Source organism: Endozoicomonas sp. ISHI1, assembly GCF_024606225.1.
GTDB lineage: Bacteria > Pseudomonadota > Gammaproteobacteria > Pseudomonadales > Endozoicomonadaceae > Endozoicomonas_A.
In genome coordinates this window covers 1-57,376 of the sequence record NZ_JAGRPU010000035.1, presented here as the reverse complement: position 1 = coordinate 57,376, position 57,376 = coordinate 1, and the positions used below count along the sequence as shown (strand labels likewise).

Annotated in this window: 50 protein-coding genes and 1 pseudogene; 28 read left to right on the top strand and 23 right to left on the bottom strand. The window is 47.3% G+C overall.

Annotated features, from left to right (window positions below):
• Window positions 1-164: 164 nt before the first annotated feature.
• Window positions 165-500: a hypothetical protein gene (locus tag KBW69_RS18795; protein WP_257281857.1), complete on the top strand. Its 336-nt coding sequence runs from the start codon at window positions 165-167 to the stop codon at window positions 498-500.
• A gap of 56 nt (window positions 501-556) precedes the next feature.
• Here the strand turns inward: KBW69_RS18795 and KBW69_RS18790 are convergent, their stop codons facing one another.
• On the bottom strand, window positions 557-736 hold the full coding sequence (locus tag KBW69_RS18790; RefSeq protein WP_257281856.1) for a hypothetical protein: 180 nt from the start codon (window positions 734-736) through the stop codon (window positions 557-559).
• A gap of 272 nt (window positions 737-1,008) precedes the next feature.
• Here KBW69_RS18790 and uvrD point away from each other — a divergent pair, with 272 nt between their 5' ends.
• Window positions 1,009-3,162 (top strand): DNA helicase II, encoded by a 2,154-nt coding sequence (gene uvrD, locus KBW69_RS18785; RefSeq protein ID WP_257281854.1) that lies wholly within the window; start codon window positions 1,009-1,011, stop codon window positions 3,160-3,162.
• Between the two features lie 84 nt (window positions 3,163-3,246).
• On the opposite strand, the gene KBW69_RS18780 is transcribed toward uvrD, so the two are convergent.
• The 3 genes from KBW69_RS18780 to KBW69_RS18770 form a co-directional block, all read right to left on the bottom strand.
• Window positions 3,247-3,678, bottom strand: coding sequence for a hypothetical protein (locus KBW69_RS18780; RefSeq protein ID WP_257281853.1), 432 nt, complete (start codon window positions 3,676-3,678; stop codon window positions 3,247-3,249).
• Between the two features lie 174 nt (window positions 3,679-3,852).
• On the bottom strand, window positions 3,853-4,392 hold the full coding sequence (locus tag KBW69_RS18775) for a hypothetical protein (RefSeq protein WP_257281852.1): 540 nt from the start codon (window positions 4,390-4,392) through the stop codon (window positions 3,853-3,855).
• 503 nt (window positions 4,393-4,895) lie between these two features.
• Entirely contained in the window at window positions 4,896-6,293 is a 1,398-nt protein-coding gene (locus KBW69_RS18770) for a hypothetical protein (RefSeq protein WP_257281851.1), read from the bottom strand.
• A 207-nt stretch (window positions 6,294-6,500) separates the two neighbouring features.
• Between KBW69_RS18770 and KBW69_RS18765 the strand changes: the two genes are divergently transcribed.
• Complete coding sequence (locus KBW69_RS18765) at window positions 6,501-7,616, top strand: TRAP transporter substrate-binding protein (protein WP_257281850.1); 1,116 nt, start codon at window positions 6,501-6,503, stop codon at window positions 7,614-7,616.
• Window positions 7,617-7,658: 42 nt separating this feature from the next.
• Here KBW69_RS18765 and murI read toward each other — a convergent pair whose 3' ends face one another.
• Window positions 7,659-8,471 (bottom strand): glutamate racemase, encoded by an 813-nt coding sequence (murI, locus tag KBW69_RS18760; RefSeq protein ID WP_257276221.1) that lies wholly within the window; start codon window positions 8,469-8,471, stop codon window positions 7,659-7,661.
• A 275-nt stretch (window positions 8,472-8,746) separates the two neighbouring features.
• Between murI and KBW69_RS18755 the strand changes: the two genes are divergently transcribed.
• A complete protein-coding gene (locus KBW69_RS18755; protein ID WP_257276220.1) occupies window positions 8,747-9,025 on the top strand; it encodes a hypothetical protein in 279 nt (92 codons plus the stop codon).
• Window positions 9,026-9,117: 92 nt separating this feature from the next.
• Here the strand turns inward: KBW69_RS18755 and KBW69_RS18750 are convergent, their stop codons facing one another.
• Window positions 9,118-10,833 carry a hypothetical protein gene (locus KBW69_RS18750; protein ID WP_257276219.1) on the bottom strand — a complete coding sequence of 572 codons (1,716 nt, stop codon included), beginning with the start codon at window positions 10,831-10,833 and terminating at the stop codon, window positions 9,118-9,120.
• Between the two features lie 197 nt (window positions 10,834-11,030).
• Between KBW69_RS18750 and KBW69_RS18745 the strand changes: the two genes are divergently transcribed.
• Window positions 11,031-12,290: an FAD-dependent monooxygenase gene (locus tag KBW69_RS18745; protein ID WP_257281849.1), complete on the top strand. Its 1,260-nt coding sequence runs from the start codon at window positions 11,031-11,033 to the stop codon at window positions 12,288-12,290.
• Window positions 12,291-12,373: 83 nt separating this feature from the next.
• Here the strand turns inward: KBW69_RS18745 and KBW69_RS18740 are convergent, their stop codons facing one another.
• Window positions 12,374-12,568: a hypothetical protein gene (locus KBW69_RS18740; protein WP_257276224.1), complete on the bottom strand. Its 195-nt coding sequence runs from the start codon at window positions 12,566-12,568 to the stop codon at window positions 12,374-12,376.
• A gap of 259 nt (window positions 12,569-12,827) precedes the next feature.
• Between KBW69_RS18740 and KBW69_RS18735 the strand changes: the two genes are divergently transcribed.
• Entirely contained in the window at window positions 12,828-14,678 is a 1,851-nt protein-coding gene (locus KBW69_RS18735; protein WP_257281848.1) for a Na/Pi cotransporter family protein, read from the top strand.
• Here KBW69_RS18735 and ppx read toward each other — a convergent pair.
• Window positions 14,664-16,160: an exopolyphosphatase gene (gene ppx / locus KBW69_RS18730; protein ID WP_257281847.1), complete on the bottom strand. Its 1,497-nt coding sequence runs from the start codon at window positions 16,158-16,160 to the stop codon at window positions 14,664-14,666. The genes KBW69_RS18735 and ppx overlap by 15 nt on opposite strands.
• Before the next feature lie 484 nt (window positions 16,161-16,644).
• Here ppx and trxA point away from each other — a divergent pair, with 484 nt between their 5' ends.
• The 5 genes from trxA (at window position 16,645) to KBW69_RS18705 (ending at window position 22,032) form a co-directional block, all read left to right on the top strand.
• Window positions 16,645-16,968 (top strand): thioredoxin TrxA, encoded by a 324-nt coding sequence (gene trxA, locus KBW69_RS18725; protein WP_062264585.1) that lies wholly within the window; start codon window positions 16,645-16,647, stop codon window positions 16,966-16,968.
• A gap of 589 nt (window positions 16,969-17,557) precedes the next feature.
• The gene (gene rho, locus KBW69_RS18720; RefSeq protein WP_257276489.1) at window positions 17,558-18,817 is read left to right on the top strand and encodes a transcription termination factor Rho; all 1,260 of its coding nucleotides are present in this window, start codon (window positions 17,558-17,560) and stop codon (window positions 18,815-18,817) included.
• A 72-nt stretch (window positions 18,818-18,889) separates the two neighbouring features.
• Window positions 18,890-20,356, top strand: a complete 1,467-nt coding sequence (gene ubiD / locus KBW69_RS18715; protein ID WP_257281846.1) for a 4-hydroxy-3-polyprenylbenzoate decarboxylase — start codon at window positions 18,890-18,892, stop codon at window positions 20,354-20,356.
• A 117-nt stretch (window positions 20,357-20,473) separates the two neighbouring features.
• Complete coding sequence (locus KBW69_RS18710) at window positions 20,474-21,208, top strand: NAD(P)H-flavin reductase (RefSeq protein WP_257281845.1); 735 nt, start codon at window positions 20,474-20,476, stop codon at window positions 21,206-21,208.
• Window positions 21,209-21,381: 173 nt separating this feature from the next.
• The gene (locus tag KBW69_RS18705) at window positions 21,382-22,032 is read left to right on the top strand and encodes a TetR/AcrR family transcriptional regulator (RefSeq protein WP_257281844.1); all 651 of its coding nucleotides are present in this window, start codon (window positions 21,382-21,384) and stop codon (window positions 22,030-22,032) included.
• A gap of 99 nt (window positions 22,033-22,131) precedes the next feature.
• On the opposite strand, the gene parC is transcribed toward KBW69_RS18705, so the two are convergent.
• Together parC and KBW69_RS18695 are read right to left on the bottom strand one after the other, a co-directional pair.
• Window positions 22,132-24,399: a DNA topoisomerase IV subunit A gene (parC, locus tag KBW69_RS18700; protein ID WP_257281843.1), complete on the bottom strand. Its 2,268-nt coding sequence runs from the start codon at window positions 24,397-24,399 to the stop codon at window positions 22,132-22,134.
• 92 nt (window positions 24,400-24,491) lie between these two features.
• Window positions 24,492-25,181 (bottom strand): endonuclease, encoded by a 690-nt coding sequence (locus tag KBW69_RS18695; RefSeq protein WP_368736441.1) that lies wholly within the window; start codon window positions 25,179-25,181, stop codon window positions 24,492-24,494.
• Between the two features lie 144 nt (window positions 25,182-25,325).
• Here KBW69_RS18695 and KBW69_RS18690 point away from each other — a divergent pair, with 144 nt between their 5' ends.
• Window positions 25,326-26,459, top strand: a complete 1,134-nt coding sequence (locus KBW69_RS18690; protein ID WP_257281842.1) for a glycerate kinase — start codon at window positions 25,326-25,328, stop codon at window positions 26,457-26,459.
• Window positions 26,460-26,550: 91 nt separating this feature from the next.
• Here the strand turns inward: KBW69_RS18690 and KBW69_RS18685 are convergent, their stop codons facing one another.
• Window positions 26,551-26,799, bottom strand: coding sequence for a hypothetical protein (locus KBW69_RS18685; protein WP_257281841.1), 249 nt, complete (start codon window positions 26,797-26,799; stop codon window positions 26,551-26,553).
• Between the two features lie 290 nt (window positions 26,800-27,089).
• On the opposite strand from KBW69_RS18685, the gene KBW69_RS18680 reads away from it, so the two are divergent.
• From KBW69_RS18680 to KBW69_RS18655, 6 genes are all read left to right on the top strand, one after another.
• Window positions 27,090-28,658 carry an FAD-dependent oxidoreductase gene (locus tag KBW69_RS18680; RefSeq protein WP_257281840.1) on the top strand — a complete coding sequence of 523 codons (1,569 nt, stop codon included), beginning with the start codon at window positions 27,090-27,092 and terminating at the stop codon, window positions 28,656-28,658.
• A 193-nt stretch (window positions 28,659-28,851) separates the two neighbouring features.
• Window positions 28,852-30,699, top strand: a complete 1,848-nt coding sequence (locus KBW69_RS18675) for an F-box/WD repeat-containing protein (protein ID WP_257281839.1) — start codon at window positions 28,852-28,854, stop codon at window positions 30,697-30,699.
• A gap of 271 nt (window positions 30,700-30,970) precedes the next feature.
• Window positions 30,971-32,785 (top strand): hypothetical protein, encoded by a 1,815-nt coding sequence (locus KBW69_RS18670; protein WP_257281838.1) that lies wholly within the window; start codon window positions 30,971-30,973, stop codon window positions 32,783-32,785.
• A gap of 241 nt (window positions 32,786-33,026) precedes the next feature.
• Window positions 33,027-34,877 carry an F-box/WD40 repeat-containing protein gene (locus KBW69_RS18665; protein WP_257281837.1) on the top strand — a complete coding sequence of 617 codons (1,851 nt, stop codon included), beginning with the start codon at window positions 33,027-33,029 and terminating at the stop codon, window positions 34,875-34,877.
• Window positions 34,878-35,691: 814 nt separating this feature from the next.
• Window positions 35,692-36,285 (top strand): epoxyqueuosine reductase QueH, encoded by a 594-nt coding sequence (locus tag KBW69_RS18660; RefSeq protein WP_257281836.1) that lies wholly within the window; start codon window positions 35,692-35,694, stop codon window positions 36,283-36,285.
• Window positions 36,286-36,333: 48 nt separating this feature from the next.
• Window positions 36,334-36,759, top strand: coding sequence for an H-NS family nucleoid-associated regulatory protein (locus KBW69_RS18655; RefSeq protein WP_257281835.1), 426 nt, complete (start codon window positions 36,334-36,336; stop codon window positions 36,757-36,759).
• Between the two features lie 28 nt (window positions 36,760-36,787).
• Here the strand turns inward: KBW69_RS18655 and KBW69_RS18650 are convergent, their stop codons facing one another.
• Window positions 36,788-37,450, bottom strand: a complete 663-nt coding sequence (locus KBW69_RS18650) for a DUF47 domain-containing protein (RefSeq protein ID WP_257252873.1) — start codon at window positions 37,448-37,450, stop codon at window positions 36,788-36,790.
• Window positions 37,451-37,586: 136 nt separating this feature from the next.
• Between KBW69_RS18650 and KBW69_RS18645 the strand changes: the two genes are divergently transcribed.
• On the top strand, window positions 37,587-37,955 hold the full coding sequence (locus tag KBW69_RS18645; protein WP_257281834.1) for a hypothetical protein: 369 nt from the start codon (window positions 37,587-37,589) through the stop codon (window positions 37,953-37,955).
• A gap of 15 nt (window positions 37,956-37,970) precedes the next feature.
• On the opposite strand, the gene KBW69_RS18640 is transcribed toward KBW69_RS18645, so the two are convergent.
• From KBW69_RS18640 to KBW69_RS23915, 6 genes and pseudogenes are all read right to left on the bottom strand, one after another.
• Window positions 37,971-40,445 (bottom strand): ankyrin repeat domain-containing protein, encoded by a 2,475-nt coding sequence (locus tag KBW69_RS18640; RefSeq protein ID WP_257281833.1) that lies wholly within the window; start codon window positions 40,443-40,445, stop codon window positions 37,971-37,973.
• 367 nt (window positions 40,446-40,812) lie between these two features.
• Window positions 40,813-40,986 (bottom strand): annotated as a pseudogene (locus KBW69_RS18635) (U32 family peptidase); the annotation flags it as partial.
• Window positions 40,987-41,120: 134 nt separating this feature from the next.
• On the bottom strand, window positions 41,121-41,288 hold the full coding sequence (gene rpmG, locus KBW69_RS18630; RefSeq protein ID WP_034834535.1) for a 50S ribosomal protein L33: 168 nt from the start codon (window positions 41,286-41,288) through the stop codon (window positions 41,121-41,123).
• Window positions 41,289-41,308: 20 nt separating this feature from the next.
• Complete coding sequence (gene rpmB / locus KBW69_RS18625; protein WP_257254239.1) at window positions 41,309-41,545, bottom strand: 50S ribosomal protein L28; 237 nt, start codon at window positions 41,543-41,545, stop codon at window positions 41,309-41,311.
• A 390-nt stretch (window positions 41,546-41,935) separates the two neighbouring features.
• Window positions 41,936-42,631 carry a DNA repair protein RadC gene (gene radC, locus KBW69_RS18620; RefSeq protein ID WP_257254240.1) on the bottom strand — a complete coding sequence of 232 codons (696 nt, stop codon included), beginning with the start codon at window positions 42,629-42,631 and terminating at the stop codon, window positions 41,936-41,938.
• Between the two features lie 168 nt (window positions 42,632-42,799).
• On the bottom strand, window positions 42,800-43,570 hold the full coding sequence (locus KBW69_RS23915) for an RING finger domain-containing protein (RefSeq protein WP_373690716.1): 771 nt from the start codon (window positions 43,568-43,570) through the stop codon (window positions 42,800-42,802).
• Window positions 43,571-43,711: 141 nt separating this feature from the next.
• On the opposite strand from KBW69_RS23915, the gene KBW69_RS18615 reads away from it, so the two are divergent.
• The 5 genes from KBW69_RS18615 to slmA all read left to right on the top strand — a co-directional run bounded on the left by KBW69_RS18615 (window position 43,712) and on the right by slmA (window position 47,629).
• Window positions 43,712-43,864, top strand: coding sequence for an Arm DNA-binding domain-containing protein (locus KBW69_RS18615; RefSeq protein ID WP_257254049.1), 153 nt, complete (start codon window positions 43,712-43,714; stop codon window positions 43,862-43,864).
• A gap of 293 nt (window positions 43,865-44,157) precedes the next feature.
• Window positions 44,158-45,402: a bifunctional phosphopantothenoylcysteine decarboxylase/phosphopantothenate--cysteine ligase CoaBC gene (coaBC, locus tag KBW69_RS18610; RefSeq protein WP_257254048.1), complete on the top strand. Its 1,245-nt coding sequence runs from the start codon at window positions 44,158-44,160 to the stop codon at window positions 45,400-45,402.
• Window positions 45,399-45,854, top strand: a complete 456-nt coding sequence (gene dut, locus KBW69_RS18605; RefSeq protein WP_257254047.1) for a dUTP diphosphatase — start codon at window positions 45,399-45,401, stop codon at window positions 45,852-45,854. The genes coaBC and dut overlap by 4 nt, the downstream gene beginning before the upstream one ends.
• A gap of 109 nt (window positions 45,855-45,963) precedes the next feature.
• Complete coding sequence (gene argB, locus KBW69_RS18600; RefSeq protein ID WP_257281832.1) at window positions 45,964-46,869, top strand: acetylglutamate kinase; 906 nt, start codon at window positions 45,964-45,966, stop codon at window positions 46,867-46,869.
• A 169-nt stretch (window positions 46,870-47,038) separates the two neighbouring features.
• Complete coding sequence (gene slmA / locus KBW69_RS18595; protein WP_257281830.1) at window positions 47,039-47,629, top strand: nucleoid occlusion factor SlmA; 591 nt, start codon at window positions 47,039-47,041, stop codon at window positions 47,627-47,629.
• A 66-nt stretch (window positions 47,630-47,695) separates the two neighbouring features.
• On the opposite strand, the gene pyrE is transcribed toward slmA, so the two are convergent.
• Complete coding sequence (gene pyrE, locus KBW69_RS18590; RefSeq protein WP_257254045.1) at window positions 47,696-48,337, bottom strand: orotate phosphoribosyltransferase; 642 nt, start codon at window positions 48,335-48,337, stop codon at window positions 47,696-47,698.
• Between the two features lie 758 nt (window positions 48,338-49,095).
• Here pyrE and KBW69_RS18585 point away from each other — a divergent pair.
• The gene (locus KBW69_RS18585; protein ID WP_257281829.1) at window positions 49,096-49,872 is read left to right on the top strand and encodes an exodeoxyribonuclease III; all 777 of its coding nucleotides are present in this window, start codon (window positions 49,096-49,098) and stop codon (window positions 49,870-49,872) included.
• A gap of 102 nt (window positions 49,873-49,974) precedes the next feature.
• On the opposite strand, the gene rph is transcribed toward KBW69_RS18585, so the two are convergent.
• Entirely contained in the window at window positions 49,975-50,694 is a 720-nt protein-coding gene (rph, locus tag KBW69_RS18580) for a ribonuclease PH (protein ID WP_257254683.1), read from the bottom strand.
• Between the two features lie 219 nt (window positions 50,695-50,913).
• Between rph and KBW69_RS18575 the strand changes: the two genes are divergently transcribed.
• Window positions 50,914-51,777, top strand: a complete 864-nt coding sequence (locus KBW69_RS18575; protein WP_257254684.1) for a YicC/YloC family endoribonuclease — start codon at window positions 50,914-50,916, stop codon at window positions 51,775-51,777.
• A 42-nt stretch (window positions 51,778-51,819) separates the two neighbouring features.
• On the opposite strand, the gene KBW69_RS18570 is transcribed toward KBW69_RS18575, so the two are convergent.
• The 3 genes from KBW69_RS18570 to epmB form a co-directional block, all read right to left on the bottom strand.
• Window positions 51,820-52,086 (bottom strand): hypothetical protein, encoded by a 267-nt coding sequence (locus tag KBW69_RS18570; RefSeq protein WP_257254685.1) that lies wholly within the window; start codon window positions 52,084-52,086, stop codon window positions 51,820-51,822.
• 187 nt (window positions 52,087-52,273) lie between these two features.
• Window positions 52,274-53,950 carry a hypothetical protein gene (locus KBW69_RS18565; protein WP_257281828.1) on the bottom strand — a complete coding sequence of 559 codons (1,677 nt, stop codon included), beginning with the start codon at window positions 53,948-53,950 and terminating at the stop codon, window positions 52,274-52,276.
• 93 nt (window positions 53,951-54,043) lie between these two features.
• Entirely contained in the window at window positions 54,044-55,099 is a 1,056-nt protein-coding gene (gene epmB / locus KBW69_RS18560) for an EF-P beta-lysylation protein EpmB (protein ID WP_257281827.1), read from the bottom strand.
• Between the two features lie 29 nt (window positions 55,100-55,128).
• Here epmB and efp point away from each other — a divergent pair, with 29 nt between their 5' ends.
• Together efp and epmA are read left to right on the top strand one after the other, a co-directional pair.
• On the top strand, window positions 55,129-55,698 hold the full coding sequence (efp, locus tag KBW69_RS18555; protein ID WP_257281826.1) for an elongation factor P: 570 nt from the start codon (window positions 55,129-55,131) through the stop codon (window positions 55,696-55,698).
• A 162-nt stretch (window positions 55,699-55,860) separates the two neighbouring features.
• Window positions 55,861-56,850 carry an EF-P lysine aminoacylase EpmA gene (epmA, locus tag KBW69_RS18550; RefSeq protein WP_257281825.1) on the top strand — a complete coding sequence of 330 codons (990 nt, stop codon included), beginning with the start codon at window positions 55,861-55,863 and terminating at the stop codon, window positions 56,848-56,850.
• The last annotated feature ends 526 nt before the right edge of the window (window positions 56,851-57,376 follow it).

Below are 57,376 nucleotides of genomic sequence, written 5' to 3'. Positions count from 1 at the left end.
TCCCATTTTCGTAGTGTTACTGGGTCTGTACCAAGTAAACGAGCTGCCTCACCTATCTTCACTAATCTCTTATCCATTCTTGAGATTATATTAGATAGCTTTAGATTATAATAGATTATTGCGAACTTTTTTAACCCGAAGCACTGAAAGGTGTCCTGACGGATATGGTGAGTCAAAGCCCATACAACCCATTGGTCAATACCTTGAGTGTTATGGTTCAAGAAAAACTGGGCGTGCATCGTGTTATTGCTCCACAGGAAAGGAAGTGTGAAACACAAATACATAGGCACGAAGATGGTCGTTTGCAGTTAAAGTTTGTGTTGGCTTTTCCCTCTTATAAGCTAACGACTGAAGAAGGTCATTGTTTTCATATTAAACAGCCAGTATGGATTACCAGTTCAATGGAGATGAAACCGCCAGAATACACCATTGGGAGAAAGTTGGGTGATATCAGAATTGCCTTAGGGAAAGCGGAAGAAAGTAAACACTACAATGGTTAGGAAAGTCTCAGCCCCTTTACAACACCTTCCTTGATAAGGGGCTGAAAAATCGATGGTCAAACATCGCCCCAATAGCTGTCGCCAAAGAAGGAGCTGAGTTTTTTGGTTTCTTGCCTGTCTTCCAGGGCTCTTCGAATCTGCAGTGCACGTTTTGAACCTTTGTTAGGCAGATCGTCTCGAATAATTTCTTCTTCCTGAAGATAATCTTTCTTGAGCTGTGTATCTTTGTTAGCCATGATGGCACCCCTTTGTTTTTTATTCTTTTTTATGATGCTTTCTGACAGTTACGAAGTTATGAAAAATGCTTGAGAAGAACAAGAGAAAAACACGACAAAGTATGTGAGATATATCCTACAAAATAGATTTTTAGCAGAATGGTTGTAAACCACCGTCCAAATGAGAGTTTACGACGATTTTGCTAAAAACCTGTACAATTCCTTAACAGCTCTGGTTTCGGATTGAGCCGCCGGGCTGCATAGTGTTTATCTAGCTGGAAAGAATGCCATCTATGGATGTAACCCCTATCATTGACTCCCTGAACGATGCCCAGCGACAGGCGGTCACAAGCCCTCCGGGTTCACTGCTGGTTCTGGCAGGTGCTGGCAGTGGTAAAACCCGGGTACTCGTGCACCGTATTGCCTGGTTGATTCAGGCTGAAGGCATGTCGCCCTACTCTGTCATGGCGGTGACTTTTACCAATAAGGCGGCCGCAGAAATGCGAAGCCGAATCGAAGAGCTGCTAGGGATTCCTCCGCGAGGCATGTGGGTAGGGACTTTCCATGGACTGGCTCACCGGTTGTTGAGAGCTCACTATAAGGATGCAGGCCTGCCCGAAAACTTTCAGATACTCGACAGCGATGATCAGCTCAGGGTGATAAAACGTCTGATGAAGGCCATGAATCTGGACGAACAGAAGTGGCCCCCCCGGCAGGCCCAGTGGTACATCAATAGTAAGAAAGATGAGGGGCTGAGGCCTGACTACATCGAACCTGGCTATGATCCTTTTGACAGAACCATGCTGGATGTTTATCGGGCTTACCAAGACTACTGTAACCAGACAGGAGTTGTTGATTTTGGTGAGCTGCTCTTACGCTCACATGAACTCTGGCTGAAAAGATCGGATATTCTTCAGCACTATCAAGAGCGATTCCGTTATGTGCTGGTGGACGAGTTTCAGGATACTAACGCCATTCAGTACGCCTGGTTAAGGATATTGACTGGTGATCAGGACAAAATGATGATCGTCGGTGATGACGATCAGTCAATCTATGGCTGGCGTGGTGCCCGTATTGAAAACATACGACAATTCTCAAAAGACTTCCCAAAAGCTGAAACCATTCGTCTTGAACAGAACTACCGCTCTACCAGCAACATCCTTCGTGCTGCCAATGCGGTGATTGCCAATAACCCGGACCGGCTGGGTAAAGAACTTTGGACGAGCGGTAATGAGGGAGAGCCCATCCAGCTTTATGCCGGTTTTAACGAGATGGATGAAGCCCGATTTATTACCGATCGCATTCGTGAGGCTTCTGAACAGGGAATGGCTCGCAGTGGTATGGCGGTACTATACCGCTCCAATGCCCAGTCCCGTATTCTGGAAGAAGCCATGCTCAGGGCTTCCATTCCCTATCGAATTTATGGTGGTCAGCGGTTCTTTGAACGGGCGGAAATCAAGAATGCTATGGCCTATCTGAGACTGGTCAGCTCACCCAATGACGACACCTCCCTGGAAAGGGTCATTAATATACCTACTCGTGGCATTGGTGAAAAAACCGTTGAAAAACTCCGTGAAACAGCCCGTTCACAAGGCCTGAGTTTATGGGGTGCCATCAAAAGTGTTGTTGCGACCAGTGCCATGGGTGGCAAAGCCGGCCATTCTCTGGGTGCGTTTGTTGAGCTGATAGAAAGCCTGGGTATTTCAGGCGATGATCTGGAGCTGGGGGAATTGGCCGACCATGTAATATCCGTCTCTGGTCTGATAGATCATCATCAGAAAGAGAAAGGAGAAAAAGGTCGTGCCAGGGTAGAAAACCTGGAGGAACTGGTCACCGCGTGCAGCGAGTTTGATATTGACGACATCGATCAGGATGAAGAGACAGAGCCCATGTCGCCTTTGGATGCATTTCTGGCCCACGCTGCTCTGGAAGCAGGGGAAAATCAGGCTGACGCGTTCACAGACAGTGTTCAGATGATGACTCTTCACTCAGCCAAGGGGTTGGAGTTTCCTCTGGTTTTTCTCGCCGGTCTGGAAGAAGGTCTGTTCCCTCATAAGATGTCTCTGGAAGAAGGCAATCTGGAGGAAGAAAGACGACTCTGTTATGTCGGGATTACCCGGTCTATGGAAAAGCTCTACCTCACCTACGCAGAGAATCGCAGACTCTACGGGAATGACACCATGAACCGCCCTTCCCGCTTTATTCGGGAAATTCCCGGCGAGTTGCTGCAGGAAGTGCGTTTGGGTGGATCAATCACTCGTCCGGTTTCTGTGCAAAAGTCTGACCATGGATTGGCGTTGGGTCAGCGTGTTCATCACGATGTCTTTGGTGAAGGGGTGGTCCTGAACTATGAGGGTGAAGGCAGTCAGGCTCGGGTTCAGGTGAACTTTGATTCGGAAGGCTCAAAATGGTTAATGATGGCTTACGCTAACCTGAGTCCGCTATAAGTGTGAGAGCATAAAGAACGTGTGAATAAGTCCTTTGGTAGACCAGAATAGCAAGGACTTATTTGCAGGTTTCCGTAGCATAATTCACAATCTGTCGTAGTAATTGCCCAATTTTTGTCTGAAAAACACGTTACAATACTGTAACTCTAATTTTAATGGCGATTCGTTGATGATATTGACATAGGGGTTAAGTTCCAGTGTGACGACTACCGATTTTCCCGCCATTAACTTTTCGTACAATGCCTTTTTTTGCTCTTCAGTATCTGAAGCGGGCATTCGTATAATGATATTTTTTTTACAGTTAGGTGCAGAGATAGGAAAGAATTTTTTAGGCACTAATACTTCAAACTGACCGCCTTGATTAAAACCGTAGTTCTTGTTAACCGTGTATTCGCCAGATTTTAGCTCGTATTGCATATGATAATAGTCAAAGTACTTGCCCGGATTTACTTTGATCAATTCTGCATAGGAGACCGTTGCGAATAGCAGCACAAAAATGATCAAATTTCTGTTCATAGGAACCTTCTTACTCAAACGAATGAAATTGAATCCTGATGTTCCCGGAACAAAAGGCCACAGTCACGAACAACAATAGATGGTTAACTGAAGTTACGCACTTCGCTGTCGTTTGCTACCGTCATCAGTGTTACGTCTGATCGGACATCTATTACCTGTGGTATGAATGCGAAACTACGGTAAATAACGGGCACCCCCATTTTCTGCATAGCTGCCGTCTTCAAACTTGATGCTGGACTCCCCGGGATTATCGCAAAACTGTCGGGTGGAGTGCTGAATCTGCGCAATATCGACTGAAGACAAGCCTATTTCTTCAGAGACTTCTTGTACATAGCTTTCGAGCTTATCACTTTCAATAAGGACGTGACTGTGCCTATCGAATGGAGAGTCTTTTTTGTGGATGCGCGGCTGATGATGAACATCATGATGCCCAATAAATGAGGGCCCATAGGATTCTGTAATATTAAGCCAATCCCCCAACGTTTTCTCACCAAAATAAAAAGTCACTACGGCTTTATGATCCGTAAATTGGGTGATATTGAGGCAATCTACGTTGCACGATTCTTTTTGCTTTGGGAAATAGGAAAAATTTACTTCGTGCCGGGTTACAGAACGACCGGAAAAACTGCTGAGTGATCCTGAAGAGTCATTCTTAGCAAGCGATGTATAGTCAAACGGCTGTGTCGTTTTCGGTATCTCATTATTCGTGAACATAATTTTACCCCTTTACCCCTTTACCCCTTTACCCCTTTACCCCTCTATAGAGGAACAGATATTTTGTCAGTCATTAGTCAGATTTATCGAATGAACGTAAACCTCGTACTTTTGCGACAGCCTCTTTAGGGTGGGGAGGATGTCAATAATCACATTAGCAGTTGCTTGAGATAAGTCATTAACCAGCTGGTTAGTTAATCTTAATTGGAGGAGTGGGCCAGATTTGTGATAGCAGGTTTCAGTTTCCCCGTTCTGCTATACCGTCATGTCTTTAAAAACAACGATGGAAGAAGTACAGACATTCTCTATCCGGTTTATAGCAATCTTGACTGTGATGCCGAGAATATCATGGCGATCTACAGGAAACGGTGGGAAGTCGAGCTCTTCCTTAAAGTGCTGAAATCGAATGCGTCGGTGGTTAAGTCACCGGCGCATGCTATGAGAACTGTCAACTGCGTAACTTCAGTGATTATAACTGAGAAGACTTATGCAAGTCTTAATGATCATCTTGCGTTAAGCAGAATGTCACCATCATTAAAAGGAACAAACTCTCTATCAATAAGACCATAATGTTTCTGGTTGTTTCTTAAATGACGGACAAGTAAGAAAATACCCGCAGCCGCTACAGTGGTTATCACCACCCCTGCGGGGATTCCAATGCCGATCCCTGACCCAATCCCTTCACCGTAAGTTCGCGATGATTTTTTCTGGTCGGTGTCAGGATAAGGAGAGCCCTGTTTAAGGAGATCCTGAGTGATGAATGGTTCATTGGTAGCAGTCGGTAAGTTGAGTTTAATGGTAAGATCTGTTTTTCGGTTTTTAGTATCACCGGGGTAGGAAGTAGGCGTTTGCGTAAATGAGCTTTGGGTCGATGGCTCTGTAAAATCAGGATCGGAGAGATTTGACTCGACAATAAGGTCTGCAGTTAGCGTGTGGAAAGTCTTCAGAGTACGTGTCACTTCTATATCACAGAGATACCGACCAGTATCATTTAAATCTACTCCATGAAGAGTAATAGCGAAGGTATAGTTTCCAAGTCCGGAAAGATCCAGTGAAATATTTCTCGGATTGGAAAGGGTCATCGATGTATTTGCCGGACTGGAAAAATTCAGCGGAACCTGTTTTTCAGCATTTTTATAGGCGGTACTTTCTACCTTGTCTTTCTGCCAATACAGGTAGGTTTCAATACTTCCATTTTTTTGCTGGGGACCAAAGCGGATCGAATCCAGTGAGGGTATTTCATTATCAACAGTGGGATTAAATCTATATTGAAACCTGGCTTCATTGCCCCTGATAACATTAATATTTGGTTGCAATGGTCCATGATGAATGTGTCGTAGTTCAAGAATGCACGAGAACATAACAGGGGGCCAAGAGTCAATACGGAAGCGAGCGCCGTAAAATCCAGCCTCTTCTGGCTGTACATCCTTAAAAAAGATTTTCAGACTAATGCCTTCCGGATCATCTTTAACAGAATAAGCAAACCTTCCGTCATACCCTATTTCCGGAGTCAAACTACCATTTTTTTCTACCTTCATCATAAAAGGATCGATAAAACTATATTCATGACTCCAACCCCCAAACCAAATTTCCTTTTTTTCATCAAAAATGCGTTTTGAGCAAGGGGATTGAACAGCCCTGACAAAAAGAATAACGCTGCCTTGAAAATATTCATGCAACTGTGGCTCAAACTGACAGCTGCCGTCACAACTATTGGCGTCTACCAAGCCGGTATTATGATTACCAGGAAGGTTAATGGTAGATTGGAGAACCAACATGGTTGCCAGATAATTTAGCAAGGAACTCGAGCTTAAATGCGGATAAGCAAGGGCATAAGGTGAAGCAAATAACAGCATAAAAATGAGGGTGTAGTCTGAATATCTCAATTTTTTCTTAAGCATAACATCGCCTTTCATATGTCAATGTGTATTGAAAACGGTTGATTGATCTTTATTGGATAATGAAACCATGGCATTGAGGGTAGTCGAGAATCAGGATCACAGCAGACTTAAGAACTGGCGGGTTGAACAGTTTTCAATAACGTCCTACTATTTCTTCGGCAGGCTCTGCGATCACATAATAAAAACAACAATTAACAGGTAAGCTTAATGAGACGCCGTAACTTTCTTACATTCATCGGACTGGCTGCGACAGTGACATTTCTTTCGGGCTGTGGTGAGCCGGAATTTTCTGCAACATCGACTTCTGCATTGCCAGCCGAGTCAGTTAAACCAACCTACGAATGGAAAATGGTAACCTCCTGGCCGAAAAACTTTCCGGGTCTGGGTATGGGACCAGAACGATTTGCCAAATTAGTTGATGAGATGAGCGCTGGTCGGCTTACGCTAAAGGTATACGGCGGTGGTGAACTGGTTCCCCCTCTGGAGGTGTTCGACGCAGTCTCCAATGGCACAGCCGACATGGGTCACAGCGGTGCTTATTACTGGAAAGGAAAAGAGCCTGCCGCTCAGTTTTTCGCAACGGTTCCTTATGGGTTGAATGCTCAGGAAATCAGCAGCTGGATTCACTACGGTGGCGGTCAGCAACTCTGGGATGACCTTTACAAGCCCTTTAATCTCAAGCCTTTTGCCGGGGGTAACAGCGGGGTTCAAATGGCAGGCTGGTTCAACAGGGAGATTAACTCTCTGGAAGACCTGAAAGGTCTGAAGATGCGCATTCCTGGTATGGGTGGCGAAGTTCTCAAACGTCTGGGCGGGGTGCCTGTCAATTTAGCGGGTGGGGAAATCTTTACCGCACTTCAGACGGGAACCATTGATGCGACTGAGTGGGTAGGTCCTTACAATGATCTGGCATTTGGTCTCTATAAAGCCGCAAAATACTACTACTATCCTGGCTGGCACGAGCCGGGCACAGTGCTTGAGTTCACTGTCAATCTGGATAAATGGAATGCGTTACCGGCCGATTTGCAGGCCATTGTGACCACCGCTGCCCGGGCAGTGAATCAGGATATGATTGATGAATACACTGCCCGCAATAATGCCGCCCTGAAACAGTTGGTTGAAGAGCACGGTGTGCAGCTGAAAAAACTTCCGGATGATGTACTTAAACAGCTAAAGATCATCTCTGAAGAAGTCGTGGCTGAGACTCGTAGCAACAGCGAGCAGGCAAAAAGGATCTATGAATCCTATGATGCATTCCGCAGGCAGTCTGTGGAGTATCACAACATTTCAGAAGTGGCTTACTATCAGGCCAGAGAACTTTGATAGTCAGCCTGATCGGGGTTATTCCCGGTCAGGCACTTGTCGTCAGTTATCCAGACAGGCTATTTCTGAAAAGTTCATGGCTTTCAGAGCAGGCAGCAATGATGTGACCAATTGGTCTGAGCCCGTATAAAGGAAGCGATGTTCCACAGTCCCTTCATAATGGGGCCCTTCAGGATAGGAATAATGCGTCTTCAGCAAAGAGGCGACTCTGCGGGCGATTGCTTCGCCTGAATCAACCCAGGTAACCGGGGCTGGTACGACAGAATCGAGAAGCTCCTGAACCAGTGGGAAATGGGTGCAACCCAAAACAATACAGTCTGGCCAGTTATTACCATTAAACAGTGGTCTAATAATTTTTTTCAAATCATCAAGGTTTATTGATTCACCGCGCATATGTTGTTCAGCAAGGTGCACCAGTTCACTGCTTCCTACCCGAATCACCTCGCAGTCTCCCGCAAACTCATGGATCAGCTGATTGGTATAATCTCTCGCAACGGTTCCCGGTGTGGCCAGAAGACCGATGCAGCGCTTTTGTGAAGTCTGGCTGGCTGGCTTGATCGCTGGCACAACGCCAACAACAGGAATGTCGAGCAACTCGCGGGCTCTGGGCAGAGAAATAGTGCTGGCTGTATTACAGGCAATGATGGCGAGGGCTGGTTGAAAGTTGGCGACCAGCCGCGTCAGGCAATGAAGGGTTCGTTCGACCACATCATTTTCAGGTTTTGGGCCATAGGGAAAACCTTCACTGTCAGAGCAGTAAATCACGGAAAGAAACGGCAGATTCTCTCTGATTTTCTGGTAAATACTGAGACCTCCGACTCCGGAGTCAAAAATGACGATAGGCTTCTGTTGCATAGGATGACAGAGGTACCGGTGCAATAAACATAGACAGCATAGACTAGAGCCTTTACTCCTCTTTGAAAATAGCTGGCTGCTAAATACCTCCTCAGAGGCACCTGCTGAAGGGTGAGAGGGGAGCGAAACTTCCGGGTGGAAAGAAATCCGGATTGGGTATGGCTGTTTTTCATGCGACATGGCAGCCGATATTCGTGGTGCAAATCACTCACTCATGGTGGTAAAAGATTTTTCAGGATACACTCATTCAATAGGTGAGTAAGGAAGCGCAACCGATGAAGATCAATCCATCTTCTACTTCGACTGCCCTGGACTATGGTGAGAATCCAAACAAAAGCTCAGGCGATCAGGGTGAAGGTTCTCAGCAGGGAGGCGATGAATATCAGCCTAAAGTCCCCCAAAACGAGCAGGGGCTCGAATCTGCACGTAATCTGCGATCCCGAAAAGCCTCAAAAAAACGCCAGAAGAAGCGCGGGGCCCGAAAGCTTTCTGAGCGTCGGGCCCGGCAAAAAGACGAAGGTACGGATCATGATGAAGACGAGTCAGAAGTTTAGTTATCATTATTGTTGATCAACAAGTCCCGCTCTGTGGGTGACCTATCTTCCGGAAGCTCTCCTCTGTTTGAAGGATCTGGATCGACGACGGGCTATTCATCATCGTCTGGTATCAAGGGAGCCGTGTCAGAATCGATGACTGTTGTCTCTGTTTCAGGAGATCCCTGATCAGAAGTAACAGGCGCTTCTGGCGACGCTTTCCCAGAGCCATCAGACATGCAGCTGTGGGAATCATCTGGCTGCATCGCATTTGCATTCTCATGATCAACAACACCTTGAATCCCGCCCAGACTGGCGTAAGATTTCAGGAACATCCAGTGGCGTAAGCCTCCACCTGCACTACTTGTAGCCCCGGCGTCAGTGTCAGGAGTTGTGGCGGTTGTCTCAGTTTCAGGAGATCGCTGGGCAGAAGTGACAGGTGGTTCTGGCAAAGCTTCTCTTGAATCATCAGATTTGCCGGTAAGGTTATCCAGTAGCTGCTTAAGACGTCTTATGCCCAGAACTTTAAATGTATCGCCAATAGCAGCTTGAGCGAACATCAGAGCGTACCGCAGCCTCGCAAGTTCTTCCTGTGGCATATTTTTCTCAATCACTCCTGCTGAACGTGCATTAAATGTTGTGCGTACAGGTGCATAAATCACTGTAGACTCTTCCCTTACAGAGAAGATCCAGCCTTGTTGCTCGTAGACTGCACTAACCGTATTTAATAGCAAAGAGATATCATCCATTAAAGAGAGAAAATCATCGTCAGACAGCAAAGAGAGTTCAGTCAGTAACAAGTTAAGATCATCGTCAGACTCGTTTTTGTCTTCTGGAGGCGTTCGGGAATAATCAGTTGCTTTTTCCGGTGGATCATTGTCTTCACCGCCTGAGCCAGCCCCAATACCTCCTCCAATGCCGATATTACCTGCCCGAAAGTCAGTGGCCCCGGCAGGAAGAGTTGCATAGGCAGGCTTTTTCACTTCACCTCCCTCACCGTCTTTTCCATTATCTGCATCCATAGGCTCATCGGAGGAATAAGGATCGCTCACAATGGCCGCTTTGCCATGCCCTGAATAGACCAGCCAGGCGTATTGACTCAGGGGGACACAGTGACTGCTGCCCCTGCAGAAGCTTGTGTCAGGATAAGTGGGAAACAGAGCAGTGTCGGAAAAAATCAAATACTTATCCACATCAGCCTGTTGGAGTGTTCCCCCGGGGAAAGCTTCTTCTCCCTCTATACCGTCAGGATGTTCATTCAGGTGCCGGATCAGGTTGACAATCAGTTGGACGACTTCCGGCATTAATGAAATAGCCGGGACCAGGAATGACTGATAGGGTTCAGAAGTCCCGGAATCGCTGAATTTGGAAATAATGAACGTTTTTCCATGACAAGAAAATCTCAGGGTGTTGTCCTGAGAGTCAAACACCAGCCTTATCTTGTTCAGTCTGAGTATATCCAGATGGTTCAGATAGTCCTGCTCTAATGCAGTGGTTGTTTTGGACGTTGTTTCTGAGCTTTTAAAGTCAGTGAAGAAAACACCGTCATCGGCTTCAGAAATCTCAATAGAGGAATAACCGGCAGTAGCAACATTTAATTGAAGAAATGTTTTTGTTTTACTCAGTGAAGATGCTTCAGGTTGATAAAAGACTGGATCGATCCGTTGTGCTTTAGGAATTTCCAATGCCTGTATAGGTGGAAGATATAAGTCCATGGTTTTGAGTTGGGAGTAATAAGAAGTTGAATATCGAGCCACGTCAGGCCATTGTCCCGCTTCGGTGTAGAGTGACACAAGGAAAGGAACTATCGGAAGAAACCGATACTGCATTTGAATACTCCAATCAGTGGATTTTTGTTTATGAGCACAATGTTTTTAGCAGTAGTTGATTGATATGCAAGAAAATGGATTTTTCTTTTTGAGATGCTGCGATAGCCTTCTCGAGCCGGATAGTTGAGCATTCATTCGCCCTGTGGTCATATAAGCCGGTTATCCAAAGACTGCGGGCTAACGGGAAGTTTCAGGCTATGACGAAATCAGAACACTACGATGTAATGGTGGTTGGCGCAGGCATGGTGGGTGCCGCAATTGCGTGTGCTTTGGGCCTCAAAGGTATTCGGGTGGCGGTTTTTGACCGGGCCTTACCGTCAGCATTCAAACCCGATCAGTTACCGGATCTGAGAGTATCGGCACTGAGCTACGCATCCGGGCAGATTCTGAAAAATCTGGGTGCCTGGCCGTATATGGAAACCATGAGGATGTGCCCTTATCGACGCATGGCTGTGTGGGAGAAACTATACTCCCCGGTCGGCAAAGAGCTGGATAAACGGCCTAATCAAATTATCTTCAACGCGGCAGATATCAGGCATGAACAGTTGGGTTTTATTGTCGAGAACCGTGTCACTCAGCTGGGTCTTTTAAAAAGGCTCGAAGACATAGAATCGGTATCGGTGTTTGCCCCTGCAACCATTGAAAGCATGAATCTCAGAGGTGAAAAGCCTGAAGTCACGCTGCAGGATGGCAATGTATTTACCGCGGATTTGCTTATTGGGGCTGATGGTGCTCAGTCCAGGGTCAGGGAACAGGCCAATATTCGTCTGGACACTCGTGAATATGAGCAACAGTGCCTGGTGGCGACTGTTGAGATTGAAGGGGGCTTACAGGACATTACCTGGCAGGCGTTCACTGCCACGGGACCGGAAGCCTTTCTTCCAATGGCTGATGTTGATGGCAAAAGTTATGCGTCTATTGTCTGGTATAACCTGCCAGAGAATGTCCATAAACTCATGAAACTGCCAGACAGTGAGTTTCTGGAAGAACTTTCAACGACTTTTCCTAAAGAGTTACCACCGTTGATTAAACTGCACGAGAGAGGATCGTTCCCGCTGGCTCGTCGACATGCCATGAACTATTTCGCCAATGGTGTGGTACTTGCGGGCGATGCCGCACACACCATCAACCCTCTTGCGGGTCAGGGTGTCAACCTGGGCTTTCAGGACGTTGCCTGGCTGGCAGAGATACTGACCGATGCTTATCATGCGGGTCGGTCTCTGGGTAGTAAGAAAGTATTGTCGCGTTATGAAAAGGCTCGTCGCAGAGATAATCAACTTATGATGAGTACCATGGACGCTTTCTATCTCGCTTTCAGCAACAGTAATGTGCCTCTGAAGGTTCTGAGAAACCTTGCATTGGGTATTGCCGGGAAATCAAGGCCAGCTGTTAAGGAAGTCATGAAATACGCTATGGGCATTTCTGGTCGACAAGCTGAATTAGCAAAATCGTCGTAAACTTTTGATCGGGCGGGTAGATGTTACACAAAAGGCCTGAAAAAAGCAGGCCCTGGTGTGTTTATGTACTTTTGCCACTTCTATCACTGTTTTAGACGACCTCTTTTGGAAAGCTCTGCCACCGGACTGGAGGCCAGCGTGGCCACCAGATCTTTGGCGAAATACTCTCTGACTTCGCCATTGTCCATCAGTACTTTGATTCGACCATTTCGCAGGCATTGATATAATCGCCCCTGCTCGCAGGTGATTCGATCTTTAACTATCAGATTTCCGGCCATCTTCCTAACCTTGTTACTCAACTATCTGCACGAAGTTCCCTGTCATGAAACTTGCCGTCACAGCCCTTTGAATGTTTCTCATCTTCGTCATCTATTCCTATGAGGCTGTTGCACCCTGCGGATCAGGCAGTGGAACCTCAGGAACCCATATTATCGGGCCTTAGTCCTGACTCTTTAGTGACAGTTTTACGACAGATAAATTAATTGAAAAGTCCGAACCAACACGCCGATAAGAACGTTAATGAAGTCAGTGTTCGGAATGCTTATGAGTTTTCAATCAGGCATGTTAAGCCGGCTTTTTCTGCCCTCTATCATCGTAATGCTGATCTACGGTTTCTGGGTCAGCCCAGAGTTTCGTGAGATAGCGGCCGGTGTTGCTATTTTTTTGTTTGGCATGGTTTATCTGGAGCAGGGCTTCAAGGTTTATACCGGGGGGCTTCTTGAAGCCCTGCTGAAGAAAACTACCGACAAGGTCTGGAAAAGCCTGTCCTTTGGCGTAATTTCCACCGCTTTTCTGCAATCCAGCTCTCTGGTTTCGGTTATCGTCATTTCCTTTCTCAGTGCCGGTCTGATAGGGCTGACGGCAGGCATCGGGATTATTTTTGGTGCCAACCTCGGCAGTACAGCCGGTGCCTGGTTGGTGGCTCTCTTCGGCTTGAAGGTTAAATTGTCAGCCTATGCCATGCCTCTGTTGGTGATAGGACTGCTCCTGAAATCCAACAAACACAAGAATATTAATGGATTAGGCTACATTCTTCTTGGCATAGGCTTTCTGTTCCTGGGTATCCACTACATGAAGGTGGGCTTTGATGCCTTCAAAAGCTCCATTGATCTGGCTGAATTTGCCATGCGGGGCTTTTTTGGGGTGCTGGTGTATACCGGGTTAGGTATGCTGGCCACCATCATTATGCAGTCAACCAACGCAACAATGGTTTTGACATTCTCGGCTCTTGCTGCGGGCCAGCTCAGCTACGAGAATGCTCTGGCTCTGGCCATCGGCTCAAATATTGGCACCACCATCACAGCCATCCTTGGAGCCATCAGTGCCAATGCAGAAGGGAAAAGACTGGCTGTTGCTCACCTTGCTTTTAATGTCGTCACTGCAATCATTGCTATTGCTGCTCTCGAACCTCTGATGGGGACAGTGGACTATCTGGCTTCCGTTTATGGTATCGCAGCGAATAACTACACCCTGAAGCTGGCCATCTTTCATAGCCTGTTCAACATCATTGGTATTATGGTCCTTTTACCATTCCTCAATAAAATGGTGCATTGGCTGCAGAAGCTCTTTATTGATAACACACCACAGGTTCCGTTGAATCTTGCAGAAGATGAATCTCCGAAGGTAAATAGAGCTATTTATCTGAACCCGGTCACACTCAGTTATCCCGACACCGCATTGAGAGCGATTACCAAGGAATGTGGGCATCTCTATCGCAATACTCTGGAGTTGATCTGTTATGGCATTTATCTCAGTGGTGAAAAGCTTCGTGAGTCCGACAACCTTGAAGAGTTGGTTCAGAGCTGGCGCAGGGATGATCAGCCCTGGACGATCAAGGAGCTTTATATTCGGCACATAAAAGGTATCTACGCAGATATTGTCCAGTACTCTGGCGCCCTGGAGGGCAAACTCCCCAGGCAACAAGCCCAGGAGCTGTTCGCCCTGAAGGTGGCCTGTCGTGACTTTGTTCAGGCCATCAAGCACGTAAAGCATATCTATAAGAATATGGGCAAATACACCAAGTCGGAAAACGAGCAGATTCGGGAACAGTACAATCAACTTAGGCTTTGCCTGGCTTCTGTTCTGAAACTGGTTGACATTTTGGGCGTTCGACGCAGCTACAGCCATATCCGCGAACACGCAGACCAACTGAAGCAAGAACTCAGAGAACGAGACAGTCAAACCAACGAGACTCTGAACGAACTGATTCGCTCAGGACAGGTCGACCCATTTATCGCCAGCTCGCTATTGAATGACAGCGCTCACGTTCACGATGCCTGTACCAACCTGATTGATGGCGCCGTTATCATGCTTACAAGGGACAAGGAAGAGTATCAGGAGTTTGATATGTCTTCGGACCAGTCCCCTGGTCAATCAGTTAACACTTAATTTGAAGCCGACTTTATTCAGATACATTTTTTCTCGCTCAAAGTCGGCTGCCGTCAGGGGGTGATCTTTTAGCCAACCTGATTCAAAGCCAACACTTAAAGCACGGTTGCCTGCTTTTAAGTCATAATGGGAGAATGTGCTGCTTCGTATATGATTAAGCACAATCCCCATACGCAGGAGGACTGTCAGCTTTAACAGCAGATTGCTGTCTGAATGTTCAAGCAAGCCTTTCGGAATCGTCCTTCGATGCGCGTGTACCAAAAGAGCCAGCTTTCTCTGCTGCTCTTTATTGAAACCCATCAGATCCGAGTGCTGGATCAGATAAGCGCCATGACGGTTGTATTGTGAATGTGAAATATCCAGACCCACTTCGCAAACCAGTGAAGCCCAGTTCAGAAGCTCCCGATCAGAAGCCTCCAGCCTCCAACTCTGGCTGACTTGGTCAAAACAGGTCAGTGCGTAACGATTTATGCCCTCGGCATTGGTGAGGTCAACATGATAGCGTTTCATCAATGCTGATAGGGTTCGGCCCCTGACATCTTCATGGCGATCCCGTCCTAACATGTCATAAAGAACGCCCTCCCGAAGAGCACCCTCGGAGTATTGCATCCTTTCTATCTCAAAGGCGTCAAAACATGCCATTAAAATCGCCAGCCCGGCAGGGAAGATAGCCTGACGATCCGGTTTCAGGCTGGGGAAGCGCACTCTGCCAGTATGAGAGAATTCCAGAACCTGACTTTTGAGCATGTTCATTTTTGTCCGGGTAATGATTTCACCATGACCCATGGCTGAGAGAATCGAACTCACTGCCCGGATAGAGCCAGAGGAGCCCACAGCATCCACCCAGCCAAGGTTCTTGTAGGCTTGTTCAATGTTCAGAAGTTCCAGGCGGGCCGCATAATAAGCTGACTGAAAGCGTTCAGAGGATAGCTCTCCGCCTGGAAAAAAACGATCGGTATAAGCGACACAACCCATATGAAGACTTTCAAGCAGCCTGGGTTCGAAACGCTCGCCCACAATCAGCTCGGTACTGCCACCACCAATATCCACTACGACCCGACGATCGTTGTCGTCTGATTGAGTCTGAGCCACGCCCAGATAGATCAGGCGGGCTTCTTCCCGACCGGCAATAATTTCAATAGGATGGTTGAGGATTTTTTCAGCATTTTCGACAAATTCGCCGCTGTTCTTCGCTTTTCTAAGAGCATTGGTGCCCACCACCCGGAGTGCCTGAAAGTGCCTTCCGGACATATACTGGGCAAACTGTGCCAGGCAATTCAATCCTCTGGCCATGGCCTGTTCAGAGAGACGGTCATCCTTACTCAGACCAGCAGCCAGTTGCACTTTTTCTCCAAGCCGTTCAATCGGCCTGATTTCCCCCTGTTCCACCTTGGCGACAATCATGTGAAAGCTGTTGGAACCCAGATCAATAGCTGCCACAAGGGGCTGGCTGTTGGACTCAATACGACCCTGGTCTGTCATAATGTTCTTCTTCGACACTCCCGCACAGTCCGGCTTTTTTCACCTGGAATCCAGTGAGCTGACGGTTGGTTGAATAATCAGGCCATGACCAGACAATCAGTTTTTGTCATGCCAATCATGGCGCTGGCTACATAAATCAGCAATATAACAGAAGGCTGTGGTTACAGCACATTTACTGTTAGCCTGTCAGTACTGTAAACCAGACAGCTTCTCCTTCAAGCCTTCGATTACCTGTTTTGGCAGATATTTCGTGACAGGAAAAAAACTGTTTTCAATCTTCCGGTGATGAAGAATATACATCCCATGAGTCATAAATTTACGGGCAGCAAAATCTGATTCAGGCTGACAGCCGTATACAAACAGACATAACTCTGTAAACTACCCCTCCAAAAATTAAATCGGAGTAACGAATTTGTTTCGGGGATCATCCCTTTGCTATGATTCGTGCTCTGACATTAAGCAAAATGGCTAGGAGATCCATTCCATGAGCGAAATTGTCAATGTGACAGACGCTACCTTCGAAGAGGACGTGCTGAAGGCAGAAGGACCTGTACTGGTCGACTACTGGGCTGAATGGTGTGGGCCCTGCAAAATGATCGCACCCGTGCTGGACGAAATCGCACAGGACTACGATGGCAAGTTGAAAATCTGTAAACTGAACATTGATGACAACGAAGCCACACCTCCAAAGTATGGCGTGCGCGGCATTCCGACGCTGATGCTGTTTAAAGGCGGCAATGTCGAAGCGACCAAGGTTGGAGCCCTGTCCAAGTCTCAGCTGACAGCATTTCTTGACAGCAACCTGTAGCAGGATTGACCTTTCTGCTTCAGAAGCGTCAGAGACTTTCCGGGACTCTGGCTTAAAAGATTTCCGGAAAAGCCAGCGGGATGGTGAAAATCATCTCGCTGGTTTCATAGCACCGGGTGTTATCTCCTGCACAGATAGTCTTTTGTCCAACCATCATCCTCAGAATGAGGCTCATGGAAATCAAAAAAAATCAGGTTTGTAATAGCTTTTTTTATGCTTGCTCCAACGGGAAATATTTCTCAACAAAAAGCTTCTGAAAAGTTGACTCGGCAGGAGTTCTTGATTATTTTCCAGAAAAGGATATAGACTGTGAATTCAGGAGTTATCAGATCTGCTTGTTTCAGGTATGACTGTTGAGTGTGTTTCTGGAGGCTTGGCGGCCCTTCTGATAAGCAGTAGAGAATACTCCGGCCACGTTTGTTTCGAGCTAGCCTTCCAGATTTACAGGTTTAAGCTTGAAAGCCGTTTTTTTAATGAGCTTAGGCAGGCATCGATATTAAACGATGCTGAATATAATAATCTCAATAATATCTGATCTTCCTGCAACTACGACGGCCATTACCTTTCAATTTAACGTTCGCGAACTCTTATGCATCTTACCGAACTGAAAAAAAAATCTGTTCCTGAACTTCTGGCGATCGCTAATGAGATGGGCCTTGAGAATCTGGCCCGTTCCCGGAAGCAGGACGTAATTTTCTCAATCCTGAAGCGCCATGCCCGCAGCGGGGAAGACATCTATGGCGATGGTGTTCTTGAGATCCTTCAGGATGGCTTCGGCTTCCTGCGTTCTTCCGACAGTTCTTATCTGGCGGGTCCTGACGATATTTATGTTTCACCCAGTCAAATTCGTCGATTCAATCTGAGAACCGGCGATAGCATTGCGGGTAAAATTCGACCCCCTAAGGAAGGTGAGCGCTATTTCGCACTGCTAAAAGTCAATGAAATTAACTTTGACCAGCCCGAAAACGCTCGTAATAAGATTCTATTTGAAAACCTGACTCCGTTGTTTCCACAGGACCGTCTGGTCATGGAAATGGGGAATGGTTCTACCGAAGATTTAACGGGTCGTATCATCGACCTGGTGGCTCCCATCGGTAAAGGTCAGCGCGGTCTGATCGTTTCCCCACCCAAGGCGGGTAAAACCCTGATGCTGCAAAATATTGCAGCCAATATCACCCGTAATAACCCTGAATGCCACCTGATCGTTTTGTTGATTGATGAGCGTCCGGAGGAAGTGACCGAGATGGCCCGCTCCGTACGTGGTGAAGTAGTGGCCTCAACCTTTGACGAGCCTCCATCACGCCACGTGCAGGTGGCTGAAATGGTTCTGGAAAAGGCCAAGCGTTTGGTTGAACACAAGAAAGACGTAGTAATCCTGTTGGACTCCATTACCCGTCTGGCTCGTGCTTACAACACGGTTATTCCTTCTTCCGGTAAAGTTTTGACCGGTGGTGTTGATGCTCACGCTCTTGAGCGCCCCAAGCGTTTCTTTGGCGCTGCCCGTAACATCGAAGAAGGTGGCAGCCTGACCATCATGGCTACCGCCCTGGTGGACACAGGTTCCAAGATGGACGAAGTGATCTTTGAGGAATTCAAGGGTACCGGTAACATGGAACTGAACCTCGACCGCCGTATCGCGGAAAAGCGTGTCTTCCCTGCCATCAACTTCAACAAGTCCGGTACTCGTCGCGAAGACTACCTGACGACCGAAGAAGAACTCCAGCGCATGTGGATTCTGCGTAAGATTCTGCACCCAATGGACGAAATCGGGGCTATTGAGTTCCTGTTGGATCGCATGAAGCACACCAAGACCAATGAAGAATTCTTCCAGTCTATGAAACGGAAGTAATCCATCATTCTCCGGGGATAGGCCTGCCCTATCCCTATCCCTATCTTCTTTCAGCTGCAGCCTACACATCCAATGAAATACAGGGACCTCCGGGACTTCATCAAGCTACTGGAAAAGCAGGGTGAACTCGTCAGGATCAAGACCGAAGTCGATCCATACCTGGAAATGACCGAAATCAGCGACCGTACCCTTCGCAAGAAAGGACCGGCACTGCTTTTCGAAAATCCGAAAGGCTACGACATGCCGGTACTGACCAATCTATTTGGCACTGAACGCCGCGTCGCTCTTGGTATGGGACAGGATAATGTCAGCGCCCTTAAGGAGGTAGGTCAGCTCCTCGCCTACTTGAAGGAACCCGACCCGCCCAAGGGTTTCCGGGATGCTCTGAAAAAGTTGCCTGTCTTCAAACAAGTGTTAAACATGGGGCCCAAAGTGGTCAGCAAAGCCGCCTGTCAGGAAGTCGTGCTGAAAGGCGATGAGATCGATCTTAACCGGATACCTGTTCAAACCTGCTGGCCCGGCGATGCAGGCCCTCTGGTCACTTGGCCTCTGGTCATCACCAAAGGTCCTGAAAAAGATCGACAGAACCTCGGAATCTACCGTCAACAGCTGATCGGTAAAAATAAACTGATCATGCGTTGGCTATCCCACCGGGGTGGTGCCCTGGACTTCAGGGATTGGCAGCAGAAGGACTCTGACAAGCCTTTCCCTGTCACAGTGGCCCTGGGCGCAGATCCTGCTACTATCCTGGGCGCTGTGACCCCTGTGCCTGACAGCCTTTCAGAGTATGCCTTTGCAGGTTTGCTCAGAGGCAGTAAAACCGAACTGGTTAAAAGCATCACCAATGACCTCCAGGTACCTGCGAGTGCCGAGATAATACTGGAAGGTCATATCTATCCGGGAGAGATGGCGGACGAAGGCCCGTTTGGTGATCATACGGGTTACTACAACGAAGTCGAACGCTTCCCGGTCTTCACTGTAGAGTGCATTACTCACAGAAGGGATCCCATCTATCACAGCACCTACACAGGCAGACCTCCTGATGAGCCCGCCATTCTGGGAGTTGCCCTGAATGAGGTGTTTGTCCCCATTCTGAGAAAACAGTTCCCGGAAATCGTGGACTTTTATCTGCCACCGGAAGGGTGTTCTTACCGAATGGCGGTAGTCACCCTGCGCAAGGAATACCCGGGTCATGCCAAACGGGTCATGCTCGGTGTATGGTCATTTCTCAGACAGTTTATGTACACCAAGTTCGTCATTGTTACTGACGATGATGTCAATGCCAGGGACTGGAACGATGTGATATGGGCCATGACAACACGTATGGACCCCAAGAGGGACAGCGTCTTTGTTGAAAACACCCCCATTGATTATCTGGATTTCGCTTCACCGGTTACAGGTCTTGGTTCTAAGGTGGGCTTTGATGCTACGAACAAGTGGCCCGGAGAAACCGACAGGGAATGGGGTCAGACCATAACCATGACACAGAAAGTCAAAGATCAGGTTGATGCAATCTGGGATGATTTAGGTATAGACTGAAGCGGTTAAAACTCCTGATTATCACCTGTTTTCCTGTGATACAGTGTTACTTTTAGTGCAATCAGCAGGGATTCCCCAGGCATTCCTGCAGGCTGTGACATTCCGGAGGGAGGCATCGTGCAGATAACAGAGTCTTCAAAGCTGCAATGCTCAGTTGCCGATACTCAGCTTCTCAGCTCCGACATTTACCGTGTCAAACTGGCCACCGGGTCGGGCTGCTTGCCCGATTATTACCCGGGCCAGTATCTTATTGTTCACCTTCAGAATAATGAGAACAATTGTTTTTCTATTGCCTCAGCGCCGCAAGAAAACCAGCAGCATCTGGAGCTACACATTCAACAGCTGAAAGGCAGTCCGAACTCTCAACAGCTCTTTCGGGAAATAAAAGAAGGTGTGTTGAACATCAGTTTGCCTGCCGGGAATTGCTACCTCCCTGACTCAATGGATAAACAACAACCTCTGCTATTCATTGCTGCCGGTACCGGCTTTTCGCAAATGAAAAGCATGATCGAGTACTGCCTGCGTCACCATCATAATGGGGAGATCCATCTCTACTGGGGAGCCAGAACTCCAGCTGACTTTTATTTGCCAAACCTTCCTGTGCAATGGTCTGGTCAGGGCCTTCATTATCATCCAGTGGTCAGTGAAGCCAATCATGAAGATGACTGGTGTGGACGTCATGGGTTGTTGTACGAAGCGATACTGGCCGATCGAGAAAAGCTGCACCATTGCCAGACCTATATCAGTGGCTCTCCACAAATGGTTTATGCGACATATGACGTAATGATTGAAAATGGGTTCCCGAAAAAAAACCTGCACTCTGACGTTTTTGATTATGCGCCCAGAAAATAACATCACCGAAAATTTAGCTACCTTCACGGGTTCTGAATAAAAGTGCTTACTTATGGGCAGGGTAAAAAAAGACTGTCTTGCTATCAAATTATTTGCAGCGAATGGTAATTGCGCAACTCTTGTCTATATTCATAGTCGATAGTCATAACACCTAATCAATATACGGAGATTTTATGCAATCTTCCGCTGCCAAGGTTCAACAGACGGCCTTGAAAAGTAGTCGTGTGCGTCAAAAGAACATCCAGATCATACTGCAAGCTGCGGAGGACGAATTCGTTCTTGGTGGCTTCAAAGGGACTTCAATAAGAGACATTGCAAACAGAGCCGGATTGCCAAAAGCCAACATTCATTATTACTTTAACAGCAAGGTCGATCTGTATGGCGCCGTTCTCAGCCATATTATGGCACTCTGGGAAGCTGTTTTTTCCGGCTTGAACAAAGAGGATGATCCGGCTTCAGCCTTTCGACAGTATATACGGGCTAAAATGCGATACTGCCTGGCTCATGCCAACGCTTCCCGTATATTCAGCAGTGAGATCATTCATGGAGGGCAACACCTCAAGGAACACTTTGAGCACTTCAGAGCATGGATCAAAGAGAAGTCACTGGTTATTGAGTCCTGGGTAGAACAAGGCAAAATGGATCCTGTGGATCCTCTTCACCTGCTGTTCACCATCTGGGCTAATACCCAGTATTATGTGGACTACAGTCCTCAGGTGGCCTGTGTCATGGGTAAGGAGGCCCTGTCCGATGAGGATTTAGAGGCTGCAACAGAACATCTTTGCAACCTCATCATCAAGGGGTGCGGAATCGGCCATTGCTGATCATTGGGCTCAACAAACCATCATGGGTTTTTAGCGGCCGCCAGCAGTCCGGCTATAAAAACCCTGCAGTGATGGAACCGAGTTGCCCATTCTTCGGGCTTAGCTCTCTTCTTTTTCGTTTGCCCGTATAACCTCAAAACTATCCACTTTCTGGAAGCCACGGGGCAGTTTGTTACCCCTGCGGCCTCTCTCTCCGTGATAATGCACAATGTCTGCCGATTTCAACGTCACATGACGCTTGCCTGAGTACAGAACCAGAGCGTCGCTCGAGTTCATTATCGCCAGATGAACCATCAACTCGATTCGGTCCGATGCCCGTGCCGAAGGAATATTAATGATCTTGTTGCCCTTACCTCTTGCCAGCTTCGGCAATTCGGAAAGCGGGAAGACCAGCATGCGTCCCTCGTTGGTGATGGCTGCCAGCACCTGATCTTCTGCCGTTACCGGTACGGGCGACATAACCTGGGAATACTTGGGCAGAGTCAGCAGAGCCTTACCGGCCTTGTTCTTGCTGACCATATCGGAATGCTGAACAACAAAACCATAACCGGCATCGCTGGCCAGCAAGTAACAATCATTACTGTCGCCTATACACAGCCCTTCAAAGGTTGCTCCGGAAGGAGGGTTGACGCGTCCTGTCAGTGGCTCACCCTGGCCCCGTGCAGAGGGAAGAGTATGAGTTTGAATAGAATAAGCGCGACCAGTGGAGTCTATAAAGATTGAAGACTGGTTACTCTTGCCCTTGGCAGACAATCGATACTTGTCTCCTGACTTATAGTTGAGACTGGCAGGATCAACCTCATGACCTTTGGCACAACGCACCCAACCCTTCTCAGACAGCACGACAGTCACTGGATCAGATGTCATCAGATCCGTTTCAGACAGTGCCTGGGCCTCCTGACGAACCTTAAGAGGTGAACGACGGTCATCACCAAATTCCTCAGCATCGGCCTTGATCTCTTTTTTGACCAGGGTTTTCAGTCGACGCTCGGAGCTGAGGGTCAGCTCAAGGTTCTTGCGCTCGTTTTCCAACTCTTCCTGTTCAGCACGGATTTTGATCTCTTCCAGTTTGGCTAACTGACGCAGTTTGATTTCCAGAATGGCATCCGCTTGAACCTCAGAGAGACCAAACCGGGTCATTATGACTTCTTTCGGCTTGTCTTCATTGCGGATAATTTCGATGACTTCATCAATGTTCAGGAAGGCTGCCAGCAACCCCTCAAGAATATGAAGCCGGGCCAGCACTTTATCGAGGCGGTGTTGCAGGCGACGTCTGACGGTATCGGTTCTCCAGACCAGCCACTCCTTCAGCAGGGTATCCAGAGCTTTGACCTGGGGCTTACCGTCGACACCGATCATATTCATGTTGACCCGGTAGGTCTTCTCAAGATCGGTCGTGGCAAACAGATGGTTCATCAAACCATCCACATCGATACGATTGGAACGGGGAACGATCACCAGTCGGGTAGGATTCTCATGGTCTGATTCGTCCCTCAGGTCTGCCACCATGGGTAACTTCTTGGCTTGCATCTGGGCGGCCACCTGCTCCAGAATTTTCGCCCCGGAAGCCTGATAGGGAAGCGCTGCGACAATGATCTCTCCACTGTCCTGCTGGTAGACGGCTCTCATTCTCAAAGAACCTCGCCCCTGCTCGTAGATCTTCAGAATCTCTTCACGGGGGGTAATTATTTCAGCTTCGGTGGGGAAGTCTGGCCCCTGAATATGCTCAACCAGCTCGGCAGTGCCTGAGCCCGGATGATCCAACAGATGAATACAGGCGTTTGCGACTTCTCTCAGGTTATGAGGAGGGATGTCCGTCGCCATACCCACGGCGATACCAGTGGTGCCGTTCAGCAGCAGATTGGGTAATCGGGCGGGCAAGATCGATGGTTCTTCCAGTGTTCCATCGAAGTTAGCTACCCAGTCCACTGTGCCCTGCCCCAGCTCACCGAGCAGGACGTCAGAATAGCGAGTCAGCCTGGACTCGGTATACCGCATCGCAGCAAACGATTTGGGATCATCCGGCGACCCCCAGTTTCCCTGGCCATCTACCAGCGGGTAGCGGTATGAGAAGGGCTGAGCCATCAATACCATGGCCTCGTAACAGGCAGAGTCGCCATGGGGATGAAATTTACCCAGAACATCACCCACCGTACGGGCTGATTTTTTAAACTTGGCGGTATTTTTCAGCCCCAGCTCGCTCATGGCATAAACAATACGGCGCTGTACTGGCTTCAGGCCATCGCCAATGTGGGGCAGGGCCCGATCCAGAATGACATACATGGAGTAATTCAGGTATGCACTTTCTGTGTAGGCTCTCAGTGACTGTCGCTCTACGCCATCATCGCCGATGAAGGTCTGTTCCATTCTTAATAAACCTTGGGAGCTTTAAAAGTGAGCTAATCGGACATGATAATACCTCGATTGCTGATAGGACAGTCGAATACGCTGATTCATCCCTATGGCTGCTCTGAAATGTATGGATTTCCCCAGCCCTGAACCGCGGCAATACGAGCATTACGCTCAACTTCCCAGGCTGTTTCTGGATAGAGTCGATCCCAGGCTTCATAGAGCTTTCTCTGACTTTTGCTGAGTCTGAAGGCGTAACGGTTTGCCATATAGAGATAGATTCGGGCAATCTGGCCTCGTTGTGTTAACGGCGGTTGTGCTTTTTGCTGCTTGAAATTGACTTTAAAGTCACACTGACCATACATGTCAGGTGTATCTTGAAGAAAGCCGAAGCGGTAGTTGGATCGATCGCCATTCACTTCTCCGACTGCAGGAACCAGGTTGTGGAGATCCGATTCCATTTTGCGAAAATCGGGATTCTTGCCACAGCTTTTACGACCTCCCTCCTGCCAGCACTGCAGCTGATGACCAAATTCCCAGGCTGGTACCACATGCTCCCACTCAATTCTTGAAGCTCGGTTTGGCTGTTTTCGTACCTCATATCCGCAGGATTCAAGATCAGGCACCAGTTTCTTGCCCTGCACGGTTATATCGCAGCCGCAATAAAAACTGGTGAGGTGATTGGAATAGATTTTTACTGCTTCCCGCTTGGCCTGAGAAAAGCTGGTGAGTGCAGACCAGACAGAAAAAGGAAAGCTGGCAGCGCAGAAGAAAACCAGTAAACGAGAAACAATGGACACGAATCAGACCCGAACATAAAAGACTCAGGCTGATTTTATTAAAATTTGGCTCTATGGTTCCATATTTGTTTTCAACACGTCGCTGACGCGTACCATACATTTACGGCATCATAAAGATCGCCTGACACGGAAGAGTGAAGACCGATGAAAATAGTCATTGCCCCCGACTCCTTCAAAGAATGCCTGACCGCCGCCCAGGTCGCCTCAGCGATCGAAACCGGCTTTAAGGAAATTCTTCCTGATGCTCAGTATGTCAAAGTACCCGTCGCCGACGGTGGCGAGGGAACACTTCAGTCACTGATTGATGCCACGGATGGTCATTTTATAAAAGTGCCTGTCACAGGCCCTTTGGGCCATCAGGTTCAGGCTGAATTTGGCGTACTGGGTGACGGCGCAACGGCGGTCATCGAGATGGCCAGGGCTTCCGGGCTGGAGCTGGTCAGTCCTGATCAGCGTGACCCGATGATTGCAACCACAGCGGGAACTGGAGAACTGATCCTTAGTGCGTTGGATAGAGGTGTTAAAAAAATAATCGTCGGGATTGGTGGCAGTGCAACCAATGATGGCGGTGCCGGTATGATGCAGGCTCTGGGGGTTCGGTTATTAAGCGACGATGGTAAAGAGTTGCCTTACGGTGGAGAACCGTTACAAAGCCTCGGCAGCATCGATACCTCCAACATGGATCAGCGCCTGCAATCGGTTGAAATCATCGCTGCCTGTGACGTTGATAACCCTCTGACCGGTAACAATGGAGCTTCTGCTGTTTTTGGCCCGCAAAAGGGTGCTACACATGAAATGGTGGAAGCTCTGGATCAGTCCCTTGGGCATTATGCCCGGATTATGGAACGCGATCTGGGTGTCTCTGTCCGTGACGTGCCCGGTGCCGGAGCGGCCGGTGGCATGGGGGCGGCATTACTGGGTTTTCTCAATGCCCGGCTTGAGCCCGGTATTGAAATTGTCATGGATGCTGTTGGTCTGGCTGAAAAGGTCAAAGGGGCCAATCTGGTCATTACGGGTGAAGGTCGTATAGATGGCCAGACTGCTCAGGGTAAAACCCCTGTGGGTGTTGCTCGTATCGCCAAATCATTGGATCTTCCGGTGGTGGCATTGGCTGGTTCAGTTGGGCAGGGTGCAGACGCCGTGTATGCTCAGGGAATCGATGCCCTGTTTCCTGTGGTGCATGGAGCTGTCAGTCTTGAAAAGGCATTGATGAAAGGAGAAGAGAATCTGATCAGGGCTGCCAGAAATCTGGCCGTAGCTTTGACGATGAAACTTTAAAAACGTTTAAGAGCCAAAGGTTTTAGGGGCGGATACCAGACAAAGTCTATTTGCAGGCTCACGGCCCCTTGACGACATCTCTTGGGAGCAATCATTTTTTAACCGGTACCAATATCTCGGATAAATGACAGCTCAACATACCTGCGACAAAAACAGTCAAAGCAACACCCGCACCTGACTGCGCTGACGCCCAGAGAGAATTCTCCTGCAAAACGTAGTAATACGCTGTGCCAATAAACAGCCAAAGCCACCAGAAACCCAGTGAAGCAATAGCGGCGACTTTCAGCAGTGCCGACAATGCAATTCTCATCTTGGTCTTTTCCTCGTTTTTGTTAAGCATTAAAACTGTCAGCTGTAAGACTAGCTCCGGGAGTCGCAATGAGGCATCAGGGTTTAACGCAGTCTTTGGCTTTTAATCCTGACCGCTTGGCGGAAAAAGGCTTAAATTTTGGCAGCGGTATTCACAAATTAAAAATCTGCTCTATTTTTTACCCATCAGCCTGAGTAAGTCATTGCTCAGGTACTTCAGGAACCCCGGCCGCTGAATCAGAATCAGGCAGGTAAAAGAATAACAAAAGTTAAAAGAAATATACCCCGCAATGAGCTGCTTATTGCTGAACACTTTTTTAAATGAAATATAAAAATATCAACAAGTTGACAGTCTGCCTGCTGCTCACCCTATTCCTCAGTCCGACACTCAGGGCGCTTACGCCTTCTGTTGTGGTCGTAGGTGGAGGTCCTGCAGCCATGACAGCCGCACAGACGATTGCAAGATTCAACCCATCAGTCACGATACGGGTGATAAAAAGTCATAAAAGCCAGGGTCAGCTTGAAGGAGCGGGTACCATTGAAAACTGGCCCGGAAGCCTGACAATCAAGGGGTCAAGCCTGCAAAAGTTGATGGAAGACAAGGCAAGCAGCAATCCTAATGTTCAAATCATTGAAGATCATATTGTTGAAACTCAACTGAAGGGAACCCTGAAGGTTTTACAAGGTGAGCGTTCTGCCTATTATGCGACCCTTGTCATATTGGCATCGGGGGCAAAGCCCAACCTGCCGACGATTCTGGAGCCCTACAAAGGTAACGGGGTATTTACCTGTACCGACTGTGACGGTCCCAGGTTTGCAGAAAAAGATGTTCTGGTGGTGGGTGGAGGAGCCTCAGCCATTGAACAAGCTATCAGCTTGCTCAGCCTCAATGCCAATAAGGTCCATCTTGCTGTACAAGGCAGTAGCTTCAAGGCAGAAAGTATCATGATTGATCTTCTCTACAATGCACTGGAGAGAAGAAAGAAGGCTCTTTTTCTCTATTTCGAACATAATCTGGAGTCCATTTACATCAATCAGAATGGCTTGCTCAATGCCAGTACATTGAGTTTTGAGGGCGGCAGGCGCAGGCTGAGTCTTCCTGTTTCAGGTGTATTCTCAGCCATTGGGCAGAAGCCTCAATCCGGTATCTACCCTGATATTTGTCTGAATAACAAGGACTATATCCAACGCTATGATTTCAACCAAACTCCATGGTCTCAGCCCTTGATGAAGAGCAACATGCTCACACTCGGTTCTGTTGATAGCCCCTTTGTTACTCTCCTGATGGCTGCGGCCAGGGGAACAACCTCTGCCCAGTGGCTGAATAAAACGGTGACAAAAAGTGTTTGGTCGAAAAGGAGGGTCGCTATCCTTGGCGCAGGGATTGGGGGGAAAACCGCTGCTTTATACGCCAGCCGATCCGGGTTTGATGTTGTTCTCATTGATACCCGAAACAGAAAGCCGTTGAAAAGCTTCTGGCCAGTCCCTGACACTGAATCCAGCCTGCTTATAAGTCTGGATAAGCAGCTCCTCAGGTTATCCGTTTCTACAATAACGGCAGATACCATTACCTTGATGCCTCTGGAAAATCTCTACCGCGTTCAGGCTGATAACCGTTCCATCATGGTGGACGGCGTCATTGCCAATACACTGGAATACTCGCCGGAGGATCTGGGAATTGGCTCAATAGCGCCCGAGAGTCTGGATAACGAATACCGTTGGAGCCACACCTGTCAGAGCGGCGTTTTGACTGCAGGGGATGTTGCTGTCCATCACGATCTACCCAGACAAGCTATAACGGCCTCTTATTCTGGCTATCTTGCCGGCCTGAGGGCACTGGAGGAAATCCTGATGATGGAAGCGCAGGAAGCACTTCTCAATAGACCCTGAGCAACAAGCATCCAGCCTGTTCATTATTTGTTGTGGAGAAAGGCAAAGAAAATGCATGGGTGGGCGGCATTTTTGTTAGTTGTGCTTAACGACATGTTATGAACTTTCATCCTTAAAGCGACTCTATGTAACCGCATTAATTTTGAATTTTCTTTCTAATCGAGAACAAATACTCACTTCGAAGATTCCGAGCATGAATAGACTAGAAAATAACGGCACCGTCGGCGGTTCACCTCCACCAGAACCCTATCAGACCCTATTGGTGCAAGCTCCAACGGGTGTCAGTGCGGGAAGAAATATCACTGTGCCAGACGAGAGCAAAGCTTCACTACTCAATTTGTGCGTCTACACACATTTGAAAATTATTGGCTTTTTAGGTCTTAGAGATATTGTCCGTTTAAAACAGGTATCCACCTACTTTCGAGAAGTGATTCAAGAAGATAATGCGCTGGCAAAGGCGTGGTATAGTCGTTTTCCTCCATCACACCAGTTACTACTTAAGACAATCGTCACTTCAAAAGATGATGATCAACTCCGTTGTTGGATGGAGCGGTTTATAAATGATAAGGATTTAATCGATTCACTCATAAAACGCCGAAACAATCCCTATATACCTGCTCTGCTTCATTTCACCAATACTGAACGGAAGTCTCAATTTAGAGCCTTTAAGTCAGCTACAAAAGTCACTGTTTCAAATAACAGCTCTGTCAGCTCCGCCAGTTGCAGCGCTGATGCTTGCCATATCTTGACCTCCAGTGGAGACGGCTCGGTGAGAATCCTGGGCCTGGAGGCCGACGGATCATGGAAACCAAAAGTTCTCATTGTTCAACGCCATTCAATACATTCAGCCAGCTTCAGCGCCGACAGCCGCTGCGTGGTGATTATCGGTTACGACGGCACGACGAGTATCTATAGTCAAGAGGCCGATGGTTCGTGGGAACGAAAAGTCAAAATTTTTGATCCGCGCGTCGCTTCAGCTACCTTCAGTCCCGATAGTTGCTATCTGGTCACCGTCAATGAAGATGGCATGGCAAAAATCTATGGTCTGGAAGCCGATGGTACCTGGGTAAAAAAAGCCATTATTCCCGATCAGAATGGCTTTATTTCAGCGACCTTTAGCGCCCAAGGTCGCTATATGGCGACCATCGGTAAAGGTCAGACAGCGCATATCTTCGGCCTGGAGGACGATGGATCATGGGAACCAAAAGCCATCATTCGCCACAATAGTAAAGCCAGGTCAGCCAGCTTCAGCGGCAATGGCCGCTTTGTGGTGACTTGCAGTCGCGATCACAATGCGAAAGTCCATGGCCTGGAGGACGATGGATCATGGCAACCAAAAGCCATTATTCGCCACAATAATTTAGTCAGGTTAGCCAGCTTCAGCCCCGATAGCCGTCACGTGGCGACTGTCGGTAACGATGATGTTGCGAAAATCTATAGTCAGAAGGACGATGGATTATGGCAAGAAAAAGGCATCATTTCCCATGATGGTGCGATTCTATCACTTAACTTCAGCGCTGATAGCTGCCATGTGGTGACTGCCAGTGCAGATGGGACGGCGAAAATCTATGGCCTGTGGGACGATGAATCATGGAAAGAAAAAGAGACCTTTTTCCACAAAGATTGGGTTAAATTTGCGACCTTCAGCCCTGATGGCTGCTATTTCGTGACTGCCAGTTCCGATGGTATGGCAAAGATCTACGGCCTGAAGAACGATGGGTCATGGGAGGAGAAAGCGACCATTCCTCATGATAAGTCGGTCTCTTCAGCAGCCTTCAGTACTGATGGCCGACATGTGGTGACCGTCAGTCTTGACGGTACAGCGAAAATCTGTGGTCAGATGCTCGATGGAACCTGGTTAGTAAAAGCGACCATTTCCCATGGTGGTTGCGTCAGATCAGCCACCTTCAGCCCCGATGGCGACTATGTAGTAACCGTCGCAGACATTGCTCGGGACGGTAGTCGTCGTCAAGCCGTGAAAATCACCGAACTTTGGGTGGAAGATGAACCTCTGAGTGAGGATATATGTCGCCTCTTTTGACCCATGACTCTAAGGTTCCTGCGCCGTGCACGTTTACCCATACCTCTGTTCAGGGTAATTGAACAAAAAATGTCTTCAGTATGTATCATCCATTCTGTTAATCATTTGTTGCAGATAAAGGCAAAGTAAATGCATGGGCTGGCGCCATTTTTGTTAGTTGTTCTTAACAACATGTTATGAACTTTCATCCTCAGACCGACTCTACATGACTGCATTAATTTTGAATTTTCTTTCTCATCGAGAACAACTACTCACTTCGAAGATTCCGAGCATGAATAGACTGGAAAATAACGGCACCGTCGGCGGTTCACCTCCACCAGAACCCTATCAGACTCTATTGGCGCAAGCTCCAACGGGTGTCAGTGAGGGTAGAAATATCACTGTGCCTGACGAGAGTAAACCTTCACTACTCAATTTGACCGTCTTAACACATTTGAAAATTATTGGCTGTTTGAGGCTTAAAGATGTTGCCCGTTTAAAACAGGTGTGTACCTACTTTCGTGAAGTGATTCAAGAAGATAATGCCCTGGCAAAGGCATGGTATCGTCGTTTTCCTTCATCACACCAGTTTCTTTTAAAGACAATCGTCACTGCAAAAGATGATGATCAACTCCGTTGTTGGATGGAGCGGTTTATCAATGATAAGGATTTAATTGAGTCGCTCATAAAGCGCCGAAACAGTCCTTATTTACCTGCTCTGCTTCATTTCACTAATACAGAACGTAAGTCTCAAATTGAAAAACTTAAATCAGTTACAAGAGGCACTATTTTGCATAATAGCCTTGTCTGCTCAGTCGATTTCAGCCCTGATGTTTGCCATATAGTGACCGCCAGTTATGACGGCACAGCGAAAATCTTTGGCCTGGAGGCTGATGGATCATGGAAACAAAAAGTCACCATTCGTCACGACCAAAAAGTAAGTTCGGCCAGCTTCAGCGCCGATGGCCGCCATGTAGTGACCGCCAGTAACGACGGCACGGCAGAAATCTATGGTCAAGAGGCCGATGGTTCATGGGTGCGAAAAGTCATTATTGATCATGAGGAAATTGTTTACTCAGCCGCCTTCAGTCCTGATGGTTGCTATGTGGTGACTGCCGGTAACGATGGCACGGCGATCATCTATGGCCTGGAGGACGATGGTTCATGGGAACGCAAAGCCACCATTTCCCATGATGGTCGTTCCGTCGATTCAGCGACCTTTAGTGCCGACAGTTGCTATGTGTTGACCGTAAGTCGTGATCACACAGCGCAAATCTACGGCCTGGAGGACTTTGGATCGTGGCAACCAGAAGCCATCATTAGTCACAACGGTACAGTCAGCTCGGCGAGCTTCAGTGCCGATTGCCGACATGTGGTCACTGTCAGTAGCGATTACAATGTAAAAGTCCATGGTCAGGAGATAGACGGATCATGGCAAGAAGAAGCTACTTTACCCCATAATCTCTCGGTCAAGTCAGCCAGCTTCAGCCCCGATAGCCATCATGTGGTGACCGCCGGTGACGATAACACGGCGAAAATCTATACCCAGGTCTGTGATGGATCATGGGCAAAAAAGGACATTATTTCCCATAATGAGTCGATTCTATCAGTTGTCTTCAGCCCTGATAGCAGCCACGTGGCGACCGCCAGTGCTGATAACACGGCGAAAATATATAGCCGGAAGGACGGTGAAACATGGGAAGAGAAAAAGACCATCTTCCATGAAAATTGGGTCAGATCAGCGACCTTCAGTCCCGATAGCTGCTATTTGGTGACCGCCAGTGACGATGGCACGGCGAAGATCTATGGATTGAAGGCCGATGATGGATTATGGGAAGAAAAAGTGGCCATTTCTCATAAGGGGAGGGTCAAAACAGCGATCTTCAGCCCCGATGGCCGACATGTGTTGACCGTCAGTAAGTACGGCACGGCGAAAATCTATGGTCAGATGCTCGATGGATCCTGGTTAGAAAAAGCGACCATTTCCCACATTCGTCGCATCGATTTAGCCACCTTCAGCCCCGATGGCGACTATGTGGTGACCGTTGCTAATGATGGGCGGAACAATGGTAACGGTCAAAGCGTGAAAATCATTGAACTCGGGTGAATAATTGGTCGTTTGCTGTGTCTCATGTTGAATCAATAAATGAAAAACCTGCGGGCTCTGCCCCACGCGATGTGTTTGTTGCGGAGAAAAAGACGGATAGTCCATGGGCTGGCGGCAATTTTGTTAGTTGCTCTTAGCAGCATGTTACTAGCTTCCATTCTAAGCCGACTATGATTCTCCAAAATTAATTCCGAATATCCTATCAAATCGAGGATAAGTAACCACTTAATAGAATCCGGGTATGAACAGAGTAGATAATAACGGCACCACTGGCGGTTCAATTCCCCCAGCACCTCATCAATTTATATCGGCGCGAGCACCAACGGGTGTCTATGCGGGCAGGAATATCACTGTATCTGACAAGGTTAAACCTTTACTGCTTTATTTACCCCTCGAAATACAGTTGAAAATTATTGGCTGTTTGAGATTCAAGGATATTGCCCGTTTAAAACAGGTATGTACCTACTTTAGAGAAATTATTCAAGAAGATTGTACTTTGGCAAAGGAATGGTATCGCCGTTTTCCTTCACCACAACAGTGTCTTCTAAAGACTACTGTCACTTCAAAAGATGATGATCAACTCCGTCGTTGGATGGAGCGGTTTATCAATGATAAGGATTTAATCGAGTCACTCATAAAACGCCGAAGCAGTCCTCATTTACCTGCTCTTCTTCATTTTATTAACACTGAACAAAAGTCTCAATCAAGAACATTCAAGTTAGCCACACAAGTCATCTCACATAATAAAAATGTCCAGTCAGCGAGTTTTAGCGCTGATGTTTGCCATGTATTGACCGCCGGTCTTGACGGTATGGCAAAAATCAGTGGCCTGGAGGTTGATGGATCATGGCAGCCAAAAGTCCTCATTCTTAACTGCCGTTTGGGATGTACAGCCAGCTTCAGCGCAGATAGTCGCCATGCGGTGATCTTCAGTTACGACGGTACAGCGCGAATCTATGGTCAAGAGGCCGGTGGTTCATGGGAACGAAAAGCCATTATTGTTCATGAGGACGCCGTCTATTCAGCCACCTTCAGTCCCGATAGTCGCTATCTGATAACCAACAGTCGAGATGGAAAGGCGAAAATCTACGGTCTGGAGGACGGTGGTTCATGGGTAAAAAAAACCATCATTTCCCATCAGGATGACTCTGCTTCAGCGATCTTCAGCGCCGATGGTCGCTATTTGGTGACCGCCGGTGACGATCACACAGCGCAAATCTTCGGCCTGAAGGACGATGGACCATGGCAACCGCAAGTCATCATTCGTCACAATAGTTGGATCAGGTCAGTCAACTTCAGTCCCGATAGCTGTCATGTGGTGACTGTCAGTGGTGATCACAATGCGAAAGTCTGTGGTCTGGCGATAGACGGATCATGGCAAGAAGAAGCCACTTTAACCAATGATCTGGCGATTCAATCAGTCAGCTTCAGCCCTGATAGCTGCCACATGGTGACCGTCTGTGACGATAAAACGGCGCACATCTATAGCTATGAGGACGATGGATCATGGGAAGAAAGAGGCATCATTTCCCATATTGGTTCGATTCTATCGGTTGCCTTCAGCCCCGATAGCCGCCATGTGGTCACCGCCAGTGCTGATGAAACGGCGAAAATCTACAGCCAGGAGGACGGTGAATCATGGGAAGAAAAAGAGACCATCTGCCACAAAGATTGGATCAGATCAGCGACCTTCAGCCCCGATGCTAGCCATTTGGTGACTGCCAGTGACGATGGTAGGGCGAAGATCTACGGCCTGAAGAACGATGGGTCATGGGAGGAAAAAGCGACCATTTCTCATAGGGGGTGGGTCCATTCAGCAACCTTCAGCACGGATGGCCGACATGTAGTGACTGCAGGTGCTGACGGCAAGGCGAAAATCTATGGTCAGATGCTCGGTGGATCCTGGTTAGAAAAAGCGACCATTTATCGTGCTGGTCCCGTCACGTCAGCCATCTTCAGCCTCGATGGCGACTATGTGGTGACCGTCGCTCACAGTGGTCAGAATGACGATGCTGATGAAACCGTGAAAATCACTGAACTTAGTGTAACTCCTGAATCCGCAAGCCAGGGTTTTTGGTGTAATATCCTCTGATTCTGCTTTTCACCCTGTGAATGCGTCTTTTGTGAAACTCAAAATCGAGCATTCAACTACCTTTATATGGCCAGCCTGGGAATCCCTCAACAAGGTCCGGTAAATTTTTCGATCATCAGCATCGTCGGTCGTGAAACAAAAGGACAAGATTTCTCGACAATGCGTGATCGTGAGATCGAGCCTGGAGTCGTATTGTAAACAGTTGACGTCTTTCCTCACTTGGCTTCTTTTGAGAATATCCTGTGACTATTGATACGGTGTTTATCAAAAACGACAATTGCCGTTGAATCCAGCAATACATGACAAACCTGTTAGCTGTCCCCTGCACTGTGTCTTGAGATAAACAATCTGACCTGTGTTGGACAATGAGGTTGAGCTAGCAACGTTTGAAGTTCCGAAAGGCATTCTGATGAAAATAGATGATGATCATTATTTCACTGAGCGACAGTTTTGATATAACTGTTGCTTTATTGACATTGTAGATAAGTTGCTTATGCTAGTCTGTTGCAAAAATTGGGCAAAAATCATCGACATCACAGAATACTCTGGCTACAGATAGGGTGCCTCCGGTTAGATGTCTACGGTTTGGTATCCGAAAGATAGCCAGGTTATCTGAAGACTCCTTGTCTTTTTTTGCCTCAAACTGACCTTAATTCATGGATATAAGGAAAAAGCATTTCTCAATTGTCCTGTTTACTATTTAACTAAAGTAACTCCTCTGGATTCGGGTATTCGTCTCATGCATACACCCTACTCTGCAGATAACTATCAAAGGCCTGTCCTGAAGTCTCCCAATGGCTCAAGGAGAATTTTATTGCATTCCTGCTGTGCTCCCTGTGCCTGTGAAATCATGAGTGCCATTAAAGCGTCTGGTTTTGAGCAGACGGTGTATTTTTATAATCCAAATATTCATCCCTTGGAAGAATATGAGTTAAGGAAAAAAGAGAACAAGCGTTACTGTGAAAAAAATGACATCAACTTTATTGATGCCGACTATGATACTGAAAACTGGTTTGATCGGGTCAAGGGGTATGAGGACGAACCGGAGCGTGGAGAAAGGTGTTCAATTTGCTTTTCGATGCGCTTTGAGAGAACAGCGTTGTATGCTTTTGAACATGGTTTTAATCTTATTTCCAGCACACTGGGTATTTCCCGCTGGAAGAACCTTGAGCAAATCAATCGCTGCGGCGTTGAAGCTGCCAATCGGTATCCGGATCTGACATACTGGACTTTTAATTGGCGCAAACAGGGTGGCGCTTCGAGAATGATTGAAATTTCCAAGGATCAGCGTTTCTATCAACAGGAGTATTGTGGCTGTGTGTATAGTCTGAGAGATACCAATCGCTGGCGGATGAGTCAGGGTCGCCCGAGAATTAAACGACTTATCAAGTTTTATGGTGAACACTGAATGGTGCCTTCGTGGGCTAACCACACTTGTTTGATACATTGAGGTCTGATGATGAATATATTTGAAGAACTTCTGCATCGTCTGGGTAGTAAAACCAGAATCCGTTCTCTCTTCAGGGATGTGGGTATGGATGAGATGGAGCGTATCATTAACCGGCTGAATGAGGTGCTGGAAGAAAAAAACCAGGAAAAAGAAGCCGCAGATATAAAACGAAAAGAAAAGCTTCAGAGTGTGGAAGAGATCAAGAAAGTCATGGAGGCCAAAGGCCTCTCGATGTCTGACCTGAATCTTTTGCAAGAGATAGGTAAGGAAGGCAAGCGCAGGAGAAACGTCTCCAAGCATAATTTCGAGTTTCAGACAAACTCCGGCGATACGGTGCGCTGGTATGGCTCAACAACAGGACGCTTGCCAAAAGAGTTTCAGGACTATCTCGATCGTACCGGCAAAAAGAGGATTCACTGCATTGCAGATTAAGGGTAACAGTGTCTTACAGTGGGTCTTGTCAGGCTTGCAAGTGAGTTACCAGGGTACGCATCCATAAAGACAGGTCACTGATGTCGTCCAGAATCAGAAACAGCAGGGCGACATCCACCGGGTCTATCGTGTTTTCCATCAGGCAGGTTTGTTCCCGAATTTCTTGACTGATCTTTCTGAGTTCATCGACATCACAGGCAAGATTTCTCCTGAAGCGACCTTGAGATTGGTTGTACTGCTTTCTGAATCCGCCCTGACTGAGTTCATTTAATTCGATGACGGCCCGCCTTAATTGATAGACAGTCTTGCCAAACTGTCGGGTCAGGTCATTCAGTGGCACGCTCATTTCGGCTGGTAATCGAAGGGGACGATAGCTTAATCGTTCTGACAGTCGAAAGGTCTGATGAGCCAGCTGGTTCTGGGACTGAAGTGCGTCCATGATCACTTCTCTGGGTTGAGCCATCAGTGATGGTTTTTGCAGGCAGAAAAGCACTTCTTGCGCCATTGCTTCCAGTTGATGGGGAAGTTCTTTGATCCAGGAGCTGCTGGCAACGGTCTCTGTGTGTTCAGAGTTGAGGACTTGAATCTGCCGGTTGAGGTGCGTAAGTGCATTCATTACGGCATTGCGATGTCGTAGCAAGGGTTTGAACGGTGAGCCTGAGAAGAGGCTGGCAAAGGTTTCCAGATCCATAAAGGCGTTATCGACCGGACAGGGAATTGCCGTAGTGTGTTGAGTAGATGTTCAGTAGAATTGAGGAAAAGCGCTACCATCAATGGCGGTGCTTTTTCGTTTACGGGCTTCTACGCAGAGAGAAGGTAAACCAGCTATGGTAACGGGACTGGAAAGGGTAGCAGCTAAAGCCCGGAGTAATCCGAAACTTCGACTCACCAGCTTGGCTCATCACATCACACCGGCGAGCCTCTGTTCGAATCTGAATAAGATTCCCAATGGGACATCGCCCGGGGTTGATGGATTGACAATGGAAGAGACGAAGAAAGGCTTCGGTCAATGGCTTGAGCAAACACTGACATCTATTCATCGACAGGGCTACAAGGCACCGCCGGTCAAAAGAGTATGGATACCAAAGCCGGGAAAGAAGGATAAACGCCCATTGGGTGTTCCCTGCATTAATGATCGAGCCTTGAGATCATTTTTCATGTCACCTATAACGGCTAATTTTCAGGATGGTGGGTAACTTGAGTTATTTAAATCAGCTCATTTTTTGTATTTTCGGAGGTATGGCTCCGGCAGTCGAGTTGTTAGTGAACGGATGATTTGATGATTGCATTGTATTCCCACTATTTGTTGGGAAAGCACCGGTTGTTGAAACAATATCGGACAGAAATTTGACAACTGTATGAGCACCTTTTTTTCTTGCATAATCTAATGGACTATCACCTTCAGTTGTTAACTGGTCAAGAGTGAAATCAGATCGTTTTAATAGTAATTGGATGAAACTTAGTGCGTCAGACTCAATAGCTGCCATCAGTACAGTCTTTCTGCAGCCTTTTTTCTGTAGAAGTGTTTTTCTATTGCTGATGGCCTCTTCAACTTTTTCACGTGCTTTATCATTATTGTGATAAGTTTTATTATACTCGCCAATTAATGCTACAATTTCATCTCCGTGGAATTGAACTCCCAGTCTTATATCTTTCAGATGATCAGCCAATGTCTCTATGTCATTAAATTTCTTCTTGTTTAGCTTCCCCTTTAAAAAGCTACGTACTGTTATATCGTGCATGATAGGCTGATCAATATTCGCACCCAGATTGATTAGTTTGTTAATAATCTCAAGGCTTGTTGAATCAATTATTTCCTGAAAGGCAATATGGCATAATGCGGTCTTACCATCAGAGTCCTTAGCATCAACGCAGAGTTTATGACAATCTAATATGGACTGAATTAACCTAATTAAATTACCACTATTAGACCCATCTTTCTTTTTCTTGTAACAGTCAATGGCTACCTGGAGCGGTGTTTTTCCTTCGAGGCCGGGAGCATTGATATCTTCTTTTTCTATTAATCTCCTGACAACCTTCAGGGCAGCATTCTGGATAGCATAAATAAGCGGTGTTTCATTATTGACTTTTAAATTATTAATACTTAGGCGATTTATCATTATTTTCATCAGATCTGATGAGTCGGCTTGGATAATCGACATTAATAATCTTTCTTTGTAGTTATCTTTCAGATCACTAGCCTTGAGTCCCAGCATCTCTTTTTTTATTTTTTCATAAGTTTTGAGTCGATAGCAGTTCTCAATTTTGTTTAGGTTGGCAATCGATTCTATCAACGTCAACCGGCCATTTCTGGAGTCTTCCAGATTATCTGCCAATGTCTCTATATCATAAAATTCCTTCTTGTTTAGCTTCCCCTTTATAAAGCTACGTACTGTTATATCGTGCATAATAGGCTGATCAATATTCGCACCCAGATTGATTAGTTTGTTAATAATCTCAAGGCTTGTTGAATCAATTATTTCCTGAAAGGCAATATGGCATAATGCGGTCTTACCATCAGTGTCCTTAGCATCAACGCAGAGTTTATGACAATCTAATATGGACTGAATTACCCTAATTAAATTACCACTATTAAACCCATCTTTCTTTTTCTTGTAACAGTCAATGGCTACCTGGAGCGGTGTTTTTCCTTCGAGGCCGTGAGCATTGATATCTTCTTTTTCTATTAATATCTCGATAACGTTCAAGGCAGTATTCTGGATAGCATAAATAAGCGGTGTTTCATTATTGACTTTTAAATTATTAATACTTAGGTGATTTATCATTATTTTCATCAGAGCTGATGAATTGGCTTGGATAATCGACATTAATAATCTTTCTTTGTAGTTATCTTTTAGATCACTAGCCTTGAGTACCAGCATCTCTTTTTTTATTTTTTCATAAGTTTTGAGTCGATAGCAGTTGTCAATTTTGTTTAGGTTGGCAATCGATTCTATCAAAGAGTCATTAGGTAATTCATGGCTAATACCCTTCTGACTTCTGGAAATCTCTGTTTTGTCGACATCCCATAAATTTTTTATGTGACCGATAATACGGAGTCCATTGCTTAAAATGCAGGAATATAAATCACTATTCTTACCAGAGCATCTATCAGGATGAAAATATTTTGTCAACGTTTTAATAATGTACTCTACATTTGAATTGTCTGTATTTTGATCAATCTTCAATATGTTGGCTAACAGAAACTTGAATATTTTTTTTTCATTATCAGTTATCGTAACTTCGTTGTCTAATTTGTTTAGAATTGATTCCATGAAGTTTCCGACACCTTTAAGTTCCCTTAAAGATTCTTGTAAATTGATCTTCTTCGATCTTTTTTGCTTATTGAGCTCTTTTAGAGCGTCTTGTATTTCTTTTGAATCAGCAATATTACTCTCTATCGCTCTGCAGAAATTTTCAGCATGCCTGTTTAATCTATCAAAAAAATCAGAGGTTTGAGCAAGAGTGGGTAATATATGAATGAATTCAATAGTTCTTTCATTGATAGGTGTGTCATTCGGAAGTTTACTGGAATATTTAAGGTTTTGCTGATCATAAACTTTCATGAGTTTAATTTTTAAATCGGGTTCCACAGATTTGCCATTGCCTGAATGCATCAGGTAGGCACCTCTGTCATGTACGTCAAACAGGACCTTTGAAATTAAACCAAGCGCTTCCATGTTCATAATTTTGAGCTTCCTTTCATTAATTTTTTGTAAATGGTTTTTAGAATTTACTATTGATTGAATTATTCATTAGACTTCTGCTTGTACTAAAAGTTCAATTAAGAGCATTTTTGGGCCAATCTGTGACTCGTTCCCTCGCTCCAGCGTGGGAACGCATACCTGACTCACCATAACCGATCCACCTCTAACAAACCTTCAACGCCGACGTAATTACTTGCGCTGGGATAACTCCGTTACTCCGCCCTATCGACATAACCTCTTTTCACCGGGTTTTGATGAATAGCCACAAGGTGAAGATAATTTTCAAGAATGACATAAGCGTGCATTTTCATCCCTCCTCGCTACGGGCACTGTTCTCGGTCAGCGCTCCCGGCGCGAGAGCTTCATCAATGCCTTTTTGCAGGCTTTCATTTTTGCAGTCGTTGTTGCGAACTCTGAGGCTGTATCAGGGTTGCTCTGTGTACACTGCCTCAGCACCATAAGCAAAAGCGTAGCGCATGTTTTTTAGGGTTCCGGCAGGCGATAGGAGTTCCGGTTTCATACTGCAGATGCTCTGTTCAGTGCACGATCGGGCATTACATCAGTGTGAAAACGACAGAAAATAAGCAGTTTGTGAAGGTGTGGTCAGGGAAAAGCGGGCCCGACAGAACATCGGGCCGGAAAGAACCCGGGATCTTACTTGATCTTGTATTCTTTGTACTCAACGTGCTTGCGTACAACCGGGTCGTACTTTTTGAACACCAGCTTGTCTGGGGTGTTACGCTTGTTTTTGGTTGTGGTGTAGTAGTGACCAGTGCCAGCCGACGAAACCAGCTTGATCTTTTCACGAATACCTTTAGCCATGACTGATTGCTCCCGCTATCTTAGATTTTTTGACCGTTACCACGCAGTTCGGCCAGAACGGTGTCGATACCTTTCTTGTCGATGATGCGCATGCCTTTAGCGGATACACGCAGGCGAACGAAACGCTTCTCGCTCTCTACCCAGAAACGCTTGTGGTGCAGGTTGGGCACGAAACGACGCTTGGTCTTGTTGTGCGCGTGGGAAACGTTGTTCCCGGTAACCGGGCGCTTGCCGGTAACCTGACAAACTTTGGACATAGTAGTGGCCTCTCAAACCAAAAAAACCCAGCCATGAGGCCGGAGGATTCCGTTGTTCGTTTTCGGGCAGGTCTGCCCAATGTCAAGAGTCAGAACTCTCAGCAGCTACCCATATACAAAGACCGCGCTTTATATCAAAGTCAAGGCTTTGGTGCAAGTTGGGCGCTATTTTCGGTCAGGCTCCTGCCGGACTGAAAAGTCAGTTTTGCAAGGAGTCGCAGGCTGAATTATCCACTGATTTGAAAGGAATCTATAGTGGTAAAAAACGATATTTGTGGCGTCAGGGTACCTGATTATCACGTACCTGTGTTGTAGGAAACCTTTTGAATCTTGCCAGCATTATACCCATCGCCATTGGAGATGCGGGAATGTTGACTGCTCCGGTCGGATTCACATAATGCCTTGCTCCGCCAGAGAAACCGATATGCCTTTACCAATGATAATATGGTCCAGTAGTCTGATATCCAGCAATGCCAGTGCTTTCTTGAGGGTTTCGGTGATTCTTATATCAGCCTGACTGGGCTGTGGGTCACCCGATGGATGATTATGGCTGGCTATAACGGCCGCTGCGTTGAGCTCCAGGGCTCTTTTTACCACCTCTCTGGGGTAGACAGGCGCCGCATCAAGTGTGCCCTGAAACAGGGTTTCCAGAGCCAGAACCCGGTGCCGTGTGTCCAGAAAAAGGCAGGCAAACTCTTCTCTTTGACAGCCCCTGAAATGCAGCTGAAGATATTGACGGGTGGCATCCGGGCAGTTGATCGTGCTTTGCTCAGACATTTTTTCAGAGAGTACTCTCTGACAGATTTCGAGAATGGCACTGAGCTCAGTCGCTTTTGCTTTTCCAAGGCCTTTTAAAGTTTGTAATTGCGCAGGTGTTGCACAAAGCAAACCACTCAGTGATTGAAAGTGCTGAATCAGCTGGGACGCGAGGGTCAGGACATGAGTGCCTTTGTAGCCAGTGCGAAGTAGAATTGCCAACAGCTCAGCATCGCTGAGTGCCTGAGGCCCGCGAGAGATCAGCTTTTCCCTGGGACGTTCCTCTTCCGGAAGTGCTTTTATGGCTGTGCCCTGAAGGTGTTGAGTCATAAGGTCTGAAGTATCGACTGTTAAGTTGGTGCCACTTCAGACACAATAAAACCCGGAAAATTCCCAAAACCCGGAAAATTCCCTGATTTGTCGAATGAGCGTACAACCCCGTACTTTTTAACGCCGCATCAGCGAAGCGCAGAACTTTTAGTAATTGAGAGTCATGAATCAAAAGAGGCGACATCTACAATGACACAGGGTGTTCTCTGTCTCCTCTGTCTCTGTTTGTGTCTGAGTTTGTGTCTGTGTCTGCTCTGTCTCTGTTTGATTCTGTGACTGTGTTTCTGTCTCTGTTTGAGTCTGTGACTGTGTTTCTGTCTCTGTTTGAGTCTGTGACTGTGTTTCTGTCTCTGTTTGAGTCTGTGACTGTGTTTCTGTCTCTGTTTGATTCTGTGACTGTGTTTCTGCCTCTGCCTCATTCATTCTATTCGAAAGCGTTTTAAGAAATGCTACTGATTTCCACTGATCGGCTTCGCTTAACTCTGACATACGCTGAAAGAACAAATTAGATAATGTTTCGTATAATCCTCTATCGGTATCGTTTATCGGTGGGTACTGGTGTTGTGACTTTACAAATGTAGCTGCTATAGCCAGTGTATCAGGATCTGCCGGCTCGCTTTGTAGTATGGCAATCATTCCTGCCTGAGCCCCTGGTCTGGAAAGTGCCTGATACATAGGTTCTTCCCAACGACATCTCTCATGATCTCCTGATTCTGCACCATGGTGTATTCGGGATCGCTGCCTACAAACCGGGCATAGTAGATCACGGTGATCTGATCGTAATGTATTTATACAATCCTCATGAAAATCATGTCCGCAGCAAAGGCTGGTACTTTGCTGATCACTGTTAATTTCATGTAGACAAATCGGACATACGTCAGCGTATCCTGTGCTGATTGTTAAAATTAAGTTGAAGACTAAAAAAATAAACAAGCGCATAAACGGCTTCACCATTTAGATTTTAATCAAGAGAACCGGCATTACAAAAAGTGCCAAAGGAAAGCATCTACTTCGCAGTCCCTGAATTTGTTATTAAGCGATGCTTTTAGATTTGTGTACTTCTTTATAGAGGCCAGTGTCATGTTCGTCCAGATCAGATTTCATCTTTTTCCGTCCGTTTCCCAACTTCATGAATTTCGCTACAAAGGCCGCATGTGTCGGGAGGAACTCGGTCTGGCCCCTACCAAGAACAATATTGACTATGCATCGGGCTTTGAGGCCACCATTCTGTAGGAAATACACGACTGATTTTCATAGGTATTTAATAACTGTTGTGTGTTGGACTGGACTTTTCAACAGCAGTGGCAGCCTTTAAGACAATGAGGCACTGACAGGGTTGTATCCTGCATCAGTGATTGATGTTTATCAGAGGGGTAAAACAAAGACTAAAAAGGTAAAATCCGGCCAATCTCTGTAGCAATGACTGATCAATGTCATCTATCTAATGCCTGTCTTATAAATTAAAATAGCTCCAAAGGTTTATAGGAATTGAGAAACACCCTTTATTTATCGAACATAGGCCGACTATGCAACGTTTAAGAAATAAACGGATTTTGCTTGGCGTCACAGGAGGCATTGCTGCCTACAAAAGCGCTGAGTTGATTCGTATGCTGCGCAAGTGGGATGCGGATGTCCGGGTGGTCATGACCAAAGCTGCCTGTGAATTCATCACGCCTCTGACGCTTCAGGCCCTTTCCCACAATCCGGTACATCTGGATCTGCTGGATGCCAAAGCTGAAGCCGGAATGGGTCATATTGAGCTGGCCCGCTGGGCTGATGTGGTGCTGGTGGCACCGGCCACAGCTGACTTCATGGCCCGGCTGACTGGTGGTCAGGCCGATGATCTTCTGACCACGCTGTGTCTGGCAACCAGTGCCCCTGTCTGTCTGGCTCCTGCTATGAATCAGGGCATGTGGCGAGACCAGAGCACGCAGCAGAATATTGAGCTGTTAAAAGAACGCAGCGTTCGTATCTTCGGGCCTGACGAGGGTAGTCAGGCCTGTGGTGATATTGGTCCGGGTCGAATGCTGGACCCTGAACTGATCGCCCGACATGCCGCTGAAATGTTTGAACATGATTTGTTGAATGGCCTGAATGTTCTGATTACCGCCGGACCTACCCAAGAAGCCCTGGACCCGGTGCGGTTCATTTCCAATCACAGCTCTGGAAAAATGGCATACTCTCTGGCGGATGCAGCTATGGAAGCCGGCGCGTCGGTGACGCTGGTCAGTGGGCCGGTTGCTCTGGAATCACCCGACCGGGTTGAACGTATTGATGTCATCAGTGCCAGAGATATGCATCAGGCTGTCCTCGATAATATCGAAGGGGTTGATATCTTTATTGGCTGTGCAGCGGTCTGTGATTATCGTCCTGTTGAAATCCAGAAAAACAAGATCAAGAAAAATCCTGATGATCCTTCTGAAACGCTGGAGATCAAGTTGGTCAAGAATCCAGATATTGTTGCATCGGTAGCAGATTTGGAGGTACGACCCTTCGTCATTGGCTTTGCGGCAGAAACCCAAAATGTTCTGGGTTATGCAGCGGATAAGCTGCATCGCAAGAAACTGGACCTGATTGTTGCCAATGACGTATCAGATGGTGATATAGGTTTCAGCAGTGACAATAATGAAGTGACCGTTCTGGGTGAAGATTTTGAAGAGCCCATGCCAAGAGCTTCCAAGACAGTTCTGTCCAGAAAGATTCTGAAAATTATTGCGCGCCGTTTTGGTAAATGGAAAGAAGCACACGAAAACACGTCAGGTGACCAATGAAAGCACTGAAAACCCGAATTCTTGATGCACGACTAGGCTCCGAATTTCCTATGCCAGCTTATGCAACCGATGGCTCTGCAGGTATTGATCTGCGAGCCATGCTGGAAAAGTCCCTGACACTTGAGCCGGGTCAGACTGAGCTGCTGCCTACCGGTATGGCCATTCATATTGAAGACGCTGCTCTGGCTGCCATGATTTTACCCCGCTCCGGGCTGGGGCATAAACACGGTATTGTTCTGGGTAACCTGGTGGGTCTGATTGACTCAGATTATCAGGGGCAGTTAATGGTTTCCTGTTGGAACCGGGGTCAATCGACGTTCACCATTGAGCCCGGTGAGCGCATCGCTCAGCTGGTGCTGGTGCCGGTGGTTCAGGCCAAACTGGATATTGTTGAGAGTTTTGAGGAAAGCGATCGCGGTGCCGGTGGCTTTGGTCACTCAGGCACTCGATGAATCAGAGCAGGCAGTGCGAGACACTGCCTGAGCCGGGAGCATCTTTTTTTAGGGTCAAACTTTTACCCTGCTTTTTTTTTCGGCTGATGGTGTTTTGTGAGGAGTATTGATGGATAAAGCGACCCAACTGCCATTGCATGATCGGGCCCGGGTAATCACCGAGGCACTGCCCTATTTGCAGCGTTTTTCAGGTAAAACCATAGTCATCAAGTACGGTGGCAACGCTATGGAGACTGAAGAACTGAAAAATGCTTTCGCCCAGGGCGTCGTCATGCTGAAAGCGGTAGGCATCAATCCTGTTGTTGTTCATGGGGGCGGCCCTCAGATCGGGTCCATGCTGAAACGTCTGAATCTGGAAACCCGCTTCGTGCAGGGAATGAGGGTGACAGACTCGAGTACTATGGATGTTGTCGAAATGGTACTGGGTGGATTAGTCAACAAGGAAATTGTCACGCTGATTAATAACAACGGTGGTCGTGCAGTGGGTGTTACAGGTAAGGATGGTTGCTTCATCCGGGCACGGCGTTTGAAAGTGACCCACAAGACACCGGAAATGTCGGCACCGGAAATTATAGATATTGGTCATGTGGGTGAAGTGGAGTTTATCGACACCAGCATTGTTGAGATGCTGCAGAACTCAGATTTTATTCCTGTGGTGGCACCTATTGGTGTTGATGATTCAGGTCTATCATACAATATCAATGCCGATCTGGTGGCGGGTCATCTTGCTGAAGCTCTGAATGCGGAAAAACTGTTACTGCTGACCAATACTCCGGGGCTGCTCAGTAAAGAAGGTGAGTTGTTGACCGGCCTGGATTCCGGGCAAGTTGAGAAGCTGATTGCTGATGGCACGATTTATGGCGGTATGCTGCCAAAAATCCAGTGCGCCCTGAATGCAGTCAGTAATGGGGTAAACCGGGCTCATATCATTGATGGAAGAGTTCCCCATGCCTTGCTACTGGAACTTCTGACCGATCAGGGCGTGGGTACTCTGATTACTGGTGGTCAGTCGTGAATCTAAGGCCATGGGAAAAGAAATAGCCTTCTTAACGTGACGTAAGGCAAAATAGCGATCTTTAAGGTCAGAGGTCAGCGGCATTTTTGGCTCAAGGCTTTTTTTGGCTCAGGGCTGTTTGTAGTCTGAAAAAATTTTCACGGACATAGTAAGAGTGTGTCGAGAAGTAATGGATAAAACCAGAAAGTTTTCCCGAAAGGATCAAATTCTGCAGGCACTGGCCCATATGCTGGAAAATGCCCCCGGAGAGAGGATTACCACCTCATCTCTGGCCAAAGAAGTGGGGGTGTCTGAAGCAGCGCTCTACCGCCACTTTCCCAGTAAGGCCAAAATGTTTGAAGGCCTGATAGAGTTTATAGAAGACACTTTGTTCTCAAGGGTTAATCTGATATTGGAAGAAGAGCAGCGGGCTTTGCAGCGATGTGGCAAGATTCTGCAACTTCTGCTCGGTTTCTGTGAGAAAAACCCTGGCTTAACCCGTATTCTTACTGGTGATGCTCTGGCCGGAGAGCCTGATCGCCTGAGACAAAGAGTTTTCAGACTGTTTGACCGGCTGGAAACCCAGATCAAGCAAGTCCTCAGAGGTGCTGAACTCAATGAGGGACTGAGACCCCAAGTCACCCCGGGTGCTATGGCTAATATGCTGCTTTCCATTGTTGAAGGACGTATTTGCCAGTATGTGCGCAGTGAGTTCAAGCGAAAGCCAACTGAGCAGTGGCTCGGGCAATGGGAAGTGCTGGAAACGATAGTCTTCAGGTGAGCGTTATGCGTAAAAGCCTGAGCCTTGGGTTCCCGAGGCTTGCAGGGCAAGCCTCTTGAGCTGATTTCAGACCCCGTAGCGTTCTCTGTATTCCCTGATGGCGGTGGCATACATTTTTATGTCTTTGTTCTCCTCAGCATACGACAGAAGGTCATTAAGTGTGACAATGCTGACCACGGGAATGGCAAAATCTCTCTCAACTTCCTGAATAGCCGACAGTTCGCCCTTGCCTTTTTCCTGACGGTCCAGGGCAATCATGACTCCGGCCGGACTGGCAGGGCTCTGGTCGATAATTTCCATGACTTCTCGCACAGCAGTTCCCGCTGTGATCACGTCATCCACAATGATGACACGACCTTCAAGCGGTGCGCCGACAATATTGCCCCCCTCTCCATGATCTTTGATTTCCTTGCGGTTGAAACACAAGGGCGTATTGAGGTTGTGATGCTCAGACAATGCTACAGCAGTCGTGGTGGCGAGAGGGATACCCTTGTAGGCCGGGCCAAAAAGAATATCGTACTCGATGCCGGAATTGACCAGGGCATGGGCGTAGAACTGACCCATTTTGCTGATGGCTTCACCGGTATTGAAAAGACCGGCATTAAAGAAGTAGGGCGATTTTCTGCCTGATTTTAGGGTAAACTCACCGAAGCGAATGACTTGTTCCTGTAAGGCGAAGTCCAGAAACTCTCTCTGATAATCGAGCATGATCTATCAAGTGCTTATTCGTAAAAAAGATAGCTGTATTTTACCGTGAAAATTTCTCACATGCAGGCTCCGAAATGATTTTTACCAGATAAAGTTGGATTTACTGGAGTAATATGCAGTAGAACGAACGATTGGCTGGTATGAAGTTTTTATAAAGCTCTGACTAATGGATCGGAACCTTTTGAAATCCGGTCTTACGTCATTAGTCGTGTAAATCTGCAGTAAGTCTATGATAAGAAGGTCAGCAAACTGTATGGGAAACTTCAATTTGTAAAATACCTTTGCCAATTATCCATCGGTGCAGCTATTCTCGAAGGTAGTGTCTTTAGAAGAGAAAAAATCAAAATAATGTTTTGATGACTAACGGCAGTACCCTGTTCTGAGCTTTTGAGAAGCCGGGGCAGCATTTATGCGGATAAACATATCGGCGACAACCCTGTATCATCCGTCAGTTAAAATTCCCTCTTTTCCTGTACTCTGTGTAGTTGAACTTTTACCGTGGAAATGCAGCTCTTGTAACTATTAAGTTATTTCCAGGGTTTAATCAGGGCGGTTTAAAGCTGGTCCCGACTCCGGGAAGTGACGCTCTGGTTGAAGAGCGGCTTGTGGCTATCCAGGTTGTGAGTCGACACCCTCATTGGCGTGAGAGAGATGCAGGATGAAGCCTGTTTTAACGACTGTTGACTTAAGTCGACAGCCCAATCAGGTGTTTTGCTTTATGCCGGGCCAGGTCTGGTCAAGGCAAGGTGTAGTCAATAATGAGAGTTATCAGCTTTAATTGCGAAGGCATAAAAAACGCGCGTGAAAAAGGCCTTTTTGACTGGTTAATGGACCAGGATGCCGATGTTATCTGTTTGCAGGACATTCGTGAGGATGAGTTTGCAATGGAAGAAGACCGGTATCAGCTCAATGAATATTTCTGTTATGCATATGGTGGCTATGACAGGAAAGATTCTGGCGGTGTAGCTATGTATACACGTCAGTCGCCCAAAGCCATTATCAGCGGCCTTGGTTTTCCCGAGGCGGATGAAACAGGGCGTTATATCCAGGCCGACTTTGATAAGATCAGTATCGCCAGCATGTATGTGCCTGAAGGTCATGATGCTAACAGCCAGAATTTCAAGTATCGCTTTCTGGACAATTACTCCCATCACCTGAATAAGCAGCGTCGCAAGCGCCGTGAATTCATTATGGCGGGTACCTGGAACATTGCTCATCGCAAGATTGATGTGGCCAACTGGCGCGATTCTGAAGAAGTTTCCGGTTTTCAGCCTGCCGAACGCGGCTGGATGGAAGGCTTGCTGGGTGATATGGGCTTCTTTGATGCCTATCGTGAAGTAGATCGTGAGTCTGGCAAATACAGCTGGTGGCAAGATGATTTTCTGCGTCAAGACAATCTGGGCATGCGTATTGATTATCAGATCATCACGGCCGGAATGCGTCACTGTGTATTGAATGGCGGCATCTACAAAAACCAGACTTTCTCCAGTCATGCTCCGGTTATCATCGACTTTGACTGGGAATTGGAGAGCTGATCTGCACTTTCTTTTAACCGATAGCTGACAGGCTCTCGGTTATCCCTATTCCTACGTTTCATCCGGCGATGCCAGACCGGCAAGCGGTCTGGATCAGGCGGTTTATTCTGCCAGAGCCTCTTTTTGCAGATTAACCAGATCATCAATGCCTGCTTTAGCCAGGGCTAACATGGCTGTCATCTCGTTTTGACTGAAGGGTGCTGTTTCAGCGGTACCCTGAATCTCAATGAAACCACCCTCTTCTGTCATGACGACGTTCATATCGGTTTCAGCGTTGGAGTCCTCTGGATAATCCAGGTCCAGAACCGGACTACCCTGATAAATACCTACAGAAACAGAAGCAATCAGTTGGAGGAATGGATCATTCTTGATGATCTTTTTCCTTTGCATATGTCGAATAGCATCAACCAGAGCTACGCAGGCACCGGTAATAGAAGCTGTGCGGGTACCACCGTCTGCCTGGATCACATCACAGTCAATGGTGATGGTGTTCTCACCCAGTTTTTTCAGATCAACAGCAGCGCGCAGGGAGCGGCCAATAAGGCGCTGGATTTCCAGAGTGCGGCCACCCTGCTTGCCTCTGGCAGCTTCGCGACCCATCCGGTCTGTGGTTGAACGGGGCAGCATACCGTATTCGGCGGTCACCCAGCCTTGTCCGGAACCTTTCAGAAATCGGGGAACTGACCTGTCGACAGACGCGGTGCAGATTACCTTGGTGTTGCCAAACTCAACCAGCACTGATCCTTCAGCGTGCATGGTGTACTCACGAGTGATTTTAATGTTGCGTAACTGATCTGCAGTTCTTCCACTGGGACGCCGCATGGTCTTACCTTCTACCGCCGAGAATGTTAAAAGCGGAATTATAACCAAGGCAGGCCGAGGGCTCTATGTTTGCCATAAAATAACCACGGACGGCCGAAAGCTCACCGAAGCTTGATACTGCTTGCTGTTGATGTATCCTGCAGCACCAGATTGCAAACTTTTTCGTACACTACTCATGCTCAGCCATTGTGGCTGGCTGTTCTTTTAATAGGGAAACTTATGACTTCCAGTATGACGGCGTTTGCCCGTACTCAGGTCCAGGAGGGCTGGGGCAGCCTGGTGTGGGAAATTCGTTCAGTCAACCATCGCTACCTGGAGCCTCATTTTCGTCTGCCAGAAGCTGTCAGGGAATTAGAACCCGCATTGCGAGAGGCATTGAGAAAGCACTTGCACAGGGGCAAGGTAGAATGTTCATTGAAGTTGCAACTGGCGGAAGGTCAGCAGCAACTGAACGTCAATGAATCGGTCCTGGAAGCTCTGCAATCTGTGGTGAACAAAGTTGAAACCTATTTCATCAATGCTTCCGGCGTGAATCCTCTGGAAGTCCTGCAATGGCCCGGCATTATGGATAATGAAGAGACCAACATGACTCCGGTTCATGGGGCAGCTGTCAAAGCGTTTGAAGGAGCCCTGTTACAGCTGTCGGACTCCCGTCGCAGAGAGGGGGCCGAGCTGGAGAAATTCATCCGGTTAAGGCTGGAAGGTGTCACCGAAGAAGTAGAAAGCGTGCGCTCTATTCTCCCTGATTTGCTGGAATCCCAAAGACAAAAAATCATGGATCGTCTCAACGAAGCCAGGGCTGAGCTGGAGCCGGATCGACTGGAACAGGAGCTGGTGATTCTGGCACAGAAAATGGACGTTGATGAAGAGCTGGATCGTTTATCTGCCCACATTTCTGAAGTTAAACACACTCTGGGCAAGAAAGGGGCTATCGGGCGCCGTCTTGATTTTTTGATGCAGGAACTCAACCGGGAAGCCAACACGCTGTCCTCAAAATCCATTAACGCAGGTCTGACACAAAGTGCTGTCAACCTTAAGGTGCTGATTGAGCAGATGCGGGAGCAGATACAGAATATTGAGTAAATGCTTGTGGTTCCGGGTTTGCGTGTTCTTTGCGTAAACGCTTTAGTTGTCTGCCAAGTCCGATGGCATTGTATTAATTTTATCCATTGATATTGATTGCCAGTATGGGCAACCAGTGTATCGCCATTTATAAACGATGCCTTTGGAGGAAGTAGTAAACGACTGGCGACAAGTGCTCATCAGGTAGGCTGAGCCCCAGTTAGAGACCCAGCTATAAACTTTCTTACCACCTTTCAGTTGCAGCGTGGAGCTGGGGGCTCCCCAGTTACCGACCACTTCTTCTATGTGGTGACTTTGCCAGGATTCCATGACCTCCCGAGTGGTGGTGCAGCCTGTCAGAAGGCAGATGAAAAGTAGAGAATACGTCAAAGAATGGTTGTTGAACACCTGACTGCCTTGCTTCGATCTTCAGGGTTTAATCAAAGGATTATAGAAGTGATTAGTCTGTAGTAAGAAGTATTCAGTTTGTAGAAATACCTTTGTGTAAAATGAAGACTTAATACTGATCTTCCAGCAGTCGAAACTTGAACTGTCTATAGCCCGGTGAGCTGGAGATGCATTCCAGCAGTTGCCCTTTTCGGATCTTGTCTCCCTGGAGCAGAGTGAATTTCAGTCCACTTTTGAAGGACATCCTGGGCGTTATCAAGGTGGGCATATCATTCACAGGCGGCATGATTGGTAAAAGGAACGCTCTCTGATAGTGAGTGGTGTCCATGTTTTTTTTCAGAGGTGTGAGCGCACAAGGTTTTGTTGAGGCAGACAGAAGCTCCAAACCCATGAGCAGATCTTTTTTATCATTCACCTGAACCCAGCGTACTGCGGCCAGTAGCCAGTTTTTCTTGCCGGTTTCTCTGATAGCCAGAAGCTCTCCGGTTCGCAGCTGTTGTTCAAGATCACCACTGCTGCTCAGGCAATAACCCCCTGCGCAGGTATTGATGATTGAGCAACTGTAAACGGGGTATAGAGGTTCCCGATTACCCGAGTGGGTAAAGTGGACGAGCGAAGTGCTCGTGAACATCTTTGCATCTTCATCGGTGTGCGCGTCATGGGCCTCCGACCAGGCATCACTGCTGTCATTGGAGGAGAACGTGCTCTTGCCAGATTTGTTTTGTGCGATATGTCCGGAAACCATTTCATCAAATGACTGCTGATCGTGCAGGAAATAATGAACCGCGCTGAAGCCAAAACAGATCTCACAAGTGTCTGAGCTTTGCTGGCGCTGGTGTTTTCGTTGTCCGGGAAGGCTCCAGGCAGCCGCCAGATGATCAATGACCCGTTTGGCCATAGCTCCGGGCTTTTCTTCCGAGACGGATTCACTCAGCCTTTTCAGGTGTGCGGTTAGTAGCCTGGAATCCAGAGCCAGAAGGTGATCATTTTTTTCTCCTTCCAACAGAGAGCTATAGAGCAGGCCTTCATCGGAATCCAGATTGACCACAAAGTGTGACCGGCTGTCTTCTACAGGCTCGAGTTTGCTGTGTGGTGCCCAGAGGCAAAGTGCCTTGAAAATCTGTCGGATTTCCTGGGGTCTCAGCTGGTTGGATCGGGAGCGACTGAGCAATAACGCCCGCTTATACAGATCCGAAAGAGACAATTTCCTGGCTTTGGTGGTGATGGGGTCCTCAAGGCTGAAAGTTTCCAGATTTTGTGTGCGGGCAGCGAAGTATAGCGTGTGCATTTCCAGCCATACCCGCTCGGGAACAGGTCGATAATACTCGCAGGTAAAGAGCAGAATAGAGGCACTCTCAGTCATTGACCGATGCAATGCTGCGGCCAGGGGGCTGGCAGTATCCTGTTGGCTCTGACTGCTTCGGACAACCATCTTGTAGACTTTCAGTAGCCTGAGTAGCAGCTTCAGACAGTTGTTGTACTCTTGTTGCTGAGCATCATTGAAAGTGACGATATTTTTCAGAGTCTGACTCTGACTCTGATGTACCAGAAAATAAACGACGGGCCTGAACTGCTCAACCAAAGACCATTGAAGAGAAGGTTGTACTTTGAGGCGGGTCAGTTCTTCCAGCGCCTGCCCTATTGATTTAAACGACACTGACCTGTCGGTTTTAGGCAGTTCACTGAGCCATTGGTGAACCGCATGCACATCCGTTTGGCTGAACGATAAACTGTTCAGGCTTTGAGACGGGAGCTGCAATGGAATCCTTTCGTTCTGCATGTCCATTGAATCATCCTGATTATCTGCCCGTTAAAAAATCTTTAGCACTATTTCTTATATTAAGATCACAGGCTTAAAGAATCCAGCATGACTGGCGGGCTAATTGATCGGTATCGGGGTTTTGCTGGCCTCTCCTGCTATCTCTCTGACCAACCTGGGGACCAGGTAACCCGGACATTTCTGCATAAGTTCATGAATGAGTATCTTCGCGCTCTCTTCCGTTACGTCAAAGTGAGCAGCACCTTGAACCCGGTCCAGAAGATGCAGGTAATAAGGCAGTACTCCGGCATTAAAGAGGGTGTGACTCAGATCAGCCAGTGACTCAGAGTCATCATTAATACCTTTAAGCAGAACCGTCTGATTAAGTAATATGGCACCCGCTTGTCTTAGCTTTTGCAGTGACTGTTCAACCGGCTCATCGATCTCATTAGCATGGTTGCAATGAATCACCATAACGGGTTTAAGTCTTCCACCACAAAACCAGTGGAGCATTTCCCGGGTGACTCTCTGGGGAATAACAATGGGCAGACGGGTATGGATTCGAAGCGTTTTTAAATGGGGAATATCGGACAGTTCCTCTACTATGCGGGCAAGGCGGCTATCAGAAGAAGCCAGTGGATCTCCGCCGCTCAATATGACCTCATGAATACTATTTTGAGAACGAATGTACTCTACCGCCCGCATCCAGCTGTCTCCGCCCAGCTGATTGTCACCATAAGGGAAATGCCGCCGAAAGCAGAAACGGCAATTTACGGCACAGGCTCCGCTGACAATCAGCAGCAGTCTTCCCTGGTATTTATGAATAATACCCTGGGTCGGGTTCCGGGACTGTTCTGCCAGAGGGTCGAAACTGAAACCACTGACTTCCACACACTCTTCTCCCAGGGGCAGAACCTGCCTGAGTAATGGATCGTACTGGTCACCCCTCTTCATCCGGTCTATATATGGACGTGGAATCCGCATACTGAAAGACTTGTCGCCTTTGATGGCTCCCGGCAGCAGAGTGTGTGGAAGATTCAGCATGTTCAGCAGTACTTCAGGGTCAGTGACTGAATCTCCCAGTACTTTTTTCCAGTTTTCAGGCTGCTCTTCGGGAAGCAGAAGACGGGTTGATAGCTTGTCAGTATGCACACCGCCCTCGTAACGGGTTATCATAGGGGTTTTCATTTTGCTGGTAGTGTCCGATGGCTAGTTATAGTACCAACGAGTTTCGTTCTGGTCTCAAGGTGATGTTGGAAGGTGACCCCTGCGTCATCATTGAGAACGAGTTTGTAAAACCGGGTAAGGGCCAGGCCTTTAACCGGGTTAAGTTCCGCAACCTGATGAGCAATCGTGTCTGGGAACGTACCTTCAAGTCTGGTGAAAGCATCGAAGCGGCAGACGTGATGGACTATGACATGGAGTACCTCTACACCGACGGTGAATTCTGGCATTTCATGATGACCGACGGTTCTTTCGAGCAACACGCTGCCAGTAAGGAAGCCGTGGGCGACACTCTCGATTGGCTCAAAGAGCAGGAAGTATACTCCGTAACCCTGTATAACGGATCCCCTCTTTCTGTGTCCGCACCTAACTTTGTAGAGCTGGAAGTCATTGAAACCGACCCGGGTCTGAAAGGTGATACCGCCCAGGGGGGCTCCAAACCAGCCAAACTAAGCACTGGTGCTACCGTGAAGGTTCCTCTTTTTATTACCGAAGGTGAAGTTCTGAAAATCGATACCCGTACTGGTGAGTACGTGGGTCGCGTGAAGTAATTGGCCGGTTCCTCCAGCTTCTGGCTGGAGGGTTTTCGTACCTCTCTGTTTTTGTGATTCCTTTCTACTGCGATCCCTCTTTGATTTTGTTACAGCTTTCATTGATTGCCTCTCTGTCGAGGCTAAGATGTGACGCATTTTCACGAATGGAGTATGACTTACATGTCATCCGATAATTGGAAACCCTCTGCCTCAATCACGACGCTTCAGGAAAGGGCTCGGTTGTTTGCCAGAATCCGACAATACTTAGATGGGCAGCAAGTAATGGAAGTGGATACACCCATGCTTTCTGCCAACGCGACTGTGGATCTTCATATCGACAGTTTTATCACTACCTTTCGACCTATCGGAGCGGGTAGTGAACAATCCTGTTACCTTCATACATCGCCCGAGTTTCCTATGAAAAGGCTTCTGGCTGCCGGCAGTGGTGATATCTATTCTCTGGGTCGAGTATTCCGTAATGGTGAAGCGGGTGGGCGGCACAATCCTGAATTCACTATGCTTGAATATTACCGGCTTGGCATGGATCAGCATCAATTAATGGATGACATGACATTACTGTTGTCGTCAGTCACAGCCTTTAAAGAGGTAAAAAGAGTCAGTTATGGGAAAGTCTTTCAGGAAAAACTGGGGCTGAATCCTCACGGCGCATCGGATGAAGTGCTTTCTGCTCTGGTTCAAAAACACGTAGATAAGGGACTGTCAGGTCTGGGAAGAAATGACTGCCTTGATCTGTTGTTTTCAAATAGGATTGAGCCTGAGCTGGGCCTCGGCAGGGCCGGTGAGCTTAATGGCGTTTACGTCTACGACTACCCAGCCAGTATGGCCGCCCTGGCCCGGCTTCATACGAATGATCAAGGTGATCAGGTGGCTGCGCGATTCGAGCTTTTTACTAACGGTGTTGAACTGGCCAATGGTTACCATGAACTGACCCATGCCGAAGAGCAGCAAACGCGTTTCCGGACAGAGCAAATTAAACGCAAAGAACAGGGTAAACCTGTTTACCCCTACGATCATCGTCTTATTGAAAGCCTGAGGTCAGGTATGCCCGATTGCGCCGGCGTTGCCATAGGACTTGATCGTCTCCTGATGTTAATGCTGAACAAAAAGAAGATTGCGGATGTCGTTGCGTTCGATTTTTTCAGGGCCTGAACAAGCAGCTCGTAAGGTAAGATTACAAACGTCATTCGACGCTGGAATCATTGTGTATTTATATGACCAGCAATGAGTATTAGGTATTAATCCCCTATTGTAATAGTAGGTTTCGGACGTATAATTCGATCCACTTCTTCGGCGCAACATTCCATTGTTAACAGGCAGCAGTGCAGTCAATAAAATATTGATTGACAGTTTGGTTTAGCGATGTAAAATGCGCCGCCGCTGAACAAGAAAAGCAACGCTGATTAAGTATGGGCGTCTGCCAGTTTAGCGAGTTGAAAAGTGGCTTTAACTCTCTGGTAGAGACAGCGCTTGACAACGACCGGCGCCAAGGTAAGATGAGCGCCTCGCTGAACGGCACTGACTGCTGCTTCAGCCGGTTAAAACCTTCTCGTTTTAATCCAGTTCTTTAACAAATTATCAGACAATTCGTGTGGGCGCTTGTGCGAATGGCATCGGTCAACAGAGCTTTGCTCTGGAATGATTTAAATGCTGATCAAGCAAGCGAACATACTCGTTA

Bases quoted from the DNA above. Each gene is read 5' to 3' on its own strand.
- KBW69_RS18795 (WP_257281857.1), top strand. From the start codon at position 165: ATGGTGAGTCAAAGCCCATACAACCCATTGGTCAATACCTTGAGTGTT.
- KBW69_RS18790 (WP_257281856.1), bottom strand. From the start codon at position 736: ATGGCTAACAAAGATACACAGCTCAAGAAAGATTATCTTCAGGAAGAA.
- uvrD (WP_257281854.1), top strand. From the start codon at position 1,009: ATGGATGTAACCCCTATCATTGACTCCCTGAACGATGCCCAGCGACAG.
- KBW69_RS18780 (WP_257281853.1), bottom strand. From the start codon at position 3,678: ATGAACAGAAATTTGATCATTTTTGTGCTGCTATTCGCAACGGTCTCC.
- KBW69_RS18775 (WP_257281852.1), bottom strand. From the start codon at position 4,392: ATGTTCACGAATAATGAGATACCGAAAACGACACAGCCGTTTGACTAT.
- KBW69_RS18770 (WP_257281851.1), bottom strand. From the start codon at position 6,293: ATGCTTAAGAAAAAATTGAGATATTCAGACTACACCCTCATTTTTATG.
- KBW69_RS18765 (WP_257281850.1), top strand. From the start codon at position 6,501: ATGAGACGCCGTAACTTTCTTACATTCATCGGACTGGCTGCGACAGTG.
- murI (WP_257276221.1), bottom strand. From the start codon at position 8,471: ATGCAACAGAAGCCTATCGTCATTTTTGACTCCGGAGTCGGAGGTCTC.
- KBW69_RS18755 (WP_257276220.1), top strand. From the start codon at position 8,747: ATGAAGATCAATCCATCTTCTACTTCGACTGCCCTGGACTATGGTGAG.
- KBW69_RS18750 (WP_257276219.1), bottom strand. From the start codon at position 10,833: ATGCAGTATCGGTTTCTTCCGATAGTTCCTTTCCTTGTGTCACTCTAC.
- KBW69_RS18745 (WP_257281849.1), top strand. From the start codon at position 11,031: ATGACGAAATCAGAACACTACGATGTAATGGTGGTTGGCGCAGGCATG.
- KBW69_RS18740 (WP_257276224.1), bottom strand. From the start codon at position 12,568: ATGGCCGGAAATCTGATAGTTAAAGATCGAATCACCTGCGAGCAGGGG.
- KBW69_RS18735 (WP_257281848.1), top strand. From the start codon at position 12,828: ATGCTTATGAGTTTTCAATCAGGCATGTTAAGCCGGCTTTTTCTGCCC.
- ppx (WP_257281847.1), bottom strand. From the start codon at position 16,160: ATGACAGACCAGGGTCGTATTGAGTCCAACAGCCAGCCCCTTGTGGCA.
- trxA (WP_062264585.1), top strand. From the start codon at position 16,645: ATGAGCGAAATTGTCAATGTGACAGACGCTACCTTCGAAGAGGACGTG.
- rho (WP_257276489.1), top strand. From the start codon at position 17,558: ATGCATCTTACCGAACTGAAAAAAAAATCTGTTCCTGAACTTCTGGCG.
- ubiD (WP_257281846.1), top strand. From the start codon at position 18,890: ATGAAATACAGGGACCTCCGGGACTTCATCAAGCTACTGGAAAAGCAG.
- KBW69_RS18705 (WP_257281844.1), top strand. From the start codon at position 21,382: ATGCAATCTTCCGCTGCCAAGGTTCAACAGACGGCCTTGAAAAGTAGT.
- parC (WP_257281843.1), bottom strand. From the start codon at position 24,399: ATGGAACAGACCTTCATCGGCGATGATGGCGTAGAGCGACAGTCACTG.
- KBW69_RS18690 (WP_257281842.1), top strand. From the start codon at position 25,326: ATGAAAATAGTCATTGCCCCCGACTCCTTCAAAGAATGCCTGACCGCC.
- KBW69_RS18685 (WP_257281841.1), bottom strand. From the start codon at position 26,799: ATGCTTAACAAAAACGAGGAAAAGACCAAGATGAGAATTGCATTGTCG.
- KBW69_RS18680 (WP_257281840.1), top strand. From the start codon at position 27,090: ATGAAATATAAAAATATCAACAAGTTGACAGTCTGCCTGCTGCTCACC.
- KBW69_RS18675 (WP_257281839.1), top strand. From the start codon at position 28,852: ATGAATAGACTAGAAAATAACGGCACCGTCGGCGGTTCACCTCCACCA.
- KBW69_RS18670 (WP_257281838.1), top strand. From the start codon at position 30,971: ATGAATAGACTGGAAAATAACGGCACCGTCGGCGGTTCACCTCCACCA.
- KBW69_RS18665 (WP_257281837.1), top strand. From the start codon at position 33,027: ATGAACAGAGTAGATAATAACGGCACCACTGGCGGTTCAATTCCCCCA.
- KBW69_RS18655 (WP_257281835.1), top strand. From the start codon at position 36,334: ATGATGAATATATTTGAAGAACTTCTGCATCGTCTGGGTAGTAAAACC.
- KBW69_RS18650 (WP_257252873.1), bottom strand. From the start codon at position 37,450: ATGGATCTGGAAACCTTTGCCAGCCTCTTCTCAGGCTCACCGTTCAAA.
- KBW69_RS18645 (WP_257281834.1), top strand. From the start codon at position 37,587: ATGGTAACGGGACTGGAAAGGGTAGCAGCTAAAGCCCGGAGTAATCCG.
- KBW69_RS18640 (WP_257281833.1), bottom strand. From the start codon at position 40,445: ATGAACATGGAAGCGCTTGGTTTAATTTCAAAGGTCCTGTTTGACGTA.
- rpmG (WP_034834535.1), bottom strand. From the start codon at position 41,288: ATGGCTAAAGGTATTCGTGAAAAGATCAAGCTGGTTTCGTCGGCTGGC.
- rpmB (WP_257254239.1), bottom strand. From the start codon at position 41,545: ATGTCCAAAGTTTGTCAGGTTACCGGCAAGCGCCCGGTTACCGGGAAC.
- radC (WP_257254240.1), bottom strand. From the start codon at position 42,631: ATGACTCAACACCTTCAGGGCACAGCCATAAAAGCACTTCCGGAAGAG.
- KBW69_RS23915 (WP_373690716.1), bottom strand. From the start codon at position 43,570: ATGCGCTTGTTTATTTTTTTAGTCTTCAACTTAATTTTAACAATCAGC.
- KBW69_RS18615 (WP_257254049.1), top strand. From the start codon at position 43,712: ATGTTCGTCCAGATCAGATTTCATCTTTTTCCGTCCGTTTCCCAACTT.
- coaBC (WP_257254048.1), top strand. From the start codon at position 44,158: ATGCAACGTTTAAGAAATAAACGGATTTTGCTTGGCGTCACAGGAGGC.
- dut (WP_257254047.1), top strand. From the start codon at position 45,399: ATGAAAGCACTGAAAACCCGAATTCTTGATGCACGACTAGGCTCCGAA.
- argB (WP_257281832.1), top strand. From the start codon at position 45,964: ATGGATAAAGCGACCCAACTGCCATTGCATGATCGGGCCCGGGTAATC.
- slmA (WP_257281830.1), top strand. From the start codon at position 47,039: ATGGATAAAACCAGAAAGTTTTCCCGAAAGGATCAAATTCTGCAGGCA.
- pyrE (WP_257254045.1), bottom strand. From the start codon at position 48,337: ATGCTCGATTATCAGAGAGAGTTTCTGGACTTCGCCTTACAGGAACAA.
- KBW69_RS18585 (WP_257281829.1), top strand. From the start codon at position 49,096: ATGAGAGTTATCAGCTTTAATTGCGAAGGCATAAAAAACGCGCGTGAA.
- rph (WP_257254683.1), bottom strand. From the start codon at position 50,694: ATGCGGCGTCCCAGTGGAAGAACTGCAGATCAGTTACGCAACATTAAA.
- KBW69_RS18575 (WP_257254684.1), top strand. From the start codon at position 50,914: ATGACTTCCAGTATGACGGCGTTTGCCCGTACTCAGGTCCAGGAGGGC.
- KBW69_RS18570 (WP_257254685.1), bottom strand. From the start codon at position 52,086: ATGGAATCCTGGCAAAGTCACCACATAGAAGAAGTGGTCGGTAACTGG.
- KBW69_RS18565 (WP_257281828.1), bottom strand. From the start codon at position 53,950: ATGGACATGCAGAACGAAAGGATTCCATTGCAGCTCCCGTCTCAAAGC.
- epmB (WP_257281827.1), bottom strand. From the start codon at position 55,099: ATGATAACCCGTTACGAGGGCGGTGTGCATACTGACAAGCTATCAACC.
- efp (WP_257281826.1), top strand. From the start codon at position 55,129: ATGGCTAGTTATAGTACCAACGAGTTTCGTTCTGGTCTCAAGGTGATG.
- epmA (WP_257281825.1), top strand. From the start codon at position 55,861: ATGTCATCCGATAATTGGAAACCCTCTGCCTCAATCACGACGCTTCAG.